This is a genomic window from Ciceribacter sichuanensis (assembly GCF_024055605.1).
Classification (GTDB): domain Bacteria; phylum Pseudomonadota; class Alphaproteobacteria; order Rhizobiales; family Rhizobiaceae; genus Allorhizobium; species Allorhizobium sichuanense.
Genome location: NZ_JAMXLX010000005.1, coordinates 1 through 55,680 on the forward strand (window position 1 = coordinate 1; position 55,680 = coordinate 55,680).

Below are 55,680 nucleotides of genomic sequence, written 5' to 3' on the forward strand. Positions count from 1 at the left end.
CTGGTACATGGAAGGCAAGATCCAGATCGACCCGATGATCACCCACACCATGCCGCTCGAAGACATCAACCATGGCTTCGAACTCATGCACAAGGGTGAATCCATCCGCGGCGTCGTCGTCTATTGAGGTGCCTGATGGAACTCGTGTCGCAAAGCCAGAGTTTTGGTGGAACGCAGTCGGTCTACCGGCACAGGTCCGAAGTCTGCGCCGCGGAAATGACATTCGGCGTCTATCTGCCGCCTGCGGCAAGAGTTCGTCCGGTACCTTTGCTCTGGTATCTCTCGGGGCTGACCTGCACCCATGAGAACGCCATGATCAAGGCGGGCTTGCAGAAGTATGCAGCGGAGCACGACATTGCCGTCGTGTTTCCCGATACCTCGCCGCGTGGCGAAGGCGTTGCGGACGATCAGGCCTATGACCTGGGGCAAGGCGCTGGTTTCTATGTGAATGCAACGCAGAAGCCATGGTCGCGGCATTTCCGCATGTACGACTACGTCGTTTCCGAACTGCCGGCGCTGCTGCAGAGAGAGCTGCCGCTCAATGGCGTCTTCGGCATCACCGGCCACTCGATGGGTGGCCATGGCGCGATGACGATCGCGTTTCGCAATCCGGAGAAATTCCGGTCGCTTTCGGCCTTTGCGCCGATCGTCAATCCGACGCGCTCGGACTGGGGACGCAAACAGTTTTCCGCCTATCTCGGCGACGACGAGGCCCATTGGACGAAGCACGATGCCTGCCTGCTCCTGGCCGATCTCGGCTGGAACGGAGATATCCTGATCGATCAGGGCTCAGCCGACCAGTTTCTCGAGCAGTTGCGGCCCGAGGCGATGGCGCGGTTGATGGCGGAGCGGCGCCAGCCCGGCGTACTGCGCATGCAGGCCGGATACGATCACAGCTACTATTTCGTGGCGAGTTTCGCCGAGGACCATGTGCGTTGGCACGCGGAGCGGCTGAAGGCCGCCTGAGGGAGAGGACAGGCATGATTTCACGACATACTTTGATTTCTGCATTGATTGGAACGCTTGCAACGGGCCTTGCCGCGCCGGTTATGGCGATGGAAGGACTGACCGGCGACGCCGGCGCGGGAGAAAAGGTCTTCCGCAAGTGTCAGGCCTGCCATGCGGTCGGCCCCGGCGCCGTGAGCAAGACGGGACCGCTCCTGACCGGCGTCGTCGGACGCCCGGCGGGCAGTATCGCCGACTACTCCTATTCCTCGGGCATGACCAAGGCAGCCGGAGAGGGGCTGGTGTGGGCGCCTGAAAAGATCTCGGAATTTCTGACCAATCCGAAGGCGTTTCTGCCCGGAACCAAGATGGCCTTCGCGGGGATCCGGAAGGATCAGGAGCGGGCCGATCTGATCGCATATCTATCGACGTTCAAACAATAGAAAGGAGCCAGAGGAACCTTTTCGAGCATGGACCGTAGTGCCTGCGGAGGCGGGTGCGAGAGGTCATCAGGCGCTTCGCAAGGCCGATGCCGGGATAGAGGAGACCCGAAGGGTTTTCCCGGCGCGAAGAGGGTGGATAAACCCTGATCGGCGATATCCAACGGGAGGATAGCATGAAGAGATTGCTCACATTGCTCGCCGTGTTCGCGCTAGGCTGCTCGCAAGTCGCCTTCGCCAATTCGGATGTGCAGAAACAGATAGATGACCCCAACCAGTGGGTTCTCCAGACGGGCGACTACGCCAACCAGCGTTATTCGAAGCTCGACCAGATCAACAAGGAAAACGTCGGCAAGATGCAGGTCTCCTGGACCTTCTCGACGGGCGTCCTGCGCGGCCATGAAGGCTCGCCGCTGGTCGTCGGCAACATGATGTATGTGCATGCACCGTTCCCCAACACGGTCTTTGCGCTCGACCTCGACAAGGAAGGCCAGATCGTCTGGAGATACGAGCCGAAGCAGGATCCGGACGTCATTCCGGTGATGTGCTGCGATACCGTCAACCGCGGTGTCGCCTATGCGGACGGAAAGATCTTCCTGCACCAGGCCGACACCACCGTCGTCGCGCTCGACGCGAAGACCGGCAAGGTGATCTGGAGCGTCAAGAACGGCGATCCGAAGAAGGGCGAAACCAACACCGCAACCGTGCTGCCGGTGAAGGACAAGGTCATCGTCGGCATTTCCGGTGGTGAGTTCGGCGTTCGCGGCTCGGTCACGGCCTATTCGATGGCCGATGGCAAGCTCCTGTGGCGCGGTTATTCGATGGGTCCCGACAGCGATACGCTGATCGATCCGGAGAAGACCACGCATCTCGGCAAGCCGGTCGGCAAGGACTCCGGCCTGACGACATGGGAAGGCGATCAGTGGAAAATCGGTGGCGGTACGACGTGGGGCTGGTATTCCTACGATGCTGAGGAAAACCTGATCTATTACGGTTCGGGCAACCCATCGACCTGGAACCCCAGCCAGCGTCCGGGTGACAATCGCTGGTCGATGACCATCTTCGCCCGTGATGTCGATACCGGCATGACGAAATGGGTCTACCAGATGACGCCCCATGACGAATGGGACTATGACGGCGTCAACGAGATGATCCTGACCGAGCAGAAGTTCGACGGCAAGGACCGCAAGCTGCTCACCCATTTCGACCGTAACGGCTTCGGCTATACGCTGGACCGTCTCTCGGGCGAACTGCTGGTGGCAAAGAAATACGATCCCGCCGTCAACTGGGCGACGGAGGTCGTGATGGACCCGAAGTCCGAACAGTATGGCCGGCCGCAAGTCGTTGCACAGTATTCGACCGAACAGAACGGCGAAGACGTCAACTCGACGGGCATCTGCCCCGCTGCCCTCGGCACCAAGGACCAGCAGCCGGCAGCCTACTCGCCGAAGACCGAACTGTTCTACGTGCCGACCAACCATGTGTGCATGGACTACGAACCGTTCCGCGTCAGCTACACCGCTGGCCAGCCCTATGTGGGTGCGACGCTGTCGATGTATCCGGCTCCGGGCAGCCATGGCGGCATGGGTAACTTCATTGCCTGGGACAACAAGGAAGGCAAGATCAAGTGGTCCCTGCCCGAGAAGTTCTCGGTCTGGTCCGGCGCTCTCGCCACCGCAGGCAATGTCGTCTTCTACGGTACGCTGGAAGGCTATCTGAAGGCAGTCGACGCCGACACGGGCAAGGAGCTCTATCGCTTCAAGACGCCGTCCGGGGTCATCGGCAACGTCATGACCTACAGCCATGGAGGCAAGCAGTATGTGGCCGTGCTTTCGGGCGTCGGCGGCTGGGCCGGTATCGGTCTCGCAGCCGGCCTGACCAACCCGAACGAAGGTCTCGGTGCGGTCGGTGGTTACGCGGCGCTCAGCGACTATACGGCGCTTGGCGGCACGCTGACCGTGTTCTCGCTGCCGAACTGACGGTGGCTTTCGCCCAAAGAACTGGCGCGGGAGAAACCCCGCGCCAGTTCGCTCTCAAGGCTCACAGGGACACAAGATGAACAGTTTTGCTAAAGTCTTGCCGATCGCCTTCGCTGTATCGCTGCTGGCCGGATCCGTTCTGTCGCAGGATGCCGAAAAGAAGGTCGACAACATTACCGCCGTCACCAGCGAGGACGGCCGCTACTACACGGCAGACGGCGTGCCGACCTACAAGATTGCGCCCGACGGCACGATCGACTGGCTGACCTATTCCGGTTTCCGGCGCTACCATTCGGAATGCCATGTCTGTCACGGGCCGGAAGGCGAGGGCTCTTCCTACGCCCCGGCGCTGAAGAATTCCGCCGTCAACATGGATTATTACGCCTTCGTCGACGTGGTGACGAACGGCCGCAAGAGGGTGGATGCGTCCCACAATTCGGTGATGCCGTCCTTTGGCGATAACGTCAACGTCATGTGCTATCTCGACGATATCTACGTCTACCTGAAGGCCCGCGGTACGGATGCGCTGCCGCGTGGTCGACCAGGCAAGAGAGAGGACAAAACCGATGCGATCCGCCAAGCGGAGGCAGACTGCCTTGGCCACTAGAGCACATTTCGATCTGATGCAATCAGATCGGCGCTCCAGGGTTTTCTCCTTGAAGCATAATCCTGTCGATCCTCGTTTCACTCCGGCCGGATTATGCTTCAGGCTTTCGGCAGCGCTGCTCGCCCTCGGGCTTGCAACGATCGGGCAGACGCCGGTCTTCGCCCAGACGTCCGATCTGGTGTCGAAGACGGCGTTTCGCGTCTGTGCGGATCCCGCCAACCTGCCCATGTCGGATCAAGCCGGCGCCGGTTTCGAAAACCGGATTGCCGAACTCTTCGCCGCAGAATTGAAAATGCCGCTGGAATACACATGGTTTCCCATGGCGACCGGCTTCATCCGCAAGACGCTTCAGGCCAACAAATGCGATGTGGTCATCGGCTATGCCCAAGGCGATGAAATGGTGCTCAACACCAATCATTATTACACGTCCGGCTATGTGCTGATCGTACCGTCGGCAAGCCCGCTCACTGCTGTCACCACGATCGGCGATCCTGTTCTCAGGGACAAGCGTATTGGAGTCGTGGCGGGCAGTCCGCCGGCGACGCAAATGACGCATTACGGCTTGATTGCGAAAGCCAAGGGTTATGACCTGATGGTCGACCGACGCTATGAAAACCCGGCCGGGGAAATGCTCTCCGATCTGAAGGCCGGAACGATCGACGCTGCCATTCTCTGGGGTCCCATCGGCGGTCCCATGGTCAAGCAGGGCTATCCGGACTTCAAGGTGATCCCGCTTCTGTCGGAGACCACGCCGCCGAAGCTTTTCTATCGCATCACCATGGGCGTGCGGCAGGGCGAGAAGGTATGGGAGCGCAAGCTCAATTCGCTGATCCGCCGAAACCAGGACAAGATCAATGCCATTTTGACCGATGCTGGCGTGCCGCTCTTGAACGACATGGGCACGGGACCGCTGGAGGCGAAGAAATGAACGCGCGCATGGTGGTTTTGCCCTTCCTGTTCGTCCTTGGGTTCGTCGACCCCGCGCCGGCCGAAGAGGCGCCTGTGTCAAAGGCGGCGGTTGAGGAACCTCAGGATTACCGGCAGGACGAATACCGCGCGCCGGTACCGGCGACGCTCGCCGGCGCCACCGTTGTTTCGACGGGACAGGCGCACCGACTGTGGGAGAGCGGCGAAGCCGCGTTCATCGATGTCCTGCCCCGTCCGCCCAAGCCGAAGGATCTGCCGGAAGGCACGATCTGGAAGGAAAAGCCGCGGATCTCGGTCAAGGGTGCGCTCTGGCTTCCGAACACCGGCTACGGCAAGCTCGCCGATGTGACACTGGACTATTTCCGCAAGGGGCTCGAGAAGGCATCGGGCGGAGACAAGAAGCATCCCCTGCTGTTCTTCTGCCTGCCGGATTGCTGGATGTCGTGGAACGCTGCCAGACGTGCGCTGGAACTCGGTTACGGCAAGGTCTACTGGTATCCCGACGGCAGCGAGGGCTGGGCGGCGGCCGGTTATCCGACCGAACAGTTGACGCCGGAGCCCGGCGGCTCTTGATCAGTTTTCTGCCCCTTTAGCGCTCTTTTGATGATCTGGGCCATCCGCGAGAAACTTGCCGAAGGCCCGCGGACCGTCGCCGGTAGCGATTTCTCCTGCCACCTCAAGCTTTTCAGTGTCGATCAGTGACACGGTGTTGGATGCCCAATTGGCAACGACGACGAACCTTCCGTCAGCCGTCGTGTCGATGCCCTCAGGATATTCTCCAACGGATATGACTGTGACGGGGGCATAGGTCGTTGCATCGAAGACGTTGACGCTATCGTCATACTGGTTGGTGACGAAGCCGTGCCTGCCGGCAAAGGCGACGCCGTAGGGCCGTTCCCGCGTCCTGACCTTGCCGAGAACCTTGCCGTCTTCCGGATCGACCACGGTTACCGTGTTGCTGCCGACATCGGCGGTAAAAAGCCTCCCATCCGGCGAGAATGTTATGCCAAAGGGGCGCTCACCGACCGTGATGCGGCGATGAAGTTCGAGCGTATCCGCAGCGAAGATGGAGACCTGATTGGAATCCCGGTCCGCCGTGGCGAGCCATTTGCCGTCCGGTGAAAGGGCAAGGCCAGCCGGTGCGCTTCCGGTCCTGAGCGTGGTCCTGAGTTCGAGGGTGTCCGAGGCGAGAACCCAAACGCGGGCATTATACCAGTCGGAGACGAAGACACGCTGGCGTCTGTCATCGACGGCTATTCCCATCGGGCCGCCCTCGAGATGGAGTTCGGCTTTCGGTGCCTGAGGCATCAGGCCGTAGCGGCGCACGGTCTTGCTCTCCGGGCTTACAGTAAAGACGGATTTCAGTCCCTGAGAGACGGCCACGCCGGCTGGCTGGCCGGGCACAGTGAGACGTTCGACCTCGATTCCACGGCTGAGATCGATGATGCTCAGATCGCTGGAGGATTGGTTCGTCACATAGGCATAATCGGCCTGAACCGGCTGCGGCGCCAGAAACGCCGCAGCCAGAACCAGTGTCAGCGCGAGGTTATTTGCCGAACTTCTTTTCCAGCGCATCGAGCCCTGCCTTGTAAACGGCGGTGACGGCAGCAATCGCTGCTGCGTCGTTGAGGTTCTCCGGCGGATCGTTGTTCGGATAGCCGCGGTAGAATGCGCCGCGCCATTCGATATGCGAGCCGCCGGTTGCGGTCGGCGTCACGGTGAGGTGGGAGGAGTAGTTGGTGACGGGAAGAACCGCGACGTCCACTTCGTTGATCCGGTAGGAGTAGGACATCTTGGCCGCGTCGTATTTGTAGAGCACCTCCGAAATGGTCGGGCCGCCTTCCTTTTCCAGCGTCAGAACGCGGGTGGCGTCGATCGCATTGCCGCCTTCGCCCTTGGTGGAGAAAATCGCGGGATGCCAGCTCATGTCCTGGAAATTGCCGATCACGGCCCATACGGCATCGGGCGCGGCGGCCACGTCGACCGCAAGGGTGAGTTTCTGACGGGTCGGTCCGTGCGCAAGGGCAATGCCTGGGATGAGCAACAGAAACGTCAGTATCAGGTTACGGATATAGGACATGCTTCCTCCTCAGGATTTAAAGAAATGGTTTTTCAGGATGTAGTCGAGCCCGCGCAGCCAGCTCACATCGGTATTGGACCGGATGTCGACGGCGAGCGCCCGCAGCGCCTCGCCGGTTTTCACTTCGCGCAGGACGAGATTGATGGAGAGGATCAGGTTTGAAACCTTCTGCACTTCTCCCACCAGCACGTAATCGGCGCCGAGGCGCTCGGCCATGCGCCGTTCGCAGCCATAGCAATCGGCGGGGTTGACGGTATTGGCAAGCTCTTCCGCAATCGGGCCGTTGTCGAGGACGATGAAACCCATTTCCGCAAATCGTTTTCGCGTCGTCTCCTCGAGAAGACGGGTGCGGGCGGTCTGGTCGGGGCGCTCGCCGTTATAAGCGCCTTCGGTGGACGTATCGATGAAGGTTATCCCGAGAAAGGCGATTTTCGCATTGGCTTTGAGCGGCTTGTCCAGGTTCGACAGGGCAAGCGCGGGCATCAGGATCAGGAAAAGCGATAACAGGATGCGCAGCATGCGGGTGAGCGTAGCATAGCGAAATTGCGACACCACGATCCATAAGTATCGGTTTCGCTGCACAACCCTGACTGTTATCCTCACCTTCAGGACGGTCAGGAAGATTGGGAGGTCATTCCGACAATGTCTAAGCCGCAGCTTACGCTTGCCACCCTTTGCCTTGCGCTTCTTGCGGCACCTGCTTCGTGGGCGCTTGAGGTGAAGGTTGCCTTGCTTCGCGTCGATAAACCCATGCTGCCGCCGATCTCGCGGCTCGATGTGCCGCCTGCGGATCTGGGGCTTGCCGGCGCCAACCTCGGCAACGAGGATAATCGCACCACAGGCGCCTTCACCGGCACGGACTACAAGCTGACCACGAAGACAGTAGCGCCGGCGGAGGCCCTTGCGGCGCTGGATGCCCTCAAGGCCGAGGGTATACGCCTCATTGCGGTGATTTCCGATGGCGAGACGCTGAAGCAGCTCGCGGACCGCGCCGGTCCCGATACGTTGATCCTGAATGCCGGTGCCCGTGACGATGCGTTGCGCGATGCCGAGTGCCGGGCGAATGTCCTGCATGTCTCGCCCAGCCGCTCCATGCTGACCGACAGCGTCGTGCAGTTCCTGATGTGGAAGAAGTGGGCGCGGATCATGCTGATCTACGGCTCCCATCCCGAAGACAAGCTGCTTGCCGACAGTTATCGCAAATCGGCCGCGAAGTTCGGCGCGAAGATCGTCGAGGAGCGCGAGTTCGTCGATACCGGCGGTGCGCGGCGAACCGATACTGGCCATGTGCAGGTCCAGCGACAGATCCCGGTCTTTACCCAGGAAGCCAAGGAGCACGACGTCACTGTCGCCGCCGACGAGACGGACGTTTTCGCCGCCTATCTGCCCTATCATTCCTGGGATCCGAGGCCGGTTGCCGGCTCGGCCGGGCTGATGCCGCTGTCCTGGCATCCGGCGCACGAGTCCTGGGGGGCTACCCAATTCCACCGCCGTTTCGAAAAGCTTGCCGGCCGCAGCATGCGTGAGGAGGACTATCAGGCCTGGCTTGCCATGCGGGTGGTGGGCGAAGCCGTTACGCGTTCCGGCAAGGCAGATGCGAAATCGATCCGCGACTATGCGCTTTCGAAGGATTTCGATCTTGCCGCCTTCAAGGGGCAGAAACTGACATTCCGCACATGGAACGGCCAGATGCGCCAGCCGATCCTGCTCGGCGACGGGCGCATCACCGTCTCCGTCTCGCCGCAGGACGGTTACCTGCACCAGTTCTCCCCGCTCGATACGCTGGGGATCGATGCGCCAGAAACCGCCTGCCACGCTTTTGGAGGATAAACATGCTGAAACCCGCCTTCGTGATCCTGCCCCTTGCGCTCATGATGAGCGGGCCGGCGCTCGCCAACAAGGTGTTCGTTACCAACGAGCGCGGCAACAGCGTCACGGTGCTCGACAGCACGACCTGGGAAAAGATCGCCGAGTTTCCGGCGGGAAATCGCCCGCGCGGGATCACCATCAGCCCCGATGGCAAGGAACTCTATGTCTGTGCGTCGGACGACGATACGGTCAGGGTGTTCGACCCGGAGACCTACAAGGAATTGCATACGCTGCCGTCCGGGCCTGATCCGGAACTCTTTGCGCTGCATCCGTCCGGCAACCCGCTCTACATCGCCAACGAGGACGACAATCTGGTGACCGTGGTGGACACCAGGACGCATCAGGTGCTCGCCGAAATTCCCGTCGGCGTCGAGCCGGAAGGGGTGGCCGTCAGTCCCGATGCCAAGACGCTGATCAACACGTCAGAAACCACCAACATGGCGCATTTCATCGACACCTCAACCTACGAGATCGTGCACAACGTGCTGGTCGACCAGCGGCCGCGCTACGCCGAATTCACCGCCGACGGAAAGAAGCTCTATGTCAGCGCCGAGATCGGCGGCACCGTTTCCGTCATCAATCTCGGTGGTGAGGGTGAGCCGAAGGTCGACAAGAAGATAACCTTCGAGGTTCCGGGTGTCCTGCATGAATGGCTGCAGCCCGTCGGCATCAAGGCGACCCGCGACGGTTCGCGCGTGTTTGTGGCGCTCGGGCCGGCAAACCGGGTTGCCGTTGTCGATGCGGCGACGGATGAGGTGCTCGATTATCTGCTGGTGGGGCAGCGGGTCTGGCAGATGGCCTTCACCCCGAAGGAGGATTTTCTCGTCGTCACCAACGGCAATTCCAACGATGTCAGCATCATCGACGTGAAGGCGGAGAAGGTCATTCGTTCGGTGCCGGTCGGCGAACAGCCATGGGGCGTGGTGGTGGCGCCGGATTGATTTTGGACATGCAATTTCATTGGGAGGATTTCGAACATGCATAAGTTTCTAATCGCGGCATTTGCCGCCTTGCTGGCGGTTCCGGCGACGGGAATGCTGGCGAACACACCGGCTCTTGCCGCGCCGCTTTGCGACAAGCTCGGGTTCGCCGGGCTGCTCGCCAAATGCAATCGTGGAGAGCCGATCGAGCTTACGCTCGCATCGGGCAAGCCGCTCGGCGCGGGCGAGGTGAAACTGCAATCCGGCGCCTATTACGAGCTGAAGATCACCGCCGACGGTTCGGCCGAACTGGGGATCTCAGGGCCTGAATTCTTTCGGGCGATCTGGATGAACGAGATCGTCATCAACGGCATTGAGGTGCGGCCGATGGCGATCGACAGCCTTGAATTCGACAAGGCCGGTCTCGCCACTCTGTCGTTCATCGCCATCAAGCCCGGCAGTTACGAGGTTCGCATCCCGAATACCGCGAGTGACAGCCAGAAGATCAAGATTGCCATTCAATAATTCTGTTCAGGAGGACCAGTGACATGACCAGGCATTTGATGACGATTGCCATTCTCTCAGCCGTTTTCGCCATGCCGCTCAGCGCTTCCGCCGAGGAAGTGCCGGCCGACAAGCAGACGGCGATCCTCGCTATGCTGAAGACCATGCAATGCGAGGTCGATCCGGCCAATATCGAGGCGGATGACGGTGGGTTCGAACTGGATGACGTCTTCTGCGCCGATGGGCAGTACGACATGAAGCTGAACGCCGATCTGAGCGTCGCCGATAAGCGCAAGGAATAGCGCTTGTCGGCGTTTCCTGCCGGGCCGGAGAATCGTGTAAGAACGCAACGGCGAGTGGACCGGCGGGAAAAGGCAGGTCCTGGGAGGTCTGGAATGATGAAGATATCTACGGGAATTCTGTCTGGCGTACTGGCAGGCTGTCTGCTGGCGATGGGCATTACACTGGCGATTGCCGAGGAACCGCCGAAGCTGCGTGCCGCCATGCTGGCGTCCGGCACGGTCAACTGGGAAATCGCCACGATCAAGGCCAATGGCTTCGACCGGAAGAACGGTTTCGAGATGGCCGTGCAGGATTACGCGGATAACGGCGCGACGCGCGTCGCCTTCGAAGGCGGCGAGGCCGATACTATGGTGGCCGACTGGATCTGGGTGGCCTATCAGCGGGCAGCGGGCAAGGACTATGTGTTCATTCCCTATTCGCGCGCGGTCGGCGGGCTGGTCGTCAAGGACGACAGCCCGGTCAAGGCCCTGCCGGATCTTGCGGGGCAGAAGATCGGCATTGCCGGCGGGCCGCTCGACAAGAGTTGGCTGATCCTTCGGGCCTACGCGAAAAAGAAATACGACATGGATCTGGCGGGTAGCACTGAACAGGTGTTCGCGGCACCGCCACTGATCTTCAAGTCGGCTCTTTCGGGTGAAACTGCTGCCGCCGTCAACTTCTGGCATTTCCTCGCCAAGATGAAGGCGAAAGGCATGCATGATCTGGTGACCGTTGCCGACGCCGCCACCGAACTCGGGCTCGATCCCGATACGCCGCTTCTCGGCTATGTGCTGAAAGGCGACTATGTGGCCGCTCATCCCGAGATCGCGCGGGGGCTCTACAAGGCTTCGCTTGCCGCCAAGGAATTGCTGCGCACAGACGATGCCGCCTGGGAGGGATTGCGTGGCCAGATGAATGCCGCCGATGACAAGGAATTCTCGGCGCTTCGCGATGGCTATCGCGCGGGCATTCCAAGCGGCAAGCCCATTGATGAGGCGGCGGCCGACAGGTTCCTGAAGATCATGGCCGAACTCGGCGGCGAGGAACTGGTCGGCAAGGCCACCTCCCTGCCGGAAGGAGTATTCCTCCACCTTGAATGATGCCCTTGGAAATCCGGTGGTGGTCCGTTCCGTTTCGCTCGGTCTGATCCTGCTTGTCTGGATCGTTGCCGCAGGGCTGACCGCCGACGCGACCGTGCTGCCGCAGCCGTGGACGTTGCTTGAACCGTTCGTCCGTGTCGTCGGCTCCGGCGCGTTGCCTTATCATCTGGGTATGACGCTGTTTCGGGTTGTCTGCGCCTTCGTGCCGGCCATGCTGATCGGGGCGGCCATCGGCTTTCTGATGGGGCGTTTTCCGAGTGTCGACCGCTGGCTCGATCCTTGGCTCGTCGTGTTCCTTAACCTGCCGGCGCTCGTGCTGATCGTGCTTTGCTATCTGTGGATCGGTCTCAACGAAACGGCGGCGATCCTGGCAGTCGTGCTCAACAAGATCCCCAATGTCGCGACGCTGGTGCGCGAGGGCGCACGGGCGCTCGATCCCGATCTCGATGCCATGGCGAAGGTCTATCGCATGAGCGGTCCGGCAAGGTTGCGCCATGTCGTGCTGCCGCAGCTTGCGCCTTTTCTCGCAGGCGCTGCGCGTTCCGGCATCGCGGTGATCTGGAAGATCGTGCTGGTCGTCGAGTTTCTCGGCCGTTCCAGCGGCATCGGTTTCCAGATCCATTTCTATTTCCAGCTTTTCGACGTCACCATGGTGCTGGTCTATGCCTTGACCTTCATTGTCGTGATGCTTGTGGTCGAAGCCCTGTTGTTGCAGCCGGTGGAACGTCGGGCACGGCGCTGGAGGACGGCATGATCAGGGTCGATATTCGTCGAAAGGCCTTCGGAGACAATGTCATCCTGAAGGATATCCACTTCGAAATGGCAGGCGGGGAAACCGTTGCCATTCTGGGGTCGTCGGGTATCGGCAAGTCGACCCTACTCAGGCTGATCGCCGGCATCGATCCAGTCTTCGAAGGATTGGTCGAGCGCCCGCCCAATATCGCCATGGTGTTTCAGGAGCCGGTGCTCTTGCCGTGGCGAAGCGTCTTGCAGAACCTGACGATCGTGCATCCCACGCTTGGCGATGAGGCAGCCCTTTCGGCGCTTCATCGCATAGGCATTGCCGACAAGGCTGGGCTTTTTCCCGGGCAACTCTCGCTCGGCCAGCAGCGCCGGCTGGCGCTGGCGCGAGCCTTTGCCGGAAGGCCGGAACTGCTGGTGATGGACGAACCGTATGTTTCTCTCGATCCCGAGACAGCGGAAGAGATGCTGGAACTCACCGAGGCGCTGGTTGCCGAGACGCGGCCGGCCGTCATTCTGGTGACCCATTCGGAAAGGGAGGCGGAACGCCTCGCCGGTCGCCGGCTCCGGCTGGCCGGTCACCCGGCGACGATTACGGATCGCGGCGGTGACGCCGTTTCCAAACGGGGGACGGCGCGATGAAGGGCTTGGATATCCGCCATGTCAGCTATCGTTACGGCGAGCGCAGGGCGCTGGATGATGTCAGCTTCGGCGTAATGCCCGGGCGTTTCTGCGCGTTGCTCGGGCCGAATGGCGCCGGAAAGTCTACGCTTTTTGCCCTGCTGACGCGGCTGATCGTGGCGGACGAGGGGACGATCGGTGTCGCCGGCTTCGATATCGCGCGCTCACCGCGATCCGCGCTCGCCCGCATCGGCGTCGTCTTCCAGCAACCGACGCTCGACCTCGACATGACGGTCAGGCGGAACATGCGCTATTTCGCCGGCCTGCATGGCCTTTCCGGGAGAGAGGCCGCGGAGGCCATCGAGCGGTCGCTGGAACAGCTCGGTATGGCCGAGCGTGCCGACGAGCAGGTGAGGGCGCTCAATGGCGGCCATCGCCGGCGCATGGAGATCGCCCGCGCGCTGGTGCATCGTCCCGACATTCTGCTGCTCGACGAGCCGACGGTCGGGCTCGATGCCGCGTCACGGCAGGCGATTACGGATCATGTGCATCAGTTGGCGGAAGGTGGCCTTGCCGTGCTCTGGGCGACGCATCTGGTGGACGAGATCGCCATGTCGGATCAGGTTGTGGTGCTGCATCGGGGAAAGGTGCTGAGCGACGGCATCGCTTCCGATCTTGCGGGCGGGCAGGGGTTGGCGAAGGCTTTTCTCGCGATGACGGCAGAAGGTAGCGAGGCGACCCCATGAAGCCCTGGCTCACTGCACTTTTCGCCATCATCACCCGCGAAAACCTGCGTTTCATCCGTCAACGCGGGCGCTTCCTTGCGGCGCTGGTGCGGCCACTTGTCTGGCTTCTGGTCTTTGCCGCCGGTTTTCGCGCCGCTCTCGGCGTTTCGATCATTCCGCCCTACCAGACCTATATCACCTATGAGGTCTATATCGTGCCGGGGCTTTGCGGCATGATCCAGCTGTTCAATGGCATGCAGTCGTCGCTGTCGCTGGTCTACGATCAGGAAATGGGGTCGATGCGGCTTCTTTTGACGTCGCCGCTGCCCCGCTGGTGGCTGCTGTTTTCCAAGCTGCTCGCCGGCGTCATCGTATCCATCCTGCAGGTCATGGTTTTCCTCGGTATCGCCGCGCTGACGGGTATCGAACTGCCGCCCCTCGGTTACATTGCGGTGCTGCCGGCCCTGCTTCTGAGCGGCTTGATGCTTGGAGCCTTCGGCCTGCTGATCTCGTCGACCATCCGGCAGCTCGAGAATTTCGCCGGCGTCATGAACTTCGTGATCTTTCCGATGTTCTTCCTGTCCTCGGCGCTCTATCCGCTCTGGAAGATGGCCGAGAGCTCGCCGCTGCTGCGCGATATCTGCGCCTATAACCCCTTCACCCATGCCGTCGAACTCATCCGTTTTGCCCTTTATGGCGAACTCAACCTGGAAGCTCTCGCCTGGGTCGTCGGCTGTTTCGTGGTGTTCATGCTGGCGGCGCTCTGGGGTTACGATCCCGCCCGCGCCATGCTGCGTCCCCGAGGCCGCTGAGGCCCTCGCCGCGCGAAAAACCGACACTTTCCGCTATATTGTCGCGAGACCTTTTTGCCCCGATCCTGTCCTTGAAATGATGACGCTGGAGGCGTCGAAACCCGAGGAGGAGGACCCCATGATTAAGCTGCATCCGTCCATCGACAACGGCTGGCCGCCAGCAAAGGCCGGCTTTTCCGGCGGTACGTTGACGTGCAAATGCGCCACCAATCCGGTGACGGTCGAGATCGGCGCGCAGACGGCGTACAACCACGCCTGCGGCTGCACCAAATGCTGGAAGCCGAAGGGCGCGATCTTCGCCCAGATCGCGGTTGTGTCGCGCGACAAGGTCAAGGTCACCTCGGGCGAGGAAAAGCTCTACATTGTCGATCCCAATGCGACGATCCAGCGTCATGCCTGCAAGGAATGCGGTACCCACATGTATGGCCGCATCGAGAATACCAACCATGCCTTTTACGGGCTCGACTTCGTTCATACCGAACTCAGCGACGAGACCGGCTGGTCGCCGCCGGAATTTGCGGCTTTCGTATCCTCGGTGATCGAGAGCGGCGTCAGCCCCGACAAGATGGCTGAAATCCGGGCGCGCCTCAACGAACTGGGCCTGCCGCCCTATGACGCCCTTTCGCCCGCGCTTATGGATGCGATCGCGACACATATTGCCAAGCAGTCGGGTGCACTGGCCGCATAAACCGGGATGGCGAAAGGCCGCCCGGCCTCGATCCCGATATGGTCATGTCCAAGGAAGATGGGGGCGGGGTCTTTGACAAAAACCGCCCGCATCGTCCCGTATCCCGTGCCAGCGAGGCCAAGCCAGCCGCCTCCCGCAACCGCCCGCTCCTTTGCATATCTTGCAGGGGACGGGTGGGGCTTGGGAGGCTTTGTTGTGAAATACCGAGAGTATCTGGCGTATTTGCTCTGATGCCGGAGAGACAGGAAACCCAGGCACGACGTCCTGGGTCAAGGATTCCAAATCCGTTTGTTACTGCCCTGTATCTCAGGATTGAACTGTCACCGAAGACCAGTCGTCCGCCGGGCTACCGGCTTTCCACTTGATCGAGCAGCCGATGGAGGGCTGTTGCACGGCGGGTCCCTGTCCGGTGCGGGCAATCTGGATCATGGCTGCGAGGAGGTCGCGACGCATGTCGCCGGCCTCCTTTTCCTTGCGTGACGCATCGAGACGGCCGCGATACCGGAGTTCCAGTCCGCTGTTGAAGCCGAAGAAATCAGGTGTGCAGACGGCGCCGTAAGCGCGGGCGACAGCCTGATCCTCGTCGTGGAGATAGGGAAAGGGCAGGGCGTGTTCCTCGGCAAAACGCTTCATGTTTTCGAAGGAATCGTCGGGATAGGCGCTGGCATCGTTGGAGTTGATCGCCACGAAGCCGATGCCGTGCTTTTCGAGTTCGAGCGCATCCTCGACGATCCGCTCGATCACGGCCTTCACATAGGGGCAGTGATTGCAGATGAAGGCGACGACGAGGCCGTTCGGACCGGCAAGATCGTGGATAGAGAAGGCCCGGCCTTCCGTTCCAATGAGGCGGGCGTCTGCCGCCTTCCAGCCGAAATCGCAAATCGGAGCCGTTGCTGCCATTGTCTTCTCCTTCACTGGTTTCAGGCGGCTTCCTGAACGCCCTCCGATGCCTTGCGCAGCGCGGAGATGTTGCCCGCATAGGCCTGTTCGCCGCCCTTGAAGATCGCGGACCCCGCAACGAGTATATCGGCTCCTGCTGACACGACCAGCGGTGCCGTCTGTGGCGTAACACCGCCGTCGATCTCGATCATGATCGGCCGCTTGCCGATCATCGACTTCACCCGCCGGACCTTTTCCACCACCGAGGGGATGAAGGCCTGGCCGCCGAAGCCGGGGTTCACGGTCATCATCAGCACGAGGTCGACGCGATCAAGTGAATATTCGATGACGCTTTCCGGCGTCGAGGGATTGAGCGAAACGCCGGCCTTGCAGCCGAGATCGCGGATCGCCTGAAGCGAGCGGTCGAGATGGGTGCAAGCCTCGGCATGGACGGTGATGTAGTCGCAGCCGGCTTCCGCGAAGGCCGCGAGATACGGATCGGCGGGCTCGATCATCAGGTGACAGTCGAACACCTTGTCCGTGCGCCTACGGATCGCCTTGATAACAGGAGGTCCGAAGGTGATGTTCGGCACGAAATGACCGTCCATGACGTCGAGATGGATCCAGTCGGCGCCGGCGCGGCAGACGGCCTCGACTTCTTCCCCGAGGCGGGAGAAATCGGCTGATAGCACCGACGGCGCGATGATGATGTCGGATATCGTCTTGGGTGTCATCTCGGTTATCATGGCGATACCTCCCGGGGTTGGCCTGGCATGGTGAAGACGCGGCTTGCTGCGATGTCGCGGTCTATGATGGTCGAAAGTTGCTCGGCGTTGACAGGTCCCTTCGTTTCCTCGAACAGGCGGTTGGCCTGTCTCAGCCGTGCCCTGTCGAGCGCATTGCGGATGGAGCGGGCATTGGCGAAATGCGGTTGGCGGCGTCGGCGGGCGATATAATCGGCCATCACCGTTACCGCCCCCCGGTCGAGATGATAGCCCTGCCGGTCCAGCATGCTTTCGGCGATGGAGAGCAGCTCGCCATCGTCATAATCCGGGAAGTCGATGTGGTGGGCGATGCGCGAGCGAAACCCCGGATTGCTTTCGAAAAAGCGGTCCATGCGGTCGGAATAGCCGGCAAGGATCACCACGAGGTCGTCGCGGTTGTTTTCCATGACCTGCAGCAGGATTTCGATTGCTTCCTGGCCGTAGTCGCGCTCGTTGTCGGGGCGATAGAGATAGTAGGCCTCGTCGATGAAGAGCACGCCGCCCATGGCCTTCTTCAGGATCTCCTTGGTCTTGGGCGCCGTGTGGCCGATATACTGGCCCACCAGATCGTCGCGGGTCACCGAGACCAGATGGCCCTTGCGGATATAGCCCAGCCGGTGAAGCAGGTCGGCCATGCGCAGCGCGACCGTGGTCTTGCCGGTGCCGGGATTGCCGGTGAAGCTCATGTGCAGGGAGGGAGGCTCGTGGGAAAGCCCCATGGCGCGGCGTGCCCGCTCGACCAGCAGCAGTGCCGCCGTCTCGCGGATGCGCTGCTTCACCGGTTTCAGGCCGACGAGCTGTCGGTCCAGCTCGTCGAGAATGTCGCTCACCCCGGAGGTGCGATATTCCTCCCTGAGGTCGACGGTTTCAGGTGGTCCTTCGTCATCCGGGATCTTCTCTGGCATGGCCATCGTCCTTCCTCCCTCTCATGCTTTCGGTTCGATCAGCGCGCCGTTGCCCACGAATAGTGCTGCGACCGGCTGCGCACATCGGTCCTGATCATCGACAGTTCCGGCTCGTGTTCCGGGCGATTGACGATGAAGGACATGGTCACCGTTTCGAGGCCACGTGTGGAGTCGAAGGCGTTGAGGCGGATGTAGTGCTGCGGATAGGCCTTGCGGCATTCGTCGAGTTCCATCGTCACGCCCTTGGCATCCTTCAGGTCGAACATGGGGTTGCCCCACATTTCCCAATAGGTGTTCCGTGGGTGCGGATCGTCGGTATACTCGATGCCGATGGCCCAGCCCCTGCGCAGGCAGTATTCCACCTGCGCGGTGATCTGTTCGTCCGTGAGGTCGGGCAGGAACGAGAAGCAGCCCTGGGTGATACGCATTTCCGTTCTCCTTCTTTCTTGTTGCGTCAGGCCACGCTTACGCTCGGAACGAAGTCCGAGGTGTCGGTGGGGGTGTAGTTGAAGCTGATATTGCCCCAGGTATCGAGTGCGGCCTCGAGCGGCTTGCACCACTTGGCGGCGGCGCGCAGGATTTCCGGCCCTTCATTGGCAATATCGCGCCCCTCGTTGCGGGCGAGCACCATGGCTTCGAGCGCAACGCGGTTTGCGGTGGCGCCCGCCTGAATGCCCATCGGATGGCCGATGGTGCCGCCGCCGAACTGCAACACCACATCGTCGCCGAAGAGATCGAGCAGCTGGTGCATCTGGCCGGCATGGATGCCGCCCGAGGCGACCGGCATGACCTTCTTCAGGTCCGCCCAGTCCTGCTCGAAGAAGAGACCGCGCGGCAGGTCCACCTCGTTCTTCATCTCGCGGCAGACGTTGTAGTAGCCCTGCACGGTCGGCGGATCGCCTTCCAGCTTGCCGACGGCGGTGCCGGCATGGAGATGGTCGACGCCCGCAAGCCGCAGCCACTTGGCGATGACGCGGAAGGAAATCCCGTGGTTCTTCTGGCGGGTATAGGTGCCGTGTCCGGCCCGGTGCATATGCAGGATCATGTCGTTCTGGCGGCACCATTCGGACATGGACTGGATCGCGGTCCAGCCGATGATGAGGTCGACCATGACGATGACGGAACCGAGTTCCTTGGCGAATTCGGCGCGGCGGTACATTTCCTCCATCGTGCCGGCGGTGACGTTGAGGTAATGGCCCTTGACCTCGCCGGTCACGGCGGAGGCGTGGTTTACGGCCTCCATGCAGTAGAGGAAGCGGTCGCGCCAGTGCATGAAGGGCTGCGAGTTGATGTTCTCGTCGTCCTTCATGAAGTCAAGGCCGCCCTTGAGGCCTTCATAGACGACGCGGCCGTAGTTCTTGCCGGAGAGGCCGAGCTTCGGTTTGGTCGTCGCGCCGAGCAGCGGCTTGCCGAACTTGTCCAGTCGTTCGCGTTCCACGACGATGCCGGTCGGCGGTCCCTTGAAGGTCTTCACATAGGCGACGGGGAGCCGCATGTCCTCAAGGCGCGCGGCCTTCAGGGGCTTGAACGAGAAGACGTTGCCGATGATCGAGGCCGTCAGGTTGGCGATCGAGCCTTCCTCGAAAAGGATCAGATCGTAGGCGACGTAGCAGAAGTATTGTCCCGGCGTGCCGGGCACGGGATCGACCCTGTAGGCCTTGGCGCGGTACTGGTCGCAGGCCGTCAGCCTGTCGGTCCAGACGACGGTCCAGGTGGCAGTCGAGCTTTCGCCGGCAACCGCTGCGGCCGCCTCGATCGGATCGACGCCATCCTGCGGCGTGATGCGGAAGAGCGCGATGAGGTCGGTGTCCTTCGGCACGTAGTCGCCGTTCCAGTAGCCCATCTGCGCGTATTTCAGCACGCCCGCCCGGTAGCGTTCCTTGCCCTTGATTTCGGTCTTTGCATCGGCGTTCATGGCTCTGTCCTTTCTTGTTTTCGGTAGGGGATCAGGCGGCTTGCGACCGCGCCGTCTGGGGTTTCAGGCTTCCGCTGGCATAGCGTTTCGCCATGTGACTCATCGGGATGACCTTGATGCGGGAGGCGTTGCCCGCCGTCCCGAAGGCCTCGAAGCGCGCCTTGCAGACGGCGGCCATGGCATCCATCGCGGGTTTGAGGAATTTGCGCGGATCGAATTCGTCCCGGCGCGTATCGGCGACGCGGCGGAATTCCGCGGTCGCCGCAAGGCGGAGGTCGGTGTCGATATTGATCTTGCGGACGCCGAAGCGGATGCCGCGGACGATTTCTTCCACCGGTACGCCATAGGTCTCGCGCATCGCGCCGCCATGGGCGTTGAAGACTTCCTGCCACTCTTCGGGCACGGAGGAAGAGCCGTGCATGACGATGTGGGTGTCGGGCAGGCGGCGATGGATTTTCTCGATGACATCCATGGCCAGAACCTCGCCGGTCGGCTTGCGGGTGAACTTGTAGGCGCCGTGCGAGGTGCCGATTGCGACCGCGAGCGCATCGACGCCGGTCTCGGCGACGAAACGGGCGGCTTCGTCCGGGTCGGTCAGCAATTGCGAGCGGTCGAGCGCGCCTTCGAAGCCGTGGCCGTCTTCGGCTTCGCCATGCCCGGTTTCCAGCGAACCGAGGCAACCGAGTTCACCTTCCACCGAGACGCCGACCATGTGGGCGAGGCGGGCGACCTCGGCGGTGATCCCGGCGTTATAGGCGTAATCCGCTGGCGTCTTGGCGTCCTCCTTCAGCGAGCCGTCCATCATCACCGAGGTAAAACCGTGCTGGATCGCCGAAAGGCAGGTGGAAACGGTATTGCCGTGGTCCTGATGAATGCAGATCGGGATGTCGGGATACATCAGCTCCAGCGCTTCCATCATCTTGGCGAGCATGATGTCGTTGGCGTAGGACCGGGCGCCGCGCGAGGCCTGCAGGATGACGGGTGCATCGCAAACCTTGGCGGCCTCCAGAATGGCGAGCCCCTGTTCCATGTTGTTGATGTTGAAGGCGGGCACGCCGTAACCGCGCTCTGCGGCATGATCCAGCAATTGACGAAGCGTGATGCGGGCCATGTCAGGCCTCCTTTCCGGGTTGAACGTCGAATGAGGTTCCGTTGCGGGTCATCGCCGGCGCTCCTTCCGGCCTCGGCCGATGAGGTGCAGCGCTTCCGTCGCGACGTGCTCCGGGGTGATGCCGAAATGCCTGTAGAGCTCGCCGGCCGGAGCGGACGCTCCAAACCCCTGCATGCCGATGAAGGTGCCATGGGGGCCGATCCAACGATCCCAGCCGAGCCGTCCGGCGGCCTCGATGGCGATGCGCGGTGCGCCGCCCAGTATCCTTCTCTGGTAGGCGTCGGTCTGGGTCTCGAATTTTTCCCATGAGGGCATGGAAACGACCGCGGCCTCGACGCCGTTTTCGGCACGCAGCTTCTCGGCAGCCTGGACGGCGATCTCGACTTCCGAACCGGTGGCGAGCAGTGTGATGTCGCGCGGTCCCTGCGCTTCCCGCAGGACATAGGCTCCCCGTGCCGAGAGGTCTTCCTGGGTGTCCGTCGTGCGGAGCATGGGCAGGGCCTGCCGCGATAACGCGAGCGCGCTCGGGGTCGATTTTTCGGCGAGCGCCAGTTCCCAGCATTCGGCCGTCTCGATGATATCGGCGGGCCGGAAGACGTTGATGTTGGGCGTCGCCCTCAGCATGGCGAGATGCTCGACCGGCTGGTGGGTCGGTCCGTCCTCGCCGAGCCCGATGGAATCATGGGTCAGCACATAGACGACCGGCAGGCCCATGAGCGCGGAAAGGCGGATCGCGCCGCGGGCATAATCGGCAAACACAAGAAAGGTGCCGCCATAGGGAACGAAGCCGCCATGCAGGGCGATGCCGTTCATCGCCGCCGCCATGGCATGTTCGCGGATGCCGTAATGCAGGTAGCGGCCACGGAAGTTTGCGGCGGTGATGGCTTGTGTCTGTGATGTCATGGTGAGGTTGGAGCCGGTCAGGTCCGCGGAGCCGCCGATGGTCAGGTCGGTTGCGCCGTTGATGACTTCCAGCGCCATCTGGGAGGCCTGACGGGTCGCGACCTTGGTCGCCTTTTCCCGGTGCTCGTTGCGGAACCTCGCGAGCCGGCGTGCGGTTTCGGGGCCGATGTCCCTGTTGACGGTGCGCTCGTAGCGCGCCTTTGAGCGCGTAGCATCCCGCCGGATCTCCCAGGTTTCTCGCGCCGCACGTCCACGGACCGCCACGCCTTCCCATGCGGACTTGATCTCGTGCGGCACAAAGAATGGCGGGTGGGGCCAGTCGAGCTTTTCGCGGGTGGCGGTGATCTCCTTCTCGCCGAGGGCGGCCCCATGGGTCTTGTGGGAGCCTTCCATGCTGGCCGCACCCTTGCCGATCAGCGTGCGGCAGGCGATCAGCGAGGGCTTGCGGCTCTTGCGGGCGCGGTCGATGGCCTTGGCCACGGCTTCGGGATCGTGGCCATCGACGGCCTGAGCATTCCAGCCGGCAGCGCGAAAGCGCGCCAGCTGGTCCATCGACGTGGAAAGGGAGGTCGCCCCGTCGATGGAAATACGGTTGTCGTCCCAGAGCACGATGAGCTTGCGCAGCTTCAGGTGGCCGGCAAGGTCGATCGCCTCGTGGCTGATGCCTTCCTGAAGGCAACCGTCTCCGGCAACGACATAGGTGAAGTGATTGCAGAGCGACGAGCCGAAGCGGGCCGCCATCATCTGTTCTGCGATTGCCATGCCGACCGCAGTCGAAATGCCCTGCCCGAGCGGCCCGGTGGTCGTCTCGATGCCCAGCGCGTGGCCGTATTCGGGGTGGCCCGCCGTCTTCGCGCCGAACTGGCGGAAGAAGGAGAGTTCGGACATCGGCATGTCGGCAAAGCCGATCAGGTGATGGATCGCATAGAGCAGCATCGAGCCATGCCCCGCCGACAGCACGAAGCGGTCGCGGTCGGGCCAGTTCGGCATGGACGGATCGATCCGGATGAAGCGGTTGAACAGCACCGTCACCGCATCCGCCATGCCCATCGGCATGCCGGGGTGGCCGGAATTGGCTTTCTGTACGGCATCCATCGCCAGGAAACGGATGGCATTGGCCATATCCTTCTCGGCAATGGTGGCGGAACTGGCTGCTTTCTGGGAGATGTTCATGGTCGTCCTCCTCAAGACATGCGATGCTTGCGTTCGAGCAGTTTGTGGATGAGCGGCGTGAAAATGAGCTGCATGGCCAGATCGAGCTTGTCGCCGGGCACGACGATCGAATTGGCGCGCGACATGAAGCTGTTTTGCAGCATCGACAGCAGGTAGGGGAAATCGATCCCGCGCGGATTGGCGAAGCGGATCACCAGCATGGATTCAGCCGGTGTCGGGATCCACCGTGCGATGAACGGGTTGGACGTATCGACGATCGGCACCCGCTGGAAGTTGATGTCCGTCAGCGAAAATTGCGGGCAGATGTAATGCACATAGTCGGGCATGCGCCGGAGGATGGTGTCGGTCACGGCTTCGGTTGAATAGCCGCGGGTCGCCTTGTCGCGATGGATCTTCTGAATCCATTCGAGATTGATGACAGGCACCACGCCGATCTTCAGATCGCAGTGCTGGGCGAGATTGACATTTTCCGTGACTGCGCAGCCATGCAGTCCCTCGTAGAATAGAAGGTCGCTGTCGCGAAATTCCTCCCATTCGGTGAAGGTTCCGGGTGCCGTGCCGTATTTCGCGGCCTCGCCTTCGTCGTGGATATAGTGGCGGGTGCGCCCGACGCCACGGCGGCCATATTCCGAAAACACGCTTTCGAGGATTTCAAGTTCGTTGGCTTCCGCCGCGAAGTGGGTGAAATCGACGCCCTTGGCCTTTTCCTCGGCGATCTTCTTCTTCATCGCCTCACGATCATAGCGGTGGAAGGCATCGCCCTCGATGAAGGAAGCGGAGATATTTTCGCGCTTGAAAATCTTCTCGAAGGTGTCCTTGACGGTGGTGGTGCCGGCGCCGGACGAGCCCGTAATGGAAATGATCGGGTATTTTGCGGACATTCTTTTCTCCTCAGGCCCTAAACAGACCGCGCTTGCCGAACAGCGGCGCGCGCTCACCGATCATTGCGGGGTCCAGATGGTAGCGGGCGACGCGTGTCACCTCGCGGCGGGAGCCGAAGACCAGCGGCGTGCGCTGATGCAGGCTCTCCGGTTCGAGATCGAGAATGCGGGTGACGCTGTCTGTCGCGGCGCCTGAAGCGTTCTCGATGAGGAAGGCGATGGGGTTGGCTTCGTAGACGAGCCGCAGGCGGCCGTGAGAATAGCCTCTCCGGCCGTCCGAGGGATAAAGGAAGATGCCGCCGCGCACGAGGATGCGGTAGGCTTCCGTCACCAGCGAGGCGATCCAGCGCATGTTGAAGTCCCGCTCGCGCGGGCCTTCTGTACCGGCGAGGCAATCATCGACATAAAGCCGGATCGCTTCATCCCAATGGCGGTAGTTCGAGGTGTTGATGGCGAATTCGTGCGCGCGGTCCGGAATGGCAACAGACTTGTAGGCCTGCACGAAGCAGCCGAGCCGGCTCGAAAAAATGAAGATCTCGGTGCCCTTGCCGAGCGACAGGACCAGCGCTGTCTGCGGTCCGTAGATGAAGAAGCCGGCGGCAAGCTGCCGGTGTCCCGGCTGCAGGAAGGTCGCGGTTGCATCCGCCTCGGCATTCTTCAGGGCCGGCAGAATTGAAAAGATGGTGCCGATCGAGACGTTGGTGTCGATGTTCGACGAGCCGTCGAGCGGGTCGATGACAACCGCCAGACGGGCGGTGGGGTCGAGCAGGATCGGGTTTTCCAGTTCCTCCGAGGCGTAATAGGCCACCGGCGCTCCCTGCAAGCAGGACAGGAACAGATCGTCGCAGATGACGTCCAGTTCCTTCTGGATATCGCCGTCCGTGTTTGAGCTCTCGCGCAGCCCGTGGAAGGTGTCGTTGAGGGCGCCTTGCCCAACCAGCTTGCGGATTTCCAGTGCGGCCATCGCCAGCCGCTGGATGATTACGGCTACGTCGCGGCCTGTTTCGCCGCGTTCTGCCATGCATGAAACGAGGTAGGCCTCCAGTGTTGCGCCCGACATGATGTCTCCTCCCATCAACGGTCGAGAGCAGGATGAAGCAATCGGTAAGTTTGTAAAATTTATTATGTTGACTATCGAAGTTAAAAATATTTACTTTCTAATATGCGCAACGTATCCATCCGCCAGCTCCGCACGATCGAAGCCGTCTGCCGTCTGGGCAAGATCAATCTTGCCGCGGCCGAACTGGGGCTGACCGGACCTGCGCTGACGCTGCAGATCCAGCAACTCGAGCGGGATGCGGGCGTGGCACTCTTCGACCGGGGGCGGGAGGGCATGGTGCCGACCGGATTCGGCCTTGCGTTTCTGGAGGCGGCCCGTTCGGTGGAGGACAGTCTTTCGACGCTCGACGAATCCATCAGTGCGATGAAGGGCTTGCGCACAGGCAGACTGCGGCTGGGCGTGGTCTCGACGGGCAAGTATTTCGCCCCGCAACTGATTGCTGCCTTTCGCAAGCAGGCACCTTCGATCGAGATCAATCTCTTCATCGGCAATCGCGCCGAAATCATCCAGAAGCTTCGCGATCATGAGTTCGACATTGCGCTAATGGGGCGTCCGCCCAGGGATTTCGAGGTTCGCTCTCAGGTCTTCGGCGATCACCCGCTGGTCTTCATCGCCCCCGCCGATCACCCCCTGGCCGGCGTGTTGGATATCTCCCGCGAGCGTATCGCGGAGGAGCAGTTCCTCGTGCGCGAGAGAGGGTCGGGCACGCGGATATCGCTCGAAATCTTCCTGAGCGCCGTTCCCCGCCGTCTCGAGGAACTCGGGACGGAAATGGGCTCGAACGAAACCATCAAGCAGGCTGTGATTGCCGGGCTCGGCATTGCCTTCATCTCGGCCCATACCATCGAACAGGAGGTCAAGCTCGGCCGCCTCGTCATTCTCGACGTGGTGGACACACCGATCCGCCGCCAATGGTTCAGCGTGTCGCGGCGCGACCGGTCCTTCAACCCCGCCATGCAGGCTTTCGAGCGCTTTCTGTTGACGGAAGGAGCACGCCATCTGCCGGTGGTGGCAAAGCCTTATCCGGCAAACGCCTTCGGCTGATTACAGCATGCCGGTAAGGGGGCAGGGGCCCCGCGCTTCAGCCGGCTCCGAAAATGTCTTCGCTATGCGGTTGGATGGTCGAGGAAGTTGCCGCTACGGCTTCCAGCAATGAATCCATGATGGCCTTGCGAAGAGCGTAAGTATTGGCCGTCGTTTGCTTGCGATCCAGTCTTTGGGCTGCGGCGACCAGATTGACGCCTTGCTGCAACACGATCTGCTGTGCCCGATTTAACGCCCAGGCCTCAAGATTTGCTTGCTGATTCATCTCAGCTCCTGCGGCTAAGTCATAGACTTTGTCATTTGACCGATACGAATCGATCTTTAGTAGATAATATTATCTTGTTCTGATTTTCGAAATATCCATGAGACTTGCGCGAGGCTTTTCATCGTCTCGCCCAATTTTAGTCAGCTATATCGTTCTTCCGGTGTGTTCTTGCGGCGTGTCGAGAGGGATTACACGCGCCCTGCATGGGCGGGTGCCGGCAAGTCTGAGCGATCTGTGTTCCGGCGGCATGCTTGGAAGACCGGCCCGATGCCGATGAGAACCGGGTTCTCGTAGCCGATTTCGCTTATTCCCCGTTCGAGATCGTTCAGGCAACCTGCCCAGCTTCTCTGGCTGGAGCGGGTCACGGAACTTGCGACGACGACGGGCAAATCGGGCGCCATGCCCGCGTCGAGCAGGCGGCTGCGGATCTTGCCGGCCGTTCGCCCGCCCATGTAGAAGACCGTGGTCGTCTTCGGGTCGGCGAGGTTGCGCCAATCGAGGTCGGCGGGCAGATCCCCGCTGCGGGCATGGCCGGTGACGAAGCGGACTGCCTGGGCATGATCTCGGTGGGTCAAGGAGACCCCGAGGCTTGCCGCCATCGCGCTTGCGGCGGTGATGCCGGGCACGACATCGCAGGAGATACCGTGCCGTTCGAGGAAGGCGATCTCTTCACCGGCCCGGCCGAAGATCATCGGGTCGCCGGATTTCAGCCGCACTACCCGTTTGCCTGCCTTGGCGAGCGCCAGCATGGTATCGTTGATGTCCTCCTGCCGGCAGCTTTCGCGTCCGCCGCGTTTTCCCACCAGCATGCGCTTGGCTTCCCGTCGGGCAAGCTCCAGGACTTCGGCCGAAACCAGATCGTCGAACAGGATCGCATCGGCCGATTGAAGGGCGCGCACGGCTTTCAGGGTCAGGAGTTCGGCATCGCCCGGACCGGCTCCGACCAGGGTGACATGGCCGTGGGTCTGGTCGACGGCCAGCCGTTCGGCGTCGGCGAGCAGGGATTGGCCATCGCTCTCCTCCGGTGGGCGGTTGCCGGCGAAAGCGCGGTCGACGAAGCGTTCCCAGAAATTTCGGCGTGACTGCGGCGTTGTCAGAAGCGTGTTCGCCCTTTCTCGCAACGCCTGCGCCAGTTCCGCCCATGACTTCAGCGCAGGCGGCAGCAGCGTCTCGATGCGCCGGCGGATCGCCTGGGCGAGAATCGGGGCGGCGCCGTCCGTGGAAATCGCCACAACGACCGGCGAACGGTTGACGATGGAGCCGAACTGGAACTGGCAGAAATCGGGCTTGTCGATGACGTTGACGGGAACACCGGCCGCACGGGCGGCATCGTGAAAGGCCTGCGCCTCCTCTTGCGTTTCGCAGTCGGCGAGCGCGAGAGCCTTGCCCGTGAAGATGCCGGGATGCCAGGCATGGGGGTGGTGGATGATGGAGCGGACTGCTGTCTCATCGATCAGCGCCTTCATAGCCTCGCCCAACTCCTCATTCGGGCAATAGACATGCACTTCCGCTCCGCAGGCGGCCAGCAGCTCGGCCTTCCAGGCCGCACCGTCGGAGCCGCCGGCGACGATTGTCTGTTTTCCTGCAAGCGACCAGAAAACGGGAAGCTTGGCGAGCGGGGCGACACGCGCCGTCGTGGTCGGTTTCGGCTCACTCAGCCGCAGCGGCATGGCAGGCATCGATGATCCCCTTGATTTCTGCGCGGCAGGAACCGCAATTGGTGCCCGCGGAAAGTGCCTCGCCGACGGCTTCCACTGTCCGGCAACCGCCCTTTACCGCGGTAACGATCTGGTTCACGCCCACCGAGAAGCAGGAGCAGACGGTTGCGCCCGGATCGGGTCTGTCCGCCGCCGGCCGGCCGGCGATCACGGCAAAGCGCGTACGGGCATCCGAATGGCATTGCTGCAATTGCCCGACCGCCCACTGGCGGGAGACGGCAACCGGGGTTGTCGCGACGAAGAGAGCCAGCAGCAACCGCTCTTCGAGGAAATAGGCCAGCCTTGTAATGCCGGTGGCGCGGTCGCCGTATCCGATCAGTTCGGCTTTCGCGGGAAGCCTGAACCGGGCGCGGCACCAGCCGTCCCAATCTTCGGCGGGCTGTTGCCATGCGAGTTCCGTGCGCCAGCCGCCGGGCGCGCGGGCAAGGGCGAAGTAGGGCAGATCAAGCCCTTCCGGTCTGTTCGCGCTGATTGCGAACCCGTAGGCCGCTGCAGCAAAGCGCCTTGCCTGCACTGCGACATGTTTGGAGGCCGGCTGGCCGGAGACCGGGTCCGTCACCGGTGGCACCAGCGCATCGATACGGCCTTCCGCGGAGGTCTCCCCGGTCCAGTGCATCGGCACGAAAATCGAGCCCCGGGATTGCCGTCCGCTCAGCAGGGTGCGGACGATCACGCGGCTGCCCGTTTCGCTCGCCAACTCGACGAGATCCGCATCCCCTATGCCGAGGCCGCGCGCGTCGGCGGGGTGCATCTCCGCATAGGGTTCGGCGATATGGGCGGAGAGGCGGGCGCTCTTGCCGGTCCGCGTCATGGTGTGCCAGTGGTCGCGTACTCGGCCCGTGTTCAGCACCAGCGGAAAGTCGCTGCTCGTCCGCTGCGGCACATCGGGTGCAACGGGCACGAAGCGGGCCTTGCCGTCGGGATGAAAGAAGCGCCCCTCGGCGAAGAACCGCGTCGTCCGGGGGCCGGTGCCGGCGGGCTGGGGCCACTGGAATGGCGCGAGAGCGTCGAAGCCGGTCTCGTCGATTGCCGCATGCGCGCCGATGTCGAAGTCGCGGGCGCCGTCGTTTTCGAAGGCGGAAAGGGCGGCATGCTCGGCGAAGATCTCCGCCGCCGAACGGAAGGAAAAGGCCGCCTCAAAGCCCATGCGGCGGGCGACCTCGGCAATCTGCCACCAGTCCGGCCGGGCCTCGCCGGGGGCCGGCAGGAAGGGCCGCTGCCGGGAGATGCGGCGCTCGGAATTCGTCACCGTGCCGGATTTTTCGCCCCAGCCGGTGGCGGGCAGCAGAACATGGGCCAGCCTCGCCGTGTCGGTCTCCTTCACGATGTCGGATACGACGACGAAGGGACAGGCTTCAATGGCCGCCTTCACCCGGTCGGCGTCCGGCATGGAAACCACCGGGTTCGTCGACATGATCCACAGCGCCTTGATGCGGCCGTCAGCGACCGCCTCGAACATGTCGATTGCCTTCAGCCCCGGCTTGTCGGCAATGGTAGGCGCGTTCCAGAAGCGTTGCACGCGGTCGCGATGCTGAGGATTCTCAATGGCCATGTGGGCGGCAAGCATATTGGCGAGACCGCCGACCTCGCGGCCTCCCATGGCATTCGGCTGGCCGGTCAGCGAGAAAGGTCCCATGCCGGGCCGACCGATCCGGCCGGTCGCCAGATGGCAGTTGATGATGGCGTTGACCTTGTCCGTGCCGATCGAGGACTGGTTGACACCCTGGCTGTAGCAGGTAACGACCTTCTCCGTCCGTTCGAAAAGGCCGAAGAACTGGCGCAGTTCGCTGGCGCCAAGGCCCGTGTTGTAGATCAGTCCGGCAAAGCTCAGGGCGCTTGCAGCGGCGAAGGCGTCCGCGAAACCTGTCGTATGGGCGGCAAGGTAATTCTCGTCGATCGCCGTGCTCTTCGCCAGATGGGCGAGCAGGCCGTTGAAGAGCGCCACGTCGCCGTCGGGGCGAATGGAAAGATGCAGATCGGCGATGTCGGAGGTTGCCGTGCGGCGCGGGTCGATGACGACGACCTTCATGCCGGGTCGGGCTGCCTTGGCGGCGGCAAGCCGCTGGTAGAGCACCGGGTGGCACCAGCCCATGTTGGAGCCGACCAGCACGACGAGATCGGCGAGTTCCAGATCCTCATAGGTTCCAGGCACCGTGTCGGCCCCGAAGGCCCTGCGGTGGCCGGCCACCGACGAGGCCATGCAGAGCCTGGAATTGGTGTCGATGTTGGCCGAGCCGATGAAGCCCTTCATCAGCTTGTTGGCGACGTAGTAGTCTTCGGTGAGCAACTGACCGGAGACATAGAAGGCGACGGCATCCGGGCCATGTGTGGCGATGGTCTGCGCGAAGGTGCGGGCCACCATGTCGAGGGCCTTGTCCCAGGTGGTGCGCTCGCCCGTGATTTCCGGGTAAAGCGCGCGCCCCTCCAGATCGAGTGTTTCGGCGAGCGCCGATCCCTTGGAACACAAGCGGCCGAAATTGGCCGGGTGATCCGGATCGCCTTTCACAGAGACGGCGCCTTCGTCGCTGACGGTTGCGATTACCCCGCAGCCGACGCCGCAATAGGGACAGGTGGTTCTCGTTTCAGTGGACATGAAACCTCCCGAATGCGTCGGCCGCGAGCCTCATTTCGTCACTCCGCCGCCTGAAGCAGGCTTTCGAGCATGATCGATAGGTGTCCATCCTCGTTGCGCAACGAAATGGTCCTGACCTCTCCCTCGTCGGCGCCGAGTGCCTTGCCGCTTTCCAGCGAGATCACCCAGTTATGCAGCGGGCAGGTCACGGCCCTGCCGTGGACGATACCCTGCGAGAGCGGACCTCCCTTGTGGGGGCAATGATCCTCGATGGCGAAAACCTCGTTTTCGGCCGTGCGGAAGACGGCGATCTTGCCTTCCGGCGTCTTCACGCAGCGAGCGCCGCGGAGCGGAATGTCGTCGATATGGCCGATGGATATCCAGTTCATGGGTGTACTCCTTCTGGGTGTTTAAGCCCCTCCCCAACCCCTCCCCGCAAGGGTGAGGGGCTTGCCGGTCCCACCTGCGCCTCCCGATTGTCGCAACAGGTGACTGCAAGTGGTCTCCCCCTTGTGTGGGGGAGATGGCCGGCAGGCCAGAGGGGCGTTTCCTCTATTCCGCCGCCTGACTGAACCCGACCGTCGCCATGGGCTTGAACTCGTGCTTGTCCTTGCCGGAAACGCGCTCCGACCACGGGTCGACCTGGGCGAATTTTTGCGAGAAGACGAAGCGGTCGAAATAGGCCCGGCGCTTGTCGTGATCCTCCATGATCTGGCGGCGGATCTCGTCGGTGCCGATGCGTTTTGCCCATTTGTAGATGCGCTCGAGATAGCGGGCCTGCTCGCGATACATCTGGGTCAGCGCCACGATATGTTCGAGCGCCTCGTCCTCGCTCTTCACGAGGCCGAGCACCTCCGTGCCCTTGATGTCGAGGCCCGCGGCACCGGCGAAGTGGATCTCGAAGCCGCTATCGACGCAGATGACACCGATGTCCTTGCAGGTCGCTTCCGCGCAGTTGCGCGGGCAGCCGGAGACGGCGAGCTTCAACTTGGCCGGCGTCCACGAACCCCACATGAACTTCTCGATGCGGATGCCGAGGCCGGTCGAATCCTGCGTGCCGAAGCGACACCATTGCTCGCCGACGCAGGTCTTCACCGTGCGAAGGCCCTTGGCGTAGGCCTGGCCTGAGATGAAGCCGGCCTTGCCGAGATCGGCCCACACCGCCGGCAGGTCTTCCTTGTGGATGCCGAGCAGGTCGATGCGCTGGCCGCCGGTGACCTTGACCATGGGGATGTCGAATTTGTCGACCACATCGGCGATGGCGCGCAGTTCCGAGGAACTGGTGACGCCGCCCCACATGCGCGGCACGACGGAGTAGGTGCCGTCCTTCTGGATGTTGGCGTGCACGCGCTCGTTGATGAAACGCGACTGGTAGTCGTCGGCATATTCGTCCGGCCAGTCGCAGACGAGGTAATAGTTCAGAGCCGGCCGGCATTTGGCGCAGCCGCAGGAGGTCTTCCATTCCAGTTCCTGCATCACGGCCGGAATGGTCTTCAGACCTTTCGCCTTGATGAGGCGGCGCACGTCGTCATGGCCAAGTTCGGTGCAGGTGCACATGGGCGTGACTGCGGCCGGATTATAGGCGTCGCCCAGCGTCAGTGACATCAGCTGCTCGACAAGGCCGGTGCAGTTGCCGCAGGAGGCGGATGCCTTGGTATGCGCCCTGACACCGTCCAGCGTCGTCAGTCCCTTGCCGGTGATGGTGGAAACGATCTTGCCCTTGCAGACGCCGTTGCAGCCGCAGATTTCCGCATCATCCGGCAAGGCTGCAACGGCCGCCATAGGGTCCAGCGCGGCACCCCCCTGGTAGGCCTGACCGAAGATCAGCGTCTCGCGCATCTCGGAAATGTCGGTGCCCTTCTTCATCAGGTCGAAGAACCAGGAACCGTCCGCCGTCTCGCCGTAGAGCACGGCACCGATGATGCGGTTTTCCTTGAGGACGAGGCGCTTGTAGACGCCCGCGGCGGCATCGCGCAGCACGATTTCCTGCCGGTCCGGAGCCTCGGCGAAATCGCCTGCCGAAAACAGGTTGATGCCGGTGACCTTGAGCTTCGTGTTGGTGACGGAGCCGTGATATTCGGCACTGCCGCCCGTCAGCCGGTCGGCCAGCACCTTTGCGCTTTCATAGAGCGGGGCGACGAGCCCGTAGCAGATACCGCGATGCTCGGCGCATTCGCCGAGCGCGAAGATCGAGGCATCCGAGGTCATCATGCCGTCGTCGACGACGATGCCCCTGTTGACGGCAAGGCCGGCGTCCTTGGCAAGCTGCGAAGCCGGACGAATGCCGACGGCCATGACGACCATGTCGCCATCGATAACGCGACCGTCCTCCAGCTCGATGCCCTCGACCTTGTCGGCGCCGAGGATCTGCTTGGTATTGGCCTTGGTGATGATGTCGATGCCGCGTTCGTTGAGCGCCTTTTCCAGGAGGTAGGCCGCGGCGGGATCGAGCTGGCGCTCCATGATGGTTGGCATCAGGTGGATAACGGTGACATCCATGCCCTGCCGTTTCAGGCCGTAGGCTGCCTCAAGTCCCAGCAGGCCGGCGCCGATGACGATGGCGCGCCCCTTGCCCTCGGCGATCTTCAGCATGTTTTCGACGTCGTCGAGATCGCGGTATGGCAGCACGCCCGGCAGTTGATGTCCGGGAACCGGGATGATGAAGGGCAGCGAACCCGTGGCGATTACCAGCTTGTCGTAAGCCGCCGTGATGCCATTCGCCGAGGTGACGGTCTTTGCATGGCGGTCGATCCCGGTGACTTTCGCGCCCTTGTGCAGCGTCACGTTATGGGCGGCGTACCAGTCGTCGTTATGGATGACGATGTTCTCATAGCTCTTCTCGCCGGAAAGCACCGGAGAGAGCATGATGCGGTCGTAATTGACGCGCGGCTCGGCGTTGAAGATCGTGACTTCGTAGAGGCCCGGCGCTTTTTCGAAGAGCTCTTCCAGCATCCGGCCGGGGGCCATGCCGTTGCCGATGATGACGAGTTTTTCCGCCATAGTCATTACTCCGCGGCTTCTACGAAGCGGTGACGTTCGTAGAGGAACTTCAGCACGGCTTCGCGGCTTTTGAGGTAGGTGCGGTCTGAGGCGAGCGCGATGCGGTCGCGCGGGCGCGGGATCGGGACTTCCAGAACTTCGCCGATGCGTGCAGCGGGACCGTTGGTCATCATGACGATCCGGTCGGAGAGCAGGACGGCCTCGTCCACGTCATGGGTAATCATGATCATGGTGTTGCCGAGCCTCGCGTGGATCTCCATCACTGCGTCCTGAAGGTGCGCGCGGGTGAGCGCGTCGAGCGCGCCGAAGGGCTCGTCGAGCAAGAGGATCTTCGGTTCCATGGCAAGCGCCCGGGCAATGCCGACGCGCTGCTTCATGCCGCCGGAGATTTCGGAAGGGCGCTTGTCCCTAGCATGGGCCATCTGCACGAGGTCGAGATTGCGCATCACCCATTCGTGCTTTTCGGCTTTGCTCTTCCGGCCGGCGAAGACCTTGGACACAGCGAGGTTGACGTTTTCGTAGACGGAAAGCCAGGGCAGCAGCGAGTGGTTTTGGAAGACCACGGCGCGTTCGGGGCCGGGCTCGTTCACCTCGGCGTTTTCGAGCAGCACGGCGCCGCTCGAAACGCGGGTCAGGCCGGCGATCAGGTTCAAAAGCGTGGACTTGCCGCAGCCGGAATGGCCGATGATCGAAACGAACTCGCCCTTGTCGATGGTCAGCGTGACGTCTTTCAGCACTTCGGTCTTCGTGCCGCCGCGTTCGAAGCTTTTGTCGATATGGTCGATCTTGAGATAGGCGTTCATGGGTGTCGTCTCCTCAGTTGGCGGCCGTGCCGCGGGTGACGACGCTGCCAAGGAGGGCGACCAGCTTGTCGAGGACGAAGCCGGTCACGCCGATATAGGCGAGCGCCACGATGATGTCGGAGAGCCGGGACGAGTTCCACGCATCCCAGATGAAGAAGCCGATGCCGACGCCGCCGGTCAGCATTTCTGCGGCGACGATGGCGAGCCAGGACAGACCGACGCCGATCCGCAGACCGGTGAAGATGTAGGGAGCCGCCGCCGGGATCATGATGCGGATGAAGAATTCGAGCGGGTTGAGGCGCAGCACGCGGGCGATGTTGCGATAGTCGTCCGGGATATTGCGGACACCAACGGCGGTGTTGATGATGACGGGCCAGATCGAGGTGATGAAGATCACGAAAATCGCTGACGGGTTCGAATTCTGGAAGGCTGCAAGCGACAGCGGCAACCAGGCGAGCGGCGGCACGGTGCGCAGAATCTGGAAGATCGGATCGAGGCCGCGCATTGCCCAGACCGACTGGCCGACGATGGCGCCAAGCACGACGCCGGCGACTGCCGCGAGGCCGAAGCCGATCGCCACGCGCTGCAACGAGACCAGCACGCGCCAGGCAAGGCCAATGTCCTGCGAACCGTAATCGAAGAAGGGATAGGCGATCAGGTCGAAGCTGTCGGCCCAGACCTGGCTCGGCGGCGGCAGCGTCGCGCCCGGATGGGAACAGGTGACCTGCCAGATGCCGAGCAGGACCAGCAGGACGACGAGCGGCGGCAGGACATTGCGCAGCATCGTCATGCCGATGCGCTTCAGGTCAAGCTTCGCGGCGGGGCGTCGTGCCATCTGTACGACGGTGCCGCTGGTGGTCGCGGGAATGGCCGTCGTGGAAGTGTCAGTCTTGAGGGCGGTTACTGTCATGGTTCGGTCCTCTTCTGGACGGTGTCGGTCGTATCGATGAAACCCCTCCCCGACCCCTCGTCGGACGGGGAGGGGTAAACCCTCAGGCTCCTGCCTTGATCGTCAGGCTTTCGAGATAGGCCTTGGGGTTTTCCGGATCGAAGACCTTGCCGTCGAAGAAGGTCTCCGGACCGCGCGAGGTCGAAGCGGGAATATCGGCCTCGGCAACGCCGAGATCCTTTGCGGCGGAACGCCAGATGTCCTCGCGGTTCACCTTGTCGATCAGCGCTTTGGTGTCCGTGTCGGGCGCGAACTTGCCCCAGCGGATGTTCTCGGTGAGGAACCACAGGTCATGGCTCTTGAACGGGTAGGAGGCATGGTCCTTCCAGAACTTCATTTCGAGGCCGGTGTTTTCCGCGACGCGGCCATTGCCGTAGTTGATGTTGCCCTTGAGGCGACCGAGCACATCCTTCGGCGGCACGTTGAACCACTGGCGCTTGCCGAGGATCGTCGCCATCTCCTCCTTGTTGTCCATGCTGTCGGCCCATATCTGGGCTTCCATCACCGCCATCATCAGGGCCTTGGCGGCGTTGGGGTTCTTCTCGATCCATTCTGAGCGCATCGAGAATGCTTTCTCCGGATGGCCCTTCCACAGTTCGCCGGTGGTACAGGCGGTAAAGCCGATACCCTGATTGACGAGCTGCTCGTTCCACGGCTCGCCGACACAGAAGGCATCCATGTTGCTGACCTTCATGTTGGCGACCATCTGCGGCGGCGGAACGACGATGGTGGAGACGTCCTTGTCCGGATCGATGCCGCCGGCGGCGAGCCAGTAGCGGAGCCAGAGGTCATGGGTGCCGCCGGGGAAGGTCATGGCCACCTTGATTTCCTTGCCTTCGGCCTTCTTCGCGGCGAAGATCTCCTTGAGCTTGGAGGAATCCAGGCCGACGCCGGTTTCCGCATATTCGCTGGCGACCGAGATGCCCTGGCTGTCGAGGTTCAGGCGGGCGAGGATCGACATGGGCACCGGAACGTTGTTCTGGATGACCTTGCCGGTTTCCATGAGATAGGGCATCGGGGTGAGGATATGCGCGCCGTCGATGCCGTTTGCTGCGCCGCCGAGTACGAGGTTATCGCGGGTGGCGCCCCAGGATGCCTGCTTCGCCACCTCGACATCCGGCAGGCCATGCTTTTCGAAGAGGCCCTTCTCCTTGGCGATGATCAGGGGAGCGGCGTCGGTGAGCGCGATGAAGCCGAGCTTGGCGCCCGTGACTTCGGGGGCTGCGGTCGCGGCGAAGGCGCCGGACGGGAAGGCGGTGCGCACGGCGCTGATGAGTGCGGCGGCGGCGGTGGTCTTCAGAATGGTACGGCGGCTGATGCTTGATCCTGTGGTCTTCGTCATGGCTGTCCCCTTGCAGTTGGCGGAAATCCGGAAACAAAAAAACGCCGCATGGGATCTGCGCCTTCAGGACCTGAAAAGCCTGGGCAGCAAAAACCTTGCGACGTCGATGTCTGATGGTTGTGCGCTCTGTCAGCGCTCATCTGCTTTCCGGTCGCCGTTGACCGGTGCAAAAATTAGAAAGCAAGCACCGTGCCAGTTTTCGGCGATGCTAATTAAGATTATGAATTTTCGTTTGAATTTCGATTTTGGCTTGGTGCCTGCTTCTTTTGATCGAAAAACAGGCTTGCTTAAAGATTGTGCGAATGCGCTATTCCGGCGCTGAATTTCGCCAGCGCGTTGTGCACTGCGTTGCGATCAGGCTTCGTGCTGAGCCGTATCTGGGCGTCCGCTGGAGCGCACCGCAAAGCCCTCGATATAGCCGGGAATGCCGGTCGGATCGAAGACATGCCCATCCATGAAGCGGTCTTCCGGAGCCGCACCTTCGGTGCGGATATCGGCGTCCGTCGGCAGTCCCGCATTGCCTAGCGCTGCCCGGTAAAGGTCGGGCCGGAAGGCAGATGCGGCAGCCTTGGTGCCGGCCTCGCTGTATTCGGCCTGTCCCCAGCGGATCATTTGGCTGTAGATCCACAGCGCCTGGCTTGGCCGGGGGTAATTGGCGTGTTCTTTGTGGAAGAGGAAATAGTCCGGAATGACCCGGACGTTACCCTTGGCGTCGAGGCTGAATTCGCCGGACAGGACGCGCCGGATGATATTGACGGGCGCTGCGATGAAGCGCGGGCCGGCCAGCAGTTCGGCAAGCGCGTCGTGGTTTTCAGGGGCATCGCACCAGCGGGCCGCCGCATCGAGCGCGACGATGAGGCGCGACACCGTTTCCGGATGGCCTTCTGCCCATTCCGGCCGCATGCCGATCACCTTTTCCGGTGCGGAGGGCCAGATATCCTGCTTGGCAGCGACGATGCGGCCGACACCCCGTTCCGAGGCGACCATGTTCCACGGCGCGCCGACGCAGAAGCCGTCGATGGCGCCCGCGGCCAGCGCGTCGGAGGTCAGGGGCGGCGGGACGACAACGAGCTTGACATCTTCGTCCGGATCGATGCCGCCCGCTGCCAGCCAGTAACGGAATTCATAGTTGTGGGACGAAAACGGATAGGTCATGCCGAGCGTCGGCAGGGGCTCTCCACGCGTTCTCATGTCCGAGAGCACTCGGGCGAGCGCACGGGCATTGTCGAGGGCGCTTGCCGTTTCCGTCAGGTCTGCCGCTGCCTGCATCCGTTCGTAAAGCCGCAGAGAGAGGGTAATGGCATTGCCGCCCCGTCCCAACGAAAAGGGCGCAATCGTCGGCGATGGATTGGAGCCTAGTCCCAGCATGGAGGCGACCGGCATGGGCGAGAGCATGTGGGCGATGTCGAACTGGCGGAAGGCGAGGCGATCGCGGACGTTTGCCCAGGAAACGTCACGCACCAGATCGAGGTGCAGACCTTCCTTTTCGGCAAAGCCGCATTCGGCGGCAGCGATCAGGATCGAGGCGTCCATCAGCGGGATGAAGCCGGCACGGAGCGTTTTCGGTTCGCTCGCATTGCCGATTGCAGGAGCGGGCCGTCCCGCCTTGATGTCTGCCGTTTTCGTCATCTCATTCACTCCGGTTCCTCCGGGCGGCGGCCTTCGTCGAGGCCGGCATCACATCAGGAGACCCGCCGCGGTCACCACGCTCTGGGCGATCTCGGCAAGCTTCTTCTTCTCGTTCATGGCCGTCTGGCGCAGCAGCGCGAAAGCTTCCTCTTCCGACAGTCCGCGCATCTTCATCATGATACCCTTGGCGCGCTCGATCACCTTGCGCTCTTCCAATGCGCTCCTGGCATCGGCCAGTTCCCGCTGCAGGCGGCTGAAGGCGTTGAAGCGGCTGACCGCCATGTCGAGGATCGGCTTCACCCGCTCCTTCTTCAGGCCATCGACGATATAGGCCGAGACGCCGGCGTCCACCGCAGCCTCAATCGAGGCTGTGTCGGATCGGTCGACGAACATCGCAATCGGACGGCTCACCGTCCGCGTCAGCTGGAAAAGATGTTCCATCATGTCGCGATTGGGGCTCTCGATATCGATGATGATCACATCGGGCTGCAGCGTCTCGATGATCCGGGCGATCCCGTTTACCTCGTGCACGACGGTGACATGCTCGTGCCCCGCCTCGCGCAGGCCCTCTTCGATTATGGAGGCGCGGATGGCGTTTTCGTCGATCACGAGAATGGTGAGATCGGGATGCGTCATGGGGTCATAGATGACGCAGTGCGGAAAACTTGGCAAGCGGAATGCTTAAAACATGCGCTTGCTATTCGCTTGCATAAAAAGTCGGCTTCATTGGTGCCGATCCGTCTATTTGCGGGCAGCGTCTCCAGATCCCCGACCGAGCGCGGTTGCGATCAGAATGGCGAAATCGCCGGCAAAGGAGCGCCGGTCGATGTATTGCCTGTCGGCCGCCGCCAGTCTTGCGGGTTCGGACATGTCGATGCCGGCGAGCTGGGCGCTGCCGGTAATGCCGGGACGGACGGAAAATACGCCCTGTCTGCGGCGCTCGCTGATCATTTCCGCTTGACTTGGCAGGCAGGGGCGGGGGCCGACGAGGCTCATTTCGCCCTTGATGACATTGAGCAGTTGGGGCAGTTCGTCCAGCTTGTAGGCGCGCAGCCAGCGTCCGACCGGCGTGATCCAGGCGGTGGACGCGTGATGGGAGGCTACATCCGGGGTGCCGGTGGCCATGGTGCGGAACTTGTAGCATTGGAAGGGCACTTCGTTGCGCCCTACCCGCGTCTGGATGAAGAGCGCCGGTCCCGGCGAGGTACGACGAATGAGAATGGCAACGACCGCCATGATCGGGCTGGTCAGGATCAGTCCGACCAGCGCGGCGGAGAAGTCGAACAGGCGTTTCATCATCTTGAACCGGCGGCCTCTGGGCTTGTCTTGTTCAGGAAGGATATGGCGAACACGGCTGCGGCCATGACCATGAAAAAGGACTCCCCGAGCGCCAGCCGATTATTCGAATTGCTGAAAAGTGTCACCATAAAAAAGACGGCCAGAACATAGGCACACATCAGCGTGCTGTGGCTGATGACCTTTCGCCGGTAGGCTTCGCTCAACCGGCGCCAGGAGATCACGACGCTGATGCCCAGAAGCGTCAAACCGAAGAAGCCATGGCGAACCAGGATTTCAAGGTAGCCGTTGTGCAGCAGAACGTAGCGAGTGCCGCCATAGCTCGTCTGGCGCCAGAGCCGCAACCAGTCATTGCCATGACCGAAAAGCGGAGCCATGGTGATCAGCTCCAGCGCATTGGACCACAATTCAAGACGCTCACGCATAGAATCGGGCGTTTCAGGCGCTTCGATCGCCGAACGCATGGCGCCTTCGATGCTTGGCGCTTCCAGCGCGTTTTCCGACAGGTTTACGGCGGCATCGAAGGTTGGTCCTGCAAATTCCTCGATGTTGTCCTGCACGGTGAAAAGGCCGACGGCCAGGAGCGCGAAAGCACCGCCGAGGAGGGGAACGATATAACGTCTGTGCTGATGCAGGAAGGAGGTTGCCGCCATCACCACGACGGTAAAGATCAGCGCCAGCCAGACGCCCTTGGACTTGGCGCCATAAATGTTGAAGAGCCCGAGAGCGATGGTCAGGGAGCCGACGACAAGGATTGCAGGTCGTTTCCAGCCGGCCAGCTTTCCGGTTTCCGAGGCCTCCAGCATCCAGTAGAACGCACCGATCACGATCAGTCCGCAGCCGATGGCGCTATGGATCGGGTTGTTGTGGAAAAGTGGGAAGGTCCGCTCGCCTGCCAATATGCCGGAATAGTCGGTCGACACGATCAGCGCAGCGAGGGCTATTGCCATGAACAGGCTGATGGCCGGGAAAACGTATTGGCGACTGGAATAGAGCGCAATTCCCAGGCCAGGAAAGAAGATCGGGAAGACATAGAGCCATTCCGATGTGCCTTTTTCGTCCAGCACGAAAACACCGTAGGCGAAACGGAAGAAGGCGTAGATCCCCCATGCAATGCAGAGATAGGCGAAATAGTCGCCCTTCAGCAGGCGGTAGTTTTCCCTGAAGAAGAGAAAACCGACTGCAACCAGCGCCAGTGCGGTGTAGCGATAGGTGTCGCTTTCAACGACCGGAGCGGAGATCATTCCCACCCAGAGGAGCATAAGCACATAGGGTGACCAGCTCCAGTTGCGGAGTTTCTCTATGACTGTGTTGCTGGTCATAGGGCGTATCTGATCCGGCGCGTGTATTCGATGGCGCGCATGAGATGGGTGACGAGCCTGCGCGGTCCCTTGAATTTTCGCTCCCTGTAGTCGGCACGGGTGCCGATTTCCGTCATCTTGCTCGTGGTTGGGCTGAGGCGGGCGATGTTGTCCTTCACCGTGAAGACATTCACGCCGTTGTGCCAGCCGCGTTCCAGCGCAATGTCCAGCGGGTAGCTCATGACCCTGATGCTCTGCAGCAGTTTTTCCGCGCCCTTGCGGGTGACGAGGTAGCATGCGGCGGAACCCTGAGGGCCGTGCAGGCAGCGCCCCACCTGATCCCCCAACCGTGATGTCGCCCTCGAGCGAAACCACCGGGAACGATGATTGAGCAGCTTGACCAGCTCCGCGTCTGGAACGGCCTCGAGGATGGCTTGCGCGCGCTCGATGAGTTTCGGCGGAACTTCTACATCGTCCTCTATGATGATCGCGGCGGCGTTGTCGCTTTTGAGGAAGGTGGAGAGTGCCTTCAGGTGGCTACGGTAGCAGCCATACTCTCCGGCCAGCATCAGCCGTCCGTTCTGGCGCAGGAAGGCAGGTTCGTCGATCTCGGTTCTCTGTTCGGCAGGTATGGCGGCCCCGTCAACACCAGAAACACGCAGAAATTGCATGCCGAGCTGTGCTGCCTGGGCGGTCAGACATCGCCATCTTTCGATGGAACGATCGAGATTTATGACGTAGGCGCCAATTTTCATTTATCCGCCAATTCCTTAGATCGAGCGCCAGCCTGTCCCAAGGCAAGATCCTTTATATGAGTGGTTGCATTCAGGCAACGAAAATGGAAGCAACATGTCCAGTCCCCCTTTCGGGTGAGTTGAGCGAAACATCTACCGTTTCAACCTTTGCTGTTGCGGACGCCCCTGCGGAGTGAGTTAATAACTTGCATTGGATTGACTGCGGTGTCAGGGATGGAGACGTGGTTATCCTCTTTTTTTTACAGAGTCTGGTTGGAAATTCCTGATGGTTTGGGAGCGTTACATACCGGCAGTTCTCGCTTTTCCCCGGTGGATAAAGCGCTTGCTGGCCCTGACTGTCGATGCGGCACTTTGCGTTCTTACCCTTTGGTTTGCCTTTTGCCTTCGGCTTGATTCCTGGGGTCCGCTGGCCGGGATACAGCTTGTCACGATCCCGGTTTGCCTTGTCGTCGCCTTGCCGATCTTTATTCGCTTCGGCTTGTACCGCGCGATTTTCCGTTTCATCGGTTGGGATGCCTATCTGGCGATCATCAAGGCCATATCTCTCTATGGCCTGATTTTCATGACGGTTTTCACCGTCATCAGCGTTCCGGGCATCCCGCGTACGGTCGGTATCCTGCAACCGCTGCTGCTGCTGATCGCAGTCGGCATGTCCCGCATGCTCACCCGTTATCTGCTCGGCGGCACATACCGGAATATTCTGCGGGAGAAGAGTCTATCGAATGTGCTGATCTATGGCGCCGGATCGATGGGCCGGCAGCTTGGCACCGCCCTCGGAAACGGCACCGAACTGAAAGTCGTCGGTTATCTGGACGACGACCAGACGCTCTATGGATCCTATATCGGCGGCATCAGGGTCTACGATCCTCGCGACCTCAAGAAGCTTGTCACGAAACTGAACGTGAGGACTGTCCTGCTCGCGATGCCCGGAATCGATTCCAAACGGCGCAATGCGGTCATCGAGAGCTTGCGTGGTGCGCGCGTCGCTGTGCGCCTGTTGCCCAATGTCAGCGAACTGGCGCAGGGTCTCGTCCGCCTTTCTGATTTTCAGGAATTGGCCATCGAGGATCTGCTCGGCCGCCAGTCGGTCGCGCCGGACAGGACGCTTCTGGCCCGTCATATCCTTGGCAAGGTGGTCATGGTCACCGGTGCCGGCGGCTCGATCGGCAGCGAGCTTTGTCGTCAGATCATGAAGATCGGGCCGGAATGCCTGCTCCTGGTCGATCAGAACGAATACGGGCTCTATTCCATCCATGCTGAACTGACGCGGGACGGCCGCGAGGGCGAACATTCTATCATACCGCTTCTCGGTTCAGTGCGCGATGAACGGCGCATGCGGGAGATCATGGCGACGTTTCGGCCGCATGCCATCTATCATGCGGCGGCCTACAAGCATGTGCCGCTGGTCGAACACAATCCTATCGAAGGGATCAACAATAATATCTTCGGAACGCTGGTGTTGGCCAAGGCTGCAATAGAGATGGGCGTACCGTCCTTCGTCCTGATCTCCACCGACAAGGCGGTGCGGCCGACCAACATTATGGGTGCCAGCAAGCGGGTCGCGGAACTGGTTCTGCAGGCGCTTGCCCCACAAGGTGGTTCCACCGTGTTCTCGATGGTGCGCTTCGGTAATGTGCTGGGTTCGTCGGGTTCCGTCGTGCCGCTTTTCCGGCAGCAGATCGCGCAGGGCGGTCCGATCACGCTGACCCATCCGGAGATGACGCGCTTCTTCATGACGATCCCCGAAGCGTCGCAGCTGGTCATTCAGGCAGGCGCCATGGCGGAAGGCGGGGATGTTTTCCTTCTCGACATGGGCGAACCGGTGAAGATCATCGATCTGGCGCGCCGCATGGTGGAGCTTTCCGGCCTCACGGTGCGGGACGAGGATAATCCGGATGGTGACATTGCCTTCGAGATGACCGGGCTGAGACCGGCGGAAAAACTCTATGAAGAATTGCTGATCAGCGACAATCCGGAGCCCACGGCGCATCCGCTGATCATGAAGGCGCATGAGGACTTCCTGCCTTGGCCGGCGCTGGAGAAGGCGCTCAAATCTCTTCAACAGGCGATGGACCGCAGCGATCTGGTGGCGACGCGCGATCTCATGGGCAAGCTGGTTTCCGGTTATCGCCCCAGCGCCGATATCGTCGATTTCGTGGCTCTGCGTCAGATGGAGCGAACGGATCGTTTCGGCCCGCTGCCGGAAGACGACGGTTCCGACTTCGGCGGAATGATCCGATGATTCTCATAACCGGGGGAAGCGGTTTCGTCGGTCAGGCGCTGACCCGGGAACTCGTTCGTCGTGGTCTTCCTTATCAAACGGCAGGGCGGCGCGCGGGTGCATGCGATGTCGTCGTCGGCGAAATTGATGGCTCGACTGACTGGTCGCAGGCGCTTGCCGGCGTCGATCTGGTCATTCATCTCGCCGCCCGCGTGCATGTGATGAATGACAAGGCGATTGATCCGCTGACGGCGTTCCGCACCAGCAACAGGGATGGTACGCTCAATCTCGCGCGCCAGGCTGCGGCTTGCGGCGCGAAGCGCTTCGTCTTCATCAGCACGCTGAAGGTCAACGGCGAGGAAACTCTTCCGGGGCATCCGTTCCGTGCCGGCGATCCGCCGCAGCCGCTCGATCCCTATGGCGTTTCCAAGCGGGAAGCCGAGGATGGCCTGGCCGAGATTGCAGCCGAGACAGGCATGGAGGTGGTTTGCATCAGGCCCCCGCTCGTCTATGGGCCGGGTGTGAAGGCCAACTTCGCAGCGCTTCATAAACTGGCGTCGAGCGGTTTTCCGCTGCCCTTCCGGTCTATCCGCAACAGGCGCTCGATGGTTTATGTCGGCAATCTCGTGGATTTCATCCTGCGCTGCGCCGAGCATCCCGCCGCCGCGAACCGCACTTTCCTCGTCAGCGATGGCGACGATGTTTCCCTGCCGGTGTTGATTTCAAGGATCAGGGCATCGCTTGGCAAGCCTGCGCGGCTTTTCCCGGTGCCCCCCTTCGTGTTCACGCTTGCCGCAAGACTGCTTGGGAAACAGACCTTCGCACAGCGTCTTCTGGGATCGCTGGAGGCGGATATAACGGAGAGCCGCACTGAACTCGGCTGGATACCACCCTTCACGATGGCGGACGGCCTGAAGGCGATGGCGTCGGAAGCCGGATTGTCTTCCGGGAAAAGATAAAGCCGGACAGCCATTTCTGGCTCCCCGGCTCAGCGGATGCCGGAAGCATTTAGCTTCCCCTGTGGATCCCAAGCCTTAGCCGAGACGAACCTTGCTGAAATCCTCGGGCTTGATGCCGAGCGCACGCAGGTCGTGGCGGTTGGGGTTACGGTGAGCTTCGACAGCGGCGGCTGCGGCACTTGCTGCGCCGAATACTGCGACGGCGCGGCCAAGGAAGCCCATGCGGATTGCGCCAGTAAGGACAGACATCTTCTTTGCCTTCATCTTCGTTTGTTTACGAGGTGAAGATGGGCTTTGTTAGCGCATTCTACAATGGCGTTTCAAACAGTGCTGCCATGCAATAAAGAAGGGCCGGAACCCCGGGGGAACCGGCCCTTCATGATTTCCGTCAAATCCGCCACTCCAGCGTTTTGAATCTATGCATCGAGCTTTCCGAAAAACGATTCCGATTTTCGGGCCGATGCGTCAGTCTTCGCTGGCAGCCAGATGCGAGAGCACCTCGCCTTTGCCGCGTGCGCGCATGATGAGCGGCAGGATCAGCGCGACGGCGGCGATGGCAAGCAGCACGGCTGCGATCGGTGACGTCACGAGGACCGTCACGTCGCCCTGGCTGATCGCCAGCGCGCGGCGAAGCTGCTGTTCCGCCAACGGTCCGAGGATCAGGCCGACGACCACCGGGGCGATCGGATAACCGAAGACGCGCATGGCGTAGCCCATCAGACCGAAGGCGAGCAGCATGCCCAGTTCGAACACGGAAGGGTTGGCGCCGATGGTGCCGAGCGTGGCAAAAAGCAGAATGCCGGCATAGAGCCAGGGCTTCGGGATCGTCAGCAAGCGGACCCAGAGACCGATCAGCGGCAGGTTGAGCACCAGCAGCATGAAGTTGGCGATCAACAGGCTGGCGATGAGGCCCCAGACGAGCTGCGGATTGGTCGCAAACAGCAGCGGTCCTGGCTGCAGGCCGTATTGCTGGAAGCCGGCGAGCATGATGGCGGCAGTCGCTGTCGTCGGCAGGCCGAGGGTGAGCAACGGCACGAGCGTACCGGCGGCCGAGGCGTTATTGGCGGCTTCCGGTCCGGCAACGCCTTCGATCGCGCCGTTGCCGAATTCTTCCGGATGCTTGGTCAGGCGCTTTTCCGTGGCATAGGAGAGGAAGGTGCCGATCTCGGCGCCGCCCGCCGGCATTGCGCCGATCGGGAAGCCGATCAAAGTGCCGCGCAGCCAGGGTTTCCACGAACGGGCCCAGTCGGTCGCGGTCATCCAGATCGAACCCTTGACGGCCTCGACCTTGTCGGGTCCACGGTCGCCCTGTGCTGCGAGGAACAGGCTTTCGCCGATTGCGAACATCGCGACGGCGAGCGTCGTCACCTCGATCCCGTCGAGCAGGTCCGGCACGCCGAAGCTCATGCGGGTCTGGCCGGTCAGCTGGTCGATGCCGACGGTTGCGAGTGTCAGGCCGATGAAAAGCGAGGTGAGGCCGCGCAGGGTCGAATCGCCGAATGCCGAGGACACCGTGACGAAGGCCAAGACCATCAGGGCGAAGTATTCACGGGGTCCGAAGACCAGGGCGAGCTTGACGATGTATGGCGCGATCAGCGCGAGTGCTACGGTTGCGATCAGGCCGGCGACGAAGGAACCGATGGCGGCGGTGGCAAGGGCAGGGCCGCCGCGTCCGGCGCGTGCCATCTTGTTGCCTTCGAGCGCGGTGACGATCGAGGCGCTCTCGCCCGGCGTGTTGAGCAGGATCGAGGTGGTCGAGCCGCCATACATGCCGCCGTAGTAGATGCCAGCGAACATGATCAGCGATCCGGCGGGATCGAGCTTGAAGGTAACGGGCAGAAGCAGGGCGACGGTGAGTGCAGGTCCGATGCCCGGAAGTACGCCGACGGCAGTGCCGAGCGTCACGCCGATCAGGGCATAGAGAAGGTTCGCCGGCTGTGCGGCGATGGCGAGGCCCTGCAGGAGAAAATCGAAGGTGTTCATGCGGGGCTACTCCTCAGAGGAAAAGGTGCTCGAGCGGCCCTGCCGGCAGCGAAAGCTGCAGCAGACCGGCAAAGACCAGCCAGATCGCAAGACAGATGGCGATGCCGACCGGAAGAGAGATCCAGAGTTTCCTTTTGCCGAAAGCGAAAGCCGTGGCCGCAAAGAGGACGCCGGTCGCGATCGAGAACCCGGCGGTCTTCAGGAGCAGCATCTGTCCGGCCAGTCCGCCGACGATCCAGAGAACGGGAGAGATTTCCTGATGCTCGCGCTCGGGGAAATCGCGACGAAAGGCGGCGATTGCAGTCCAGACGGCCAGGCCGGCCAGGCAGACGGCAATCCATTTCGGCACGGTTGCGGGGCCGACGGGAGAATAGCCGGAGACCTCGCCAAGGCGTGCGACGTCCCAGAAGATCAGGCCGGCGAGGGCCGCGAGGAAGAGGGCGATGAAAAGCGCCGCCCCATCGGGGCGGCGTGTCTCATGCTTCGGGTTCGATCCGGCGCTCATTTCACCAGTCCGATGTCCTTGAGGACGCCTTCGGTGGCGGCAACGTCCTTCTCGAGCTGGGCCTTGAAGGCATCGCCGGACAGATAGGAGTCCTGCCAGCCCTTGGTCTTCAGGATTTCCTGCCAGCTTGCGGACTTCACCAGCTTCTCGACGTCTGCGGAAACGGCGGCTTCCTGCTCGGGGCTGAGGCCGGGGGCAGCCGCGACCATGCGCCAGTTTTCGACGACGACGTCAATGCCGCTTTCCTTCAGCGTCGGTGCTTCCACGCCGGCAAGGCGTTCGGCGCTGGTGACGGCGAGCAGGCGCAGCGTGCCGGACTTGACCTGGGATTCGAATTCGCCATAGCCGGAAATGCCGGCCGTGACCTGGCTGCCGAGGATTGCGGCCAGCGCTTCACCGCCGCCGGAGAAGGCAATGTAGTTGATCTTGGTCGGGTCGACGCCTGCTGCCTTGGCGATCAGGCCGACAGCGATGTGGTCGGTACCGCCGGCCGAGCCGCCGCCCCAGGATACCGAACCCGGGTCCTTCTTCAAGGCTTCGACCAGGTCCGCCATGGTCTGGATCGGGGAAGAGGCCGGAACGACGATCGCCTCGTACTCGCCGGTAAGGCGGGCGATCGGGGTGACGTCCTTCAAGGTAACCGGCGCCTTGTTGGTCAGGATCGCGCCGACCATGACATAGCCGCCGACGATCAGCGAATTCGCATTGCCCTTGTTCTGGTTGGCAAACTGGGCAAGGCCGATGGTGCCGCCGGCGCCGGGAACGTTCTGGACCTGCACGTTGGAGGAGATGCCCTCCTGCTGCATGGCGGTCTGCATCGAACGGGCCGTCTGGTCCCAGCCGCCGCCCGGGTTGGCGGGCGCGATAATGGTGTAGTCGGCGGCGAATGCCGGAAGCGCCATGGCGCCGGCGAGAATGGATGCGAGGAAGAAGTGTTTCACGATGTGTCCTCCGTCAGGTGCTGCTCTTGCAGCCCGTTTGTTTTGCTGTGCCGGGGGGGAGAACGGTTGCCACCGCTGGTGCCGTGGCCGAAAAATGCAGATCGTGCCGAAGCTCCTCCCGAGCCTTGGGATCCGCCTCCACGGATTCCAATGACGCCAACGCACCACAGAAAGCTGTCATCTAGCTGACACCGGTCAAAAATCGTGTGGGTTGACGATCTTGGCAACCTAACTCATTTACTGGAGACGCAAAACCTCGTTCCATCGGTCGATCAGCCGGGCGCGCTTCACCTGATCGAGGTAAACCATCAGGCCGGGGCTGACGGGGACCGGTCGAAGCTGTGCGCCGAGAAGTTCCCGCATGGTGTTGGCAGTGTTCTCGCCGTTGACCTCGGGACTGACCGCGGCGATCTGGAGCTTGCGCGCCATCAGGGTCTGGCCCTCCTTCGACATGAAGAATTCGAGGTAAGCGCGGCCGAGATCGGGCGAGGCGGCGGCCTGGGGCACCAGCCCGATCCGCGACATGACGACGGTATAGTCCTTGGGCAACACGATGCCGACGTCAGGGTGGCGCGAGGCCCAATCGGCCGCGTAGGAACCGATGATGTTGTAGCCGAGCACGAATCGCCCGTCAGCTATGCGCTCGAGGATGGCGGAGCTGGTGGAATAGAGCTTCACGCCGGCCGCTCCCATGGTCCGGATGACCGACCAGATGTCGCCGAACTGTTCCTGGTCGCGGGCCATGAACAGGAAGCCGACGCTCGAGCGCTCGATGTCATAGGTGCCGATCCTGCCGTGGACTTCGTTGCCCTTGCGTTTCAGGTAGTCCACGAACTCGGCGCGGGTGGCCGGCGGTTTCTCGTGGATGAAGCTCGGTTTGTGATAGACGAAGACGGCGGGTTCGAAGGTGAGCGCATAGGCGGTGTTGCGCCAGTTCGCCCAGCTCGGCCAGAGATCGCTCATCGGCAGGTCGCTGCGCTGGGCGTAGCCGTCGTTGCTGAGTTTCACCTGCAGGTCCATGGCGGAGGAGAAGGCGAAGTCGGCGGTCTTCCCCCCGGAATCGGTTTCCTTGACGATGCGGTCGTAGATTTCGCCGGTCAGCATGTCCTCGTAGCGCACGGCAATGTCGGGATGCGCCTTCTGGAAGGCGGCGATCATCGGTTGGGCAACAGGTTCGTCGAGCGAGGAATAGACGACGAGCTGCCGCGCCGCCGGGTTTCCCGACAGCGCCGGAAAGACCACCGGCTCCGCCCAGGCCATGGTGGCGGACGTTATGGTCAGCAGCAGGGCAATGAAACTCCTCATGAATTCATATTGCAGAAGCGGAGGGGCGTTCACAAGTGCCGCCCGGCTCTGTAGTTTGAGTGTTCAACGCGCGGGGAGGATGTCCGTATTGCGCATTCTGCTGGTGGAAGACAATACGGCGCTGGCCGACGGCCTGTCCGCGATCCTGCGCGGCAGCGGCTATGCCGTGGATGTCGTGCACGACGGTGCGTCCGCCGAAGCGGTGACTGCCACGGAAAGTTTTGACCTTGTCATCCTCGATCTCAACCTCCCCGACATGGGCGGGCTCGACGTGCTGAAGGGCATGCGCGCCCGCCAGAGCAAGGCGGCGGTGCTGATCCTCACGGCGCGTGGCGCAACGGAAGAGCGCGTTCGCGGCCTTGATCTCGGCGCGGACGACTACATGAGCAAGCCGTTCGATGTCAGCGAGCTGGAGGCGCGCGTCCGGGTTCTTCTGAGGCGGCAGGCCGGCCTGCGCTCGTCGGCGGTTCATTACGGCAAGGTTTCGCTCGATCTCAACTCGCGCAGCTTTTCGGCGGATGGCGCGCCTATAGACCTGCCGGCCCGTGAGCTCGGCCTGCTGGAACTGCTTTTCCTTCGCGCCGGCAAGGTGGTCTCCAAGGAGGCGATCATGCAGTCGCTCGCGGCCTTCGACGACGATCTGAGCGCCAATGCCATCGAGCAATATGTCAGCCGGTTGCGCCGGCGGCTGGCGCCTTACGGTCTGACAGTCAAGACGGCGCGCGGCATCGGCTATTATCTCGACCGGCCATCGGAATCGGCATGACGGTGTCGGTCTATTCGCTTCGGCGTCAACTGCTCGGATGGCTGCTTCTCGCGACGCTCATCATGGGCATTCTCGCGTTGATCGACACCTATCGCGACGCCGTGCGGACGGCGGATGCGGTGTCCGACCGGGTGCTTGCGGGGTCCGCCATGGCGATTGCCGAACGCGTGATCGTATCGGAAGATGGCGATCTGCAGGTCGACATTCCCTATGTCGCACTGGAAATGCTGACGTCGGCTGCGCAGGACCGGGTGTTCTATCGCGTCGACGGACCTCCGGGGCAGTTCATCACCGGCTACCAGAACCTGCCGACCTTCACCGATCTTAGGGGGCAACCGGCCTTCTACACGGATGCAATCTTCCGCGGCGAACGGATCCGCATCGCCGTGCTGCAACGCTCCGCTTCGACCGGCATCAACTCGGTTCCGTTTTCCGTAACCGTTGCCGAAACCACGATTGCCCGCCGGCAACTTGCCCGTTCGATCCTGATCAACTCGGCGGCGCGTCTCGGTCTGATGATCGCCGTTGCGGCAGCGATCGTCTGGATTGCGGTCACCTTTTCGCTGAGGCCGCTCTACCGGCTCAGCGACGCGATCTCGGAGCGAAGCCCCGATGACCTTCATCCGATTGAACAGTCGGTGCCGAGCGAGGTGCAGGGGCTGGTCGATACCGTCAATTTCTTCATGACGCGACTGGCTTCGGCGCTGGCGGCGTTGCGAAACTTCACCGGCAATGCCAGCCACCAGCTTCGAACACCGCTTGCCATCGTGCGCACCCAGCTCGAGCTTGCCCAGAGGGCAACGACACTCGAAGAGGCGCGCGCTGCGGCAAAGGAGGGCGACAAGGCGGTGGTCCATGCCGAGCGCGTGCTGGCGCAATTGCTGCTGATGGCCAAGATCGATTCCGTCGAGCCGGAGGCGCGGCAGATGCCGGAGCCTATCGACCTCGTGGCGCTCGTCCGGCAGATCACCGCCGACAAGGTGCCTTCGGCGGCAAAAGCCTCCGTCGATCTCGGTTTCGAGGGTGAGGGGAGCGCATGGGTGGCGGCCGAACCTCTCCTGGTCGGAGAGCTTCTCGGCAACCTGATCGGAAACGCCATCGCCTATGCCGGCTGCAATGCAGAGGTCACGGTACGCGTGAACCAGCGGGACGATTGCGTTCGACTGGAGGTCGAGGACGATGGGCCGGGTATCCCGGCCTCGCGCATGGAGAGCCTGAAACAGCGTTTCGTTCGCGGGGAGCGCGGCGAGGGCCTTGGCCTCGGCCTTGCAATCGTCGAGGAAATCGCCCGGCTTTTCGGCGGTACGTTCCAGCTTGCGCAGGGTCGGAACGACCGAGGACTGCTTGCTGTTGTGACGTTTCCGGTCGCGGTCGCCCCGCAAGACTGATGAAGGCCTGCGGGGCGTTGATGCCTAGCGAAGGAAGGCCCGGAAGCGGCCGAGCGCGAAGGTGAAGAGCACCGTTCCGATTGCCGTGAGCCACAGGAATTGCGGCCAGACCACGTCCAGTCCCGCTCCACGGAAGAGGATCGACTGCGCCAGCGAGATGAAGTGCGTGTTGGGTGCGAAGGACATGATGAGCTGGATGATCTCGGGCATGCTTTCGCGCGGGGTCATGCCGCCGGAGAGTACCTGCAGCGGCAAGAGGACCAGCATCAGCAACAGCCCGAACTGGGGCATGGAGCCGGCGACAGTGGCCAGGAAGATGCCGAGCGAGGTTGCCGCAAAGAGCTGGAGCGCCGTGCCGACCACGAACAGTGGCACGGAACCCTGAAGCGGTACGCTGAGCAAGTAATGTACCACGAAGACCAGTGAGAAGGTCGATGCGACGAGCACCACCAGGCTCATCGCCAGCACCTTGCTGATCATGATTTCCAGTGCCGTGACCGGCATGACCAGCAGATGCTCGATCGTACCGTGTTCGCGTTCGCGGATGAGGGCGGCGCCCGTCAGGATGATCGACAGCATCGTGATGTTCATGATGATGTTGTTGATCGCGCCGAACCAGGTGTTGTCGAGCTGGGGATTGAAGCGGGCACGGAGCGCCAGTTCCACCGGCACGGCAGTCGCGCTGCGGTAACGGTTGACGAACTCGCTGATCTCACTGTTGACGATGTTCTGGATGTAGCCCGCGCCGGTGAAGGCCTGGGTCATGCGGGTCGCATCGACGTTGAGCTGCAGGGCCGGCGCGCGTCCTGCAAGCACGTCCTGCTGGAAGTTGACCGGAATGTTGAGGGCGAAGGTTGCCTGCCCGGAGTCCATCCGCTTGTCCATTTCCGCAGCCGTGATCAGCTCGGGTTTGGTGAAATACGGCGGATAGAAAGCATCGGTCAGACGCGTCGAAAGCTGCGAGCGATCCTCGTCGACGATCGCGATTGCCGCCATGTTGAGGACCTGCGGCAGGGCGCGCGCCTCGGTATAGATCGACAGGGTGAAGGAATAGAGGATGAAGGCGAAGAGCATGCGATCCTGCATCAGGCCGCGCAATTCTTTCAGGATCAGATTGCCGATATGACGGATGCGCATGGGGCTACTTCTCCTGCTTCTTGAGGAAAATCGTCGTCAACCCGATGAGAACCGGGATCGAGACGAGGAGATACAGGATTTCTTTCTGCACGTCGGCAAGGCCGAGCGCCTTGGAGAAGGTGCCGCGCGCGATCGTGACGAAATGGGTGGTCGGGTAGTAGGTGCCGATGATCTGTCCCGCACCCTTCAGCGACGAGACGGGATCGATGATGCCGCCATACTGCACCGCCGGGATCATGGTCAGCAGCGCCGTGCCCAGGAGGGCGGCGATCTGGCTCGACACGAAGGTCGAGATCAGCATGCCCAATGCCGTCGTGCAGGTCACGTAGAGCAGGGCCGCGAGCGCGAAGGCTCCGAAACTGCCGGTGAAGGGAACCCGGAAAACCACGATCGCGAAGGCCGTCAGCAAAAGGAAGTTCATCATCGCCAGCGCGATGTAGGGCAACTGCTTGCCGAGCAGGAATTCGAGCCGGGTCGTCGGCGTGACGTAGAAGTTGATGATCGAGCCGAGTTCCTTTTCGCGCACAACGCTCAACGCGGCGAGAATGGCCGGGATGATCAGCAAGAGCAGTGGAATGACAGCGGGCGCCATGGCCACAAGGCTCTTGACGTCCGGATTGTAGCGGTAGCGCGTTTCCAGCGAAAAATTGCCTGTTGCGGCCGCATCGCCATAGGCTTCGCGGATCTTCTCGGTGAGCCAGTGGGCATGCACGCCCTGAACGTAGCCGCTGAGGGTCTCTGCCCGCGTCGGCATTGCGCCGTCGATCCATGCCCCGATTTGCGGCGTGGCGCCTCTGAGAGCGTCACGGCCGAAATTCGGCGGTATCTCGATGGCGAGGCTGATCTCGCCGCTGCGCATGCGTTTGTCTAGATCGGCATAATCGGTGATCGGCGGCTTCTCGATGAAATAACGGGAGCCGGAGAACTGCTGGATATAGTCGTCGCTGATTGTGGTGCGGTCATGATCCAGCACCGCGAAACTCAGGTCGTCGACATCGAGATTGATGCCGTAGCCGATGACGAACATCAGGATGACACTGCCGAAGACGGCAAGGGTCCCGCGGATCGGATCGCGTTGCAGTTCCAGCATTTCACGGCGCGAATAGCTGAGCATGCGCATGAAATCGAAAAAGCGGGAACTCTTGCGGGCCAGAGCCGGGGTAGGGGTGGCTTCCGCCGGAGCCTCGATTGTCGCCGCAGTCTGAGACGGTGCCGCAGTCTCCGCGTCGCCTACCTTGGCGATGGCATCCTCAAGGTAGGCGATGAAGGCTTCCTCAAGCGTTGCCGCGCCCCGTTTGGCGACAATTTCCGCCGGCTTGTCGCTGATCAGCACCGTGCCGGCATGCATCAGAGAGATGCGGTCGCAGCGTTCCGCCTCGTTCATGAAATGGGTGGAGACGAAGATCGTCACGCCGTCCTTGCGCGAGAGGTCGGCAAGAATCTGCCAGAAATTGTCACGCGCGATCGGGTCTACGCCGGAGGTGGGCTCGTCGAGGATCAGGATTTCCGGCCCATGCACCATGGCGACGGCAAGCGACAGGCGCTGGCGGATGCCGAGCGGCAGGGCCTCCGGCAGCGTATCCATGATGTCCGTCAGGTCGAAGCGCTCGGCCATTTCGCGAATGCGGGGCTCGATCCTGTCCGATGGAAGCTCGAACAACTTGGCATGCAGTTCGAGGTTCTGGCGCACTGTCAGCTCGGTATAGAGCGAGAAGGCCTGGCTCATGTAGCCGATGCGCTGGCGGGCCGCGAGGTCGGAGCTTTCGAGTTCCTTGCCGAAGAGTTTTGCCGTGCCTTCCGATGCCTGCAAAAGGCCCGTCAGCATCTTCATCGTGGTGGTCTTGCCGCAGCCATTCGATCCGAGGAAGCCGAAGATTTCCCCGCGCTCGATCCGGAAGCTGACGTCGTTGACGGCGGTGAAATCGCCGAACCGCATCGAAAGATGCTCCGCCTCGATGGCGATCTCGCCATCCATGGCGGGGTCTCTGGGCGGAATGACCAGAGCGCCGTGACCGCTGCGCTTGTCTTCCGGCAGAAGGGCGATGAAAGCGTCGTCGACGTTCGATGTGCCGGTGCGTTCCAGCAGTTCCTGCGGGGTGCCGGTTGCGAGCAGCCGGCCTTCGTCCATGGCGACGAGCCAGTCGAAGCGGGCGGCTTCTTCCATGTAGGCGGTGGCGACGATAACGGCCATGCCCGGCCGGCCGGCCCGGATGTGGTCGATCAGTTCCCAGAACTGCCTGCGAGACAAGGGGTCGACACCGGTCGTCGGCTCGTCGAGGATCAGGAGGTCCGGATCGTGGATCAGCGAGCAGCAAAGGCTGAGCTTTTGCTTCATGCCGCCCGAAAGCTTGCCGGCGGGGCGGTCGGCAAAGGGCGCTAGGCCGGTGCTCTCCAGCAGTTCGGCGATGCGGCGTTCGCGCTCCTTGCGGCTGTGCCCGAAAAGCTGGCCGAAGAAGTCGATGTTTTCGAAAACCGAGAGCGTCGGATAGAGGTTCTTGCCGAGCCCCTGCGGCATGTAGGCGATGCGCGGGCAGGTTCTCGCCCGGTGTCCCGCATCGACCATGCTGCCGCCCAGCACCTCCACCTCGCCGGCCTGAATGGCGCGAGCGCCGGCGATCAGCGCAAGCAGGCTCGACTTGCCGACACCGTCAGGACCGACGAGCCCCACCAGTCCGTCACCGGGAATGTCGAGCGTGATGGAATCGAGCGCCTTCGTCTTGCCGTAGCTCAAAGAAACATTGCGCAGGCTGGCGACGGAGGACGACGCGCTCACCGATGGAAGATCGGAGCTCATTGGACGAGCTTGCCCTCCAGATCGGCCGGCCAGGGCGTATCGGCATCGACGCGGACATAGGCCACGCCGGGCACGCCGGTCTTCACGAGTTGGATGTATTTCTGCAGGAGTTCGGGCTTGATCTTGGCCTTGACCCGGAACATCAGCTTTTCGCGCTCGACCGCCGTTTCAACCGA

55 protein-coding genes and 1 pseudogene (1 of these 56 only partly in view) are annotated in these 55,680 nt (G+C 62.0%); 23 read left to right on the forward strand and 33 right to left on the reverse strand.

All coding sequences use genetic code 11. From position 1 onward, the window contains the following. The 7 genes and pseudogenes from NBH21_RS15490 to NBH21_RS15520 form a co-directional block, all read left to right on the forward strand. A pseudogene (locus NBH21_RS15490) lies at positions 1-127 on the forward strand (S-(hydroxymethyl)glutathione dehydrogenase); the annotation flags it as partial. Positions 128-135: 8 nt separating this feature from the next. Then, positions 136-966: an S-formylglutathione hydrolase gene (gene fghA / locus NBH21_RS15495; RefSeq protein ID WP_250915154.1), complete on the forward strand. Its 831-nt coding sequence runs from the start codon at positions 136-138 to the stop codon at positions 964-966. A 14-nt stretch (positions 967-980) separates the two neighbouring features. Then, positions 981-1,388: a c-type cytochrome gene (locus tag NBH21_RS15500; RefSeq protein ID WP_250915155.1), complete on the forward strand. Its 408-nt coding sequence runs from the start codon at positions 981-983 to the stop codon at positions 1,386-1,388. Between the two features lie 173 nt (positions 1,389-1,561). Then, positions 1,562-3,364 carry a lanthanide-dependent methanol dehydrogenase XoxF5 gene (gene xoxF5, locus NBH21_RS15505; RefSeq protein ID WP_250915156.1) on the forward strand — a complete coding sequence of 601 codons (1,803 nt, stop codon included), beginning with the start codon at positions 1,562-1,564 and terminating at the stop codon, positions 3,362-3,364. Between the two features lie 76 nt (positions 3,365-3,440). Then, entirely contained in the window at positions 3,441-3,971 is a 531-nt protein-coding gene (locus NBH21_RS15510; RefSeq protein WP_250915157.1) for a c-type cytochrome, methanol metabolism-related, read from the forward strand. A 49-nt stretch (positions 3,972-4,020) separates the two neighbouring features. Further along, positions 4,021-4,899 (forward strand): substrate-binding domain-containing protein, encoded by an 879-nt coding sequence (locus tag NBH21_RS15515; protein ID WP_425340434.1) that lies wholly within the window; start codon positions 4,021-4,023, stop codon positions 4,897-4,899. Next, the gene (locus NBH21_RS15520) at positions 4,896-5,471 is read left to right on the forward strand and encodes a PQQ-dependent catabolism-associated CXXCW motif protein (RefSeq protein ID WP_250915159.1); all 576 of its coding nucleotides are present in this window, start codon (positions 4,896-4,898) and stop codon (positions 5,469-5,471) included. The genes NBH21_RS15515 and NBH21_RS15520 overlap by 4 nt, the downstream gene beginning before the upstream one ends. Here NBH21_RS15520 and NBH21_RS15525 read toward each other — a convergent pair whose 3' ends face one another. From NBH21_RS15525 to NBH21_RS15535, 3 genes are read right to left on the reverse strand one after another with little or no spacing between them, the layout of a single operon-like run. Next, positions 5,472-6,473: a YncE family protein gene (locus tag NBH21_RS15525; protein ID WP_250915160.1), complete on the reverse strand. Its 1,002-nt coding sequence runs from the start codon at positions 6,471-6,473 to the stop codon at positions 5,472-5,474. Continuing rightward, on the reverse strand, positions 6,445-6,978 hold the full coding sequence (locus NBH21_RS15530) for an SRPBCC family protein (RefSeq protein WP_250915161.1): 534 nt from the start codon (positions 6,976-6,978) through the stop codon (positions 6,445-6,447). The genes NBH21_RS15525 and NBH21_RS15530 overlap by 29 nt, the downstream gene beginning before the upstream one ends. A 9-nt stretch (positions 6,979-6,987) precedes the next feature. Then, positions 6,988-7,497 (reverse strand): DUF3280 domain-containing protein, encoded by a 510-nt coding sequence (locus NBH21_RS15535; protein WP_250915495.1) that lies wholly within the window; start codon positions 7,495-7,497, stop codon positions 6,988-6,990. A 123-nt stretch (positions 7,498-7,620) separates the two neighbouring features. On the opposite strand from NBH21_RS15535, the gene NBH21_RS15540 reads away from it, so the two are divergent. The 10 genes from NBH21_RS15540 (at position 7,621) to gfa (ending at position 15,240) form a co-directional block, all read left to right on the forward strand. Then, on the forward strand, positions 7,621-8,808 hold the full coding sequence (locus tag NBH21_RS15540) for an ABC transporter substrate-binding protein (RefSeq protein WP_250915162.1): 1,188 nt from the start codon (positions 7,621-7,623) through the stop codon (positions 8,806-8,808). Positions 8,809-8,810: 2 nt separating this feature from the next. Continuing rightward, a complete protein-coding gene (locus NBH21_RS15545; protein ID WP_250915163.1) occupies positions 8,811-9,788 on the forward strand; it encodes a YVTN family beta-propeller repeat protein in 978 nt (325 codons plus the stop codon). A 36-nt stretch (positions 9,789-9,824) separates the two neighbouring features. Next, complete coding sequence (locus NBH21_RS15550) at positions 9,825-10,292, forward strand: cupredoxin domain-containing protein (RefSeq protein WP_250915164.1); 468 nt, start codon at positions 9,825-9,827, stop codon at positions 10,290-10,292. Between the two features lie 23 nt (positions 10,293-10,315). After that, complete coding sequence (locus tag NBH21_RS15555) at positions 10,316-10,573, forward strand: hypothetical protein (RefSeq protein WP_250915165.1); 258 nt, start codon at positions 10,316-10,318, stop codon at positions 10,571-10,573. A 96-nt stretch (positions 10,574-10,669) separates the two neighbouring features. Next, the gene (locus NBH21_RS15560) at positions 10,670-11,653 is read left to right on the forward strand and encodes an ABC transporter substrate-binding protein (RefSeq protein ID WP_425340440.1); all 984 of its coding nucleotides are present in this window, start codon (positions 10,670-10,672) and stop codon (positions 11,651-11,653) included. Further along, positions 11,646-12,407, forward strand: coding sequence for an ABC transporter permease (locus NBH21_RS15565; RefSeq protein ID WP_250915166.1), 762 nt, complete (start codon positions 11,646-11,648; stop codon positions 12,405-12,407). The genes NBH21_RS15560 and NBH21_RS15565 overlap by 8 nt, the downstream gene beginning before the upstream one ends. Beyond that, positions 12,404-13,036 carry an ABC transporter ATP-binding protein gene (locus NBH21_RS15570; protein WP_250915167.1) on the forward strand — a complete coding sequence of 211 codons (633 nt, stop codon included), beginning with the start codon at positions 12,404-12,406 and terminating at the stop codon, positions 13,034-13,036. The genes NBH21_RS15565 and NBH21_RS15570 overlap by 4 nt, the downstream gene beginning before the upstream one ends. Then, positions 13,033-13,761, forward strand: a complete 729-nt coding sequence (locus NBH21_RS15575; RefSeq protein WP_250915168.1) for an ABC transporter ATP-binding protein — start codon at positions 13,033-13,035, stop codon at positions 13,759-13,761. The genes NBH21_RS15570 and NBH21_RS15575 overlap by 4 nt, the downstream gene beginning before the upstream one ends. Next, on the forward strand, positions 13,758-14,552 hold the full coding sequence (locus NBH21_RS15580; protein ID WP_250915169.1) for an ABC transporter permease: 795 nt from the start codon (positions 13,758-13,760) through the stop codon (positions 14,550-14,552). The genes NBH21_RS15575 and NBH21_RS15580 overlap by 4 nt, the downstream gene beginning before the upstream one ends. Before the next feature lie 118 nt (positions 14,553-14,670). Then, positions 14,671-15,240, forward strand: coding sequence for an S-(hydroxymethyl)glutathione synthase (gene gfa, locus NBH21_RS15585; protein WP_250915170.1), 570 nt, complete (start codon positions 14,671-14,673; stop codon positions 15,238-15,240). 306 nt (positions 15,241-15,546) lie between these two features. On the opposite strand, the gene NBH21_RS15590 is transcribed toward gfa, so the two are convergent. The 9 genes from NBH21_RS15590 to NBH21_RS15630 are packed head-to-tail and all read right to left on the reverse strand — an operon-like array spanning position 15,547 to position 24,831. Next, on the reverse strand, positions 15,547-16,140 hold the full coding sequence (locus NBH21_RS15590) for a thioredoxin family protein (protein ID WP_250915171.1): 594 nt from the start codon (positions 16,138-16,140) through the stop codon (positions 15,547-15,549). Between the two features lie 20 nt (positions 16,141-16,160). Next, complete coding sequence (rpe, locus tag NBH21_RS15595; protein WP_250915497.1) at positions 16,161-16,853, reverse strand: ribulose-phosphate 3-epimerase; 693 nt, start codon at positions 16,851-16,853, stop codon at positions 16,161-16,163. Between the two features lie 8 nt (positions 16,854-16,861). Continuing rightward, complete coding sequence (gene cbbX / locus NBH21_RS15600; RefSeq protein ID WP_425340435.1) at positions 16,862-17,794, reverse strand: CbbX protein; 933 nt, start codon at positions 17,792-17,794, stop codon at positions 16,862-16,864. A gap of 32 nt (positions 17,795-17,826) precedes the next feature. After that, positions 17,827-18,216 carry a ribulose bisphosphate carboxylase small subunit gene (locus NBH21_RS15605; protein WP_250915173.1) on the reverse strand — a complete coding sequence of 130 codons (390 nt, stop codon included), beginning with the start codon at positions 18,214-18,216 and terminating at the stop codon, positions 17,827-17,829. 26 nt (positions 18,217-18,242) lie between these two features. Continuing rightward, on the reverse strand, positions 18,243-19,703 hold the full coding sequence (locus NBH21_RS15610; RefSeq protein WP_250915174.1) for a form I ribulose bisphosphate carboxylase large subunit: 1,461 nt from the start codon (positions 19,701-19,703) through the stop codon (positions 18,243-18,245). A 31-nt stretch (positions 19,704-19,734) separates the two neighbouring features. Beyond that, positions 19,735-20,814, reverse strand: a complete 1,080-nt coding sequence (fba, locus tag NBH21_RS15615; protein ID WP_250915175.1) for a class II fructose-bisphosphate aldolase — start codon at positions 20,812-20,814, stop codon at positions 19,735-19,737. A gap of 48 nt (positions 20,815-20,862) precedes the next feature. Beyond that, the gene (gene tkt / locus NBH21_RS15620) at positions 20,863-22,890 is read right to left on the reverse strand and encodes a transketolase (protein ID WP_250915176.1); all 2,028 of its coding nucleotides are present in this window, start codon (positions 22,888-22,890) and stop codon (positions 20,863-20,865) included. An 11-nt stretch (positions 22,891-22,901) separates the two neighbouring features. Continuing rightward, positions 22,902-23,771 (reverse strand): phosphoribulokinase, encoded by an 870-nt coding sequence (locus tag NBH21_RS15625; RefSeq protein WP_250915177.1) that lies wholly within the window; start codon positions 23,769-23,771, stop codon positions 22,902-22,904. 10 nt (positions 23,772-23,781) lie between these two features. Next, positions 23,782-24,831 carry a class 1 fructose-bisphosphatase gene (locus NBH21_RS15630; RefSeq protein ID WP_250915178.1) on the reverse strand — a complete coding sequence of 350 codons (1,050 nt, stop codon included), beginning with the start codon at positions 24,829-24,831 and terminating at the stop codon, positions 23,782-23,784. Positions 24,832-24,933: 102 nt separating this feature from the next. On the opposite strand from NBH21_RS15630, the gene NBH21_RS15635 reads away from it, so the two are divergent. Beyond that, on the forward strand, positions 24,934-25,875 hold the full coding sequence (locus NBH21_RS15635; protein ID WP_250915179.1) for a LysR family transcriptional regulator: 942 nt from the start codon (positions 24,934-24,936) through the stop codon (positions 25,873-25,875). A gap of 37 nt (positions 25,876-25,912) precedes the next feature. Here the strand turns inward: NBH21_RS15635 and NBH21_RS15640 are convergent, their stop codons facing one another. The 8 genes from NBH21_RS15640 to NBH21_RS15675 form a co-directional block, all read right to left on the reverse strand. Then, positions 25,913-26,140, reverse strand: coding sequence for a hypothetical protein (locus NBH21_RS15640; RefSeq protein WP_250915180.1), 228 nt, complete (start codon positions 26,138-26,140; stop codon positions 25,913-25,915). Positions 26,141-26,328: 188 nt separating this feature from the next. Then, positions 26,329-27,819: a siroheme synthase CysG gene (gene cysG, locus NBH21_RS15645; protein WP_250915181.1), complete on the reverse strand. Its 1,491-nt coding sequence runs from the start codon at positions 27,817-27,819 to the stop codon at positions 26,329-26,331. Continuing rightward, positions 27,791-30,451 carry a nitrate reductase gene (locus NBH21_RS15650; protein ID WP_250915182.1) on the reverse strand — a complete coding sequence of 887 codons (2,661 nt, stop codon included), beginning with the start codon at positions 30,449-30,451 and terminating at the stop codon, positions 27,791-27,793. The genes cysG and NBH21_RS15650 overlap by 29 nt, the downstream gene beginning before the upstream one ends. A gap of 38 nt (positions 30,452-30,489) precedes the next feature. After that, positions 30,490-30,819, reverse strand: a complete 330-nt coding sequence (gene nirD / locus NBH21_RS15655) for a nitrite reductase small subunit NirD (RefSeq protein WP_250915183.1) — start codon at positions 30,817-30,819, stop codon at positions 30,490-30,492. A 163-nt stretch (positions 30,820-30,982) separates the two neighbouring features. Then, the gene (nirB, locus tag NBH21_RS15660; protein WP_250915184.1) at positions 30,983-33,430 is read right to left on the reverse strand and encodes a nitrite reductase large subunit NirB; all 2,448 of its coding nucleotides are present in this window, start codon (positions 33,428-33,430) and stop codon (positions 30,983-30,985) included. A gap of 5 nt (positions 33,431-33,435) precedes the next feature. After that, complete coding sequence (locus NBH21_RS15665) at positions 33,436-34,233, reverse strand: ABC transporter ATP-binding protein (RefSeq protein WP_113438857.1); 798 nt, start codon at positions 34,231-34,233, stop codon at positions 33,436-33,438. A 13-nt stretch (positions 34,234-34,246) separates the two neighbouring features. Continuing rightward, positions 34,247-35,143, reverse strand: a complete 897-nt coding sequence (gene ntrB / locus NBH21_RS15670; RefSeq protein WP_250915185.1) for a nitrate ABC transporter permease — start codon at positions 35,141-35,143, stop codon at positions 34,247-34,249. An 82-nt stretch (positions 35,144-35,225) separates the two neighbouring features. Beyond that, positions 35,226-36,524, reverse strand: coding sequence for a CmpA/NrtA family ABC transporter substrate-binding protein (locus tag NBH21_RS15675; protein WP_250915186.1), 1,299 nt, complete (start codon positions 36,522-36,524; stop codon positions 35,226-35,228). Between NBH21_RS15675 and NBH21_RS15680 the strand changes: the two genes are divergently transcribed. Next, positions 36,499-36,846 (forward strand): hypothetical protein, encoded by a 348-nt coding sequence (locus NBH21_RS15680; RefSeq protein ID WP_250915187.1) that lies wholly within the window; start codon positions 36,499-36,501, stop codon positions 36,844-36,846. The genes NBH21_RS15675 and NBH21_RS15680 overlap by 26 nt on opposite strands. 32 nt (positions 36,847-36,878) lie before the next feature. Here NBH21_RS15680 and NBH21_RS15685 read toward each other — a convergent pair whose 3' ends face one another. From NBH21_RS15685 to NBH21_RS15705, 5 genes are all read right to left on the reverse strand, one after another. Continuing rightward, positions 36,879-38,162 (reverse strand): CmpA/NrtA family ABC transporter substrate-binding protein, encoded by a 1,284-nt coding sequence (locus NBH21_RS15685; protein ID WP_250915188.1) that lies wholly within the window; start codon positions 38,160-38,162, stop codon positions 36,879-36,881. Between the two features lie 39 nt (positions 38,163-38,201). Beyond that, positions 38,202-38,789: an ANTAR domain-containing response regulator gene (locus NBH21_RS15690; RefSeq protein ID WP_250915498.1), complete on the reverse strand. Its 588-nt coding sequence runs from the start codon at positions 38,787-38,789 to the stop codon at positions 38,202-38,204. A gap of 105 nt (positions 38,790-38,894) precedes the next feature. After that, a complete protein-coding gene (locus NBH21_RS15695; RefSeq protein ID WP_250915189.1) occupies positions 38,895-39,452 on the reverse strand; it encodes a sugar transferase in 558 nt (185 codons plus the stop codon). Continuing rightward, positions 39,449-40,771 carry an O-antigen ligase family protein gene (locus NBH21_RS15700; RefSeq protein ID WP_250915190.1) on the reverse strand — a complete coding sequence of 441 codons (1,323 nt, stop codon included), beginning with the start codon at positions 40,769-40,771 and terminating at the stop codon, positions 39,449-39,451. The genes NBH21_RS15695 and NBH21_RS15700 overlap by 4 nt, the downstream gene beginning before the upstream one ends. After that, positions 40,768-41,505: a glycosyltransferase family 25 protein gene (locus tag NBH21_RS15705; RefSeq protein ID WP_250915191.1), complete on the reverse strand. Its 738-nt coding sequence runs from the start codon at positions 41,503-41,505 to the stop codon at positions 40,768-40,770. The genes NBH21_RS15700 and NBH21_RS15705 overlap by 4 nt, the downstream gene beginning before the upstream one ends. A gap of 265 nt (positions 41,506-41,770) precedes the next feature. On the opposite strand from NBH21_RS15705, the gene NBH21_RS15710 reads away from it, so the two are divergent. Further along, the gene (locus NBH21_RS15710; protein WP_250915192.1) at positions 41,771-43,747 is read left to right on the forward strand and encodes a polysaccharide biosynthesis protein; all 1,977 of its coding nucleotides are present in this window, start codon (positions 41,771-41,773) and stop codon (positions 43,745-43,747) included. Beyond that, positions 43,744-44,685, forward strand: coding sequence for a UDP-glucose 4-epimerase family protein (locus tag NBH21_RS15715; protein ID WP_250915193.1), 942 nt, complete (start codon positions 43,744-43,746; stop codon positions 44,683-44,685). Before NBH21_RS15710 ends, NBH21_RS15715 begins: the two co-directional genes overlap by 4 nt. A 75-nt stretch (positions 44,686-44,760) precedes the next feature. On the opposite strand, the gene NBH21_RS15720 is transcribed toward NBH21_RS15715, so the two are convergent. The 5 genes from NBH21_RS15720 to NBH21_RS15740 form a co-directional block, all read right to left on the reverse strand. Then, complete coding sequence (locus tag NBH21_RS15720) at positions 44,761-44,934, reverse strand: hypothetical protein (protein WP_250915194.1); 174 nt, start codon at positions 44,932-44,934, stop codon at positions 44,761-44,763. Between the two features lie 216 nt (positions 44,935-45,150). Continuing rightward, complete coding sequence (locus NBH21_RS15725) at positions 45,151-46,668, reverse strand: tripartite tricarboxylate transporter permease (protein WP_250915195.1); 1,518 nt, start codon at positions 46,666-46,668, stop codon at positions 45,151-45,153. A gap of 13 nt (positions 46,669-46,681) precedes the next feature. Further along, positions 46,682-47,173 (reverse strand): tripartite tricarboxylate transporter TctB family protein, encoded by a 492-nt coding sequence (locus NBH21_RS15730; RefSeq protein ID WP_250915196.1) that lies wholly within the window; start codon positions 47,171-47,173, stop codon positions 46,682-46,684. Beyond that, positions 47,170-48,114, reverse strand: a complete 945-nt coding sequence (locus NBH21_RS15735) for a Bug family tripartite tricarboxylate transporter substrate binding protein (protein ID WP_250915197.1) — start codon at positions 48,112-48,114, stop codon at positions 47,170-47,172. Before NBH21_RS15735 ends, NBH21_RS15730 begins: the two co-directional genes overlap by 4 nt. Before the next feature lie 237 nt (positions 48,115-48,351). Beyond that, a complete protein-coding gene (locus NBH21_RS15740; RefSeq protein ID WP_250915198.1) occupies positions 48,352-49,419 on the reverse strand; it encodes an ABC transporter substrate-binding protein in 1,068 nt (355 codons plus the stop codon). Positions 49,420-49,507: 88 nt separating this feature from the next. On the opposite strand from NBH21_RS15740, the gene NBH21_RS15745 reads away from it, so the two are divergent. Beyond that, complete coding sequence (locus tag NBH21_RS15745; protein ID WP_250915199.1) at positions 49,508-50,185, forward strand: response regulator; 678 nt, start codon at positions 49,508-49,510, stop codon at positions 50,183-50,185. Then, complete coding sequence (locus NBH21_RS15750) at positions 50,182-51,573, forward strand: sensor histidine kinase (RefSeq protein WP_250915200.1); 1,392 nt, start codon at positions 50,182-50,184, stop codon at positions 51,571-51,573. The genes NBH21_RS15745 and NBH21_RS15750 overlap by 4 nt, the downstream gene beginning before the upstream one ends. A gap of 24 nt (positions 51,574-51,597) precedes the next feature. Here NBH21_RS15750 and NBH21_RS15755 read toward each other — a convergent pair whose 3' ends face one another. The 3 genes in view from NBH21_RS15755 to NBH21_RS15765 are tightly spaced (at most 4 nt apart) and all read right to left on the reverse strand, a layout consistent with a single transcriptional unit that may run on beyond the window. Next, positions 51,598-52,710, reverse strand: a complete 1,113-nt coding sequence (locus NBH21_RS15755) for an ABC transporter permease (RefSeq protein WP_250915201.1) — start codon at positions 52,708-52,710, stop codon at positions 51,598-51,600. Between the two features lie 4 nt (positions 52,711-52,714). Further along, positions 52,715-55,504 carry a ribosome-associated ATPase/putative transporter RbbA gene (gene rbbA / locus NBH21_RS15760; RefSeq protein WP_250915202.1) on the reverse strand — a complete coding sequence of 930 codons (2,790 nt, stop codon included), beginning with the start codon at positions 55,502-55,504 and terminating at the stop codon, positions 52,715-52,717. Further along, positions 55,501-55,680, reverse strand: the final stretch of a protein-coding gene (locus tag NBH21_RS15765) for an HlyD family secretion protein (protein ID WP_250915203.1). The gene runs 894 nt beyond the window's last position; only the last 180 of its 1,074 coding nucleotides appear in the window; the start codon falls outside the window, past its right edge — the gene reads right to left on this strand; the stop codon is at positions 55,501-55,503. Before NBH21_RS15765 ends, rbbA begins: the two co-directional genes overlap by 4 nt.

What these genes read in the sequence shown, in the direction of transcription:
- NBH21_RS15580 (WP_250915169.1), top strand. Translation starts at nt 13,758, where the DNA reads ATGAAGCCCTGGCTCACTGCACTTTTCGCCATCATCACCCGCGAAAAC.
- rpe (WP_250915497.1), bottom strand. Translation starts at nt 16,853, where the DNA reads ATGACACCCAAGACGATATCCGACATCATCATCGCGCCGTCGGTGCTA.
- NBH21_RS15695 (WP_250915189.1), bottom strand. Translation starts at nt 39,452, where the DNA reads ATGATGAAACGCCTGTTCGACTTCTCCGCCGCGCTGGTCGGACTGATC.
- rbbA (WP_250915202.1), bottom strand. Translation starts at nt 55,504, where the DNA reads ATGAGCTCCGATCTTCCATCGGTGAGCGCGTCGTCCTCCGTCGCCAGC.
- NBH21_RS15635 (WP_250915179.1), top strand. Translation starts at nt 24,934, where the DNA reads ATGCGCAACGTATCCATCCGCCAGCTCCGCACGATCGAAGCCGTCTGC.
- NBH21_RS15625 (WP_250915177.1), bottom strand. Translation starts at nt 23,771, where the DNA reads ATGTCCGCAAAATACCCGATCATTTCCATTACGGGCTCGTCCGGCGCC.
- ntrB (WP_250915185.1), bottom strand. Translation starts at nt 35,143, where the DNA reads ATGACAGTAACCGCCCTCAAGACTGACACTTCCACGACGGCCATTCCC.
- NBH21_RS15755 (WP_250915201.1), bottom strand. Translation starts at nt 52,710, where the DNA reads ATGCGCATCCGTCATATCGGCAATCTGATCCTGAAAGAATTGCGCGGC.
- NBH21_RS15535 (WP_250915495.1), bottom strand. Translation starts at nt 7,497, where the DNA reads ATGCTGCGCATCCTGTTATCGCTTTTCCTGATCCTGATGCCCGCGCTT.
- NBH21_RS15680 (WP_250915187.1), top strand. Translation starts at nt 36,499, where the DNA reads ATGCTTGATCCTGTGGTCTTCGTCATGGCTGTCCCCTTGCAGTTGGCG.
- NBH21_RS15540 (WP_250915162.1), top strand. Translation starts at nt 7,621, where the DNA reads ATGTCTAAGCCGCAGCTTACGCTTGCCACCCTTTGCCTTGCGCTTCTT.
- fghA (WP_250915154.1), top strand. Translation starts at nt 136, where the DNA reads ATGGAACTCGTGTCGCAAAGCCAGAGTTTTGGTGGAACGCAGTCGGTC.
- NBH21_RS15690 (WP_250915498.1), bottom strand. Translation starts at nt 38,789, where the DNA reads ATGACGCATCCCGATCTCACCATTCTCGTGATCGACGAAAACGCCATC.
- NBH21_RS15555 (WP_250915165.1), top strand. Translation starts at nt 10,316, where the DNA reads ATGACCAGGCATTTGATGACGATTGCCATTCTCTCAGCCGTTTTCGCC.
- NBH21_RS15520 (WP_250915159.1), top strand. Translation starts at nt 4,896, where the DNA reads ATGAACGCGCGCATGGTGGTTTTGCCCTTCCTGTTCGTCCTTGGGTTC.
- gfa (WP_250915170.1), top strand. Translation starts at nt 14,671, where the DNA reads ATGATTAAGCTGCATCCGTCCATCGACAACGGCTGGCCGCCAGCAAAG.
- NBH21_RS15630 (WP_250915178.1), bottom strand. Translation starts at nt 24,831, where the DNA reads ATGTCGGGCGCAACACTGGAGGCCTACCTCGTTTCATGCATGGCAGAA.
- NBH21_RS15550 (WP_250915164.1), top strand. Translation starts at nt 9,825, where the DNA reads ATGCATAAGTTTCTAATCGCGGCATTTGCCGCCTTGCTGGCGGTTCCG.
- NBH21_RS15510 (WP_250915157.1), top strand. Translation starts at nt 3,441, where the DNA reads ATGAACAGTTTTGCTAAAGTCTTGCCGATCGCCTTCGCTGTATCGCTG.
- NBH21_RS15700 (WP_250915190.1), bottom strand. Translation starts at nt 40,771, where the DNA reads ATGACCAGCAACACAGTCATAGAGAAACTCCGCAACTGGAGCTGGTCA.
- NBH21_RS15605 (WP_250915173.1), bottom strand. Translation starts at nt 18,216, where the DNA reads ATGCGTATCACCCAGGGCTGCTTCTCGTTCCTGCCCGACCTCACGGAC.
- NBH21_RS15720 (WP_250915194.1), bottom strand. Translation starts at nt 44,934, where the DNA reads ATGTCTGTCCTTACTGGCGCAATCCGCATGGGCTTCCTTGGCCGCGCC.
- NBH21_RS15610 (WP_250915174.1), bottom strand. Translation starts at nt 19,703, where the DNA reads ATGAACGCCGATGCAAAGACCGAAATCAAGGGCAAGGAACGCTACCGG.
- xoxF5 (WP_250915156.1), top strand. Translation starts at nt 1,562, where the DNA reads ATGAAGAGATTGCTCACATTGCTCGCCGTGTTCGCGCTAGGCTGCTCG.
- NBH21_RS15665 (WP_113438857.1), bottom strand. Translation starts at nt 34,233, where the DNA reads ATGAACGCCTATCTCAAGATCGACCATATCGACAAAAGCTTCGAACGC.
- NBH21_RS15590 (WP_250915171.1), bottom strand. Translation starts at nt 16,140, where the DNA reads ATGGCAGCAACGGCTCCGATTTGCGATTTCGGCTGGAAGGCGGCAGAC.
- NBH21_RS15740 (WP_250915198.1), bottom strand. Translation starts at nt 49,419, where the DNA reads ATGAGGAGTTTCATTGCCCTGCTGCTGACCATAACGTCCGCCACCATG.
- fba (WP_250915175.1), bottom strand. Translation starts at nt 20,814, where the DNA reads ATGGCCCGCATCACGCTTCGTCAATTGCTGGATCATGCCGCAGAGCGC.
- NBH21_RS15730 (WP_250915196.1), bottom strand. Translation starts at nt 47,173, where the DNA reads ATGAGCGCCGGATCGAACCCGAAGCATGAGACACGCCGCCCCGATGGG.
- tkt (WP_250915176.1), bottom strand. Translation starts at nt 22,890, where the DNA reads ATGAACATCTCCCAGAAAGCAGCCAGTTCCGCCACCATTGCCGAGAAG.
- NBH21_RS15705 (WP_250915191.1), bottom strand. Translation starts at nt 41,505, where the DNA reads ATGAAAATTGGCGCCTACGTCATAAATCTCGATCGTTCCATCGAAAGA.
- NBH21_RS15545 (WP_250915163.1), top strand. Translation starts at nt 8,811, where the DNA reads ATGCTGAAACCCGCCTTCGTGATCCTGCCCCTTGCGCTCATGATGAGC.
- NBH21_RS15750 (WP_250915200.1), top strand. Translation starts at nt 50,182, where the DNA reads ATGACGGTGTCGGTCTATTCGCTTCGGCGTCAACTGCTCGGATGGCTG.
- NBH21_RS15725 (WP_250915195.1), bottom strand. Translation starts at nt 46,668, where the DNA reads ATGAACACCTTCGATTTTCTCCTGCAGGGCCTCGCCATCGCCGCACAG.
- NBH21_RS15710 (WP_250915192.1), top strand. Translation starts at nt 41,771, where the DNA reads ATGGTTTGGGAGCGTTACATACCGGCAGTTCTCGCTTTTCCCCGGTGG.
- cysG (WP_250915181.1), bottom strand. Translation starts at nt 27,819, where the DNA reads ATGCCTGCCATGCCGCTGCGGCTGAGTGAGCCGAAACCGACCACGACG.
- cbbX (WP_425340435.1), bottom strand. Translation starts at nt 17,794, where the DNA reads ATGGCCATGCCAGAGAAGATCCCGGATGACGAAGGACCACCTGAAACC.
- NBH21_RS15570 (WP_250915167.1), top strand. Translation starts at nt 12,404, where the DNA reads ATGATCAGGGTCGATATTCGTCGAAAGGCCTTCGGAGACAATGTCATC.
- nirD (WP_250915183.1), bottom strand. Translation starts at nt 30,819, where the DNA reads ATGAACTGGATATCCATCGGCCATATCGACGACATTCCGCTCCGCGGC.
- NBH21_RS15715 (WP_250915193.1), top strand. Translation starts at nt 43,744, where the DNA reads ATGATTCTCATAACCGGGGGAAGCGGTTTCGTCGGTCAGGCGCTGACC.
- NBH21_RS15560 (WP_425340440.1), top strand. Translation starts at nt 10,670, where the DNA reads ATGAAGATATCTACGGGAATTCTGTCTGGCGTACTGGCAGGCTGTCTG.
- NBH21_RS15575 (WP_250915168.1), top strand. Translation starts at nt 13,033, where the DNA reads ATGAAGGGCTTGGATATCCGCCATGTCAGCTATCGTTACGGCGAGCGC.
- NBH21_RS15525 (WP_250915160.1), bottom strand. Translation starts at nt 6,473, where the DNA reads ATGCGCTGGAAAAGAAGTTCGGCAAATAACCTCGCGCTGACACTGGTT.
- NBH21_RS15530 (WP_250915161.1), bottom strand. Translation starts at nt 6,978, where the DNA reads ATGTCCTATATCCGTAACCTGATACTGACGTTTCTGTTGCTCATCCCA.
- nirB (WP_250915184.1), bottom strand. Translation starts at nt 33,430, where the DNA reads ATGGCGGAAAAACTCGTCATCATCGGCAACGGCATGGCCCCCGGCCGG.
- NBH21_RS15675 (WP_250915186.1), bottom strand. Translation starts at nt 36,524, where the DNA reads ATGACGAAGACCACAGGATCAAGCATCAGCCGCCGTACCATTCTGAAG.
- NBH21_RS15650 (WP_250915182.1), bottom strand. Translation starts at nt 30,451, where the DNA reads ATGTCCACTGAAACGAGAACCACCTGTCCCTATTGCGGCGTCGGCTGC.
- NBH21_RS15640 (WP_250915180.1), bottom strand. Translation starts at nt 26,140, where the DNA reads ATGAATCAGCAAGCAAATCTTGAGGCCTGGGCGTTAAATCGGGCACAG.
- NBH21_RS15500 (WP_250915155.1), top strand. Translation starts at nt 981, where the DNA reads ATGATTTCACGACATACTTTGATTTCTGCATTGATTGGAACGCTTGCA.